This window comes from Salmonella sp. 32070601201500089SM (assembly GCF_017573605.1).
Classification (GTDB): Bacteria; Pseudomonadota; Gammaproteobacteria; order Enterobacterales; family Enterobacteriaceae; genus Salmonella; species Salmonella enterica.
Window position 1 is genome coordinate 229215 of record NZ_JAGETK010000005.1, and the last position, 57671, is coordinate 286885.

39 protein-coding genes (2 of these 39 cut by a window edge) are annotated in these 57671 nt (G+C 49.7%); 11 read left to right on the top strand and 28 right to left on the bottom strand.

Translation table 11 applies throughout. The features are described from left to right. Together nrfB and nrfA are read right to left on the bottom strand one after the other, a co-directional pair. Window positions 1-364, bottom strand: the 5' portion of a protein-coding gene (gene nrfB / locus J4728_RS10900) for a cytochrome c nitrite reductase pentaheme subunit (RefSeq protein WP_208211740.1). 203 nt of this gene lie to the left of the window's left edge; the window shows 364 of its 567 coding nt (coding positions 1-364); it begins with the start codon at window positions 362-364; its stop codon lies off the left edge, out of view. Between the two features lie 44 nt (window positions 365-408). Further along, the gene (nrfA, locus tag J4728_RS10905) at window positions 409-1845 is read right to left on the bottom strand and encodes an ammonia-forming nitrite reductase cytochrome c552 subunit (protein ID WP_000101772.1); all 1437 of its coding nucleotides are present in this window, start codon (window positions 1843-1845) and stop codon (window positions 409-411) included. A gap of 431 nt (window positions 1846-2276) precedes the next feature. On the opposite strand from nrfA, the gene acs reads away from it, so the two are divergent. The 3 genes from acs (at window position 2277) to actP (ending at window position 6432) form a co-directional block, all read left to right on the top strand. After that, the gene (gene acs, locus J4728_RS10910) at window positions 2277-4235 is read left to right on the top strand and encodes an acetate--CoA ligase (protein WP_208211742.1); all 1959 of its coding nucleotides are present in this window, start codon (window positions 2277-2279) and stop codon (window positions 4233-4235) included. Between the two features lie 236 nt (window positions 4236-4471). Next, a complete protein-coding gene (locus J4728_RS10915; protein WP_000999620.1) occupies window positions 4472-4786 on the top strand; it encodes a DUF485 domain-containing protein in 315 nt (104 codons plus the stop codon). Further along, window positions 4783-6432, top strand: a complete 1650-nt coding sequence (gene actP, locus J4728_RS10920; RefSeq protein WP_000832536.1) for a cation/acetate symporter ActP — start codon at window positions 4783-4785, stop codon at window positions 6430-6432. Before J4728_RS10915 ends, actP begins: the two co-directional genes overlap by 4 nt. Window positions 6433-6470: 38 nt before the next feature. Here the strand turns inward: actP and J4728_RS10925 are convergent, their stop codons facing one another. Beyond that, a complete protein-coding gene (locus J4728_RS10925; RefSeq protein WP_001067096.1) occupies window positions 6471-7160 on the bottom strand; it encodes an LrgB family protein in 690 nt (229 codons plus the stop codon). Beyond that, window positions 7153-7563, bottom strand: a complete 411-nt coding sequence (locus J4728_RS10930) for a CidA/LrgA family protein (protein ID WP_000257347.1) — start codon at window positions 7561-7563, stop codon at window positions 7153-7155. The genes J4728_RS10925 and J4728_RS10930 overlap by 8 nt, the downstream gene beginning before the upstream one ends. A gap of 103 nt (window positions 7564-7666) precedes the next feature. On the opposite strand from J4728_RS10930, the gene J4728_RS10935 reads away from it, so the two are divergent. After that, on the top strand, window positions 7667-8554 hold the full coding sequence (locus J4728_RS10935) for a LysR family transcriptional regulator (RefSeq protein ID WP_208211744.1): 888 nt from the start codon (window positions 7667-7669) through the stop codon (window positions 8552-8554). A 94-nt stretch (window positions 8555-8648) separates the two neighbouring features. Here the strand turns inward: J4728_RS10935 and J4728_RS10940 are convergent, their stop codons facing one another. The 4 genes from J4728_RS10940 to soxR form a co-directional block, all read right to left on the bottom strand. Then, window positions 8649-10295: a Na+/H+ antiporter gene (locus J4728_RS10940; protein ID WP_000402189.1), complete on the bottom strand. Its 1647-nt coding sequence runs from the start codon at window positions 10293-10295 to the stop codon at window positions 8649-8651. Window positions 10296-10444: 149 nt separating this feature from the next. Then, window positions 10445-11794, bottom strand: coding sequence for a guanine/hypoxanthine transporter GhxP (ghxP, locus tag J4728_RS10945; RefSeq protein ID WP_000106901.1), 1350 nt, complete (start codon window positions 11792-11794; stop codon window positions 10445-10447). 346 nt (window positions 11795-12140) lie between these two features. Then, the gene (locus J4728_RS10950; RefSeq protein ID WP_000958571.1) at window positions 12141-12809 is read right to left on the bottom strand and encodes a glutathione S-transferase family protein; all 669 of its coding nucleotides are present in this window, start codon (window positions 12807-12809) and stop codon (window positions 12141-12143) included. 292 nt (window positions 12810-13101) lie between these two features. Beyond that, on the bottom strand, window positions 13102-13560 hold the full coding sequence (gene soxR, locus J4728_RS10955; RefSeq protein ID WP_000412686.1) for a redox-sensitive transcriptional activator SoxR: 459 nt from the start codon (window positions 13558-13560) through the stop codon (window positions 13102-13104). A gap of 86 nt (window positions 13561-13646) precedes the next feature. Between soxR and soxS the strand changes: the two genes are divergently transcribed. Next, window positions 13647-13970 (top strand): superoxide response transcriptional regulator SoxS, encoded by a 324-nt coding sequence (gene soxS / locus J4728_RS10960; protein ID WP_000019483.1) that lies wholly within the window; start codon window positions 13647-13649, stop codon window positions 13968-13970. On the opposite strand, the gene J4728_RS10965 is transcribed toward soxS, so the two are convergent. Then, window positions 13958-15559 carry an EAL domain-containing protein gene (locus J4728_RS10965; RefSeq protein WP_208211746.1) on the bottom strand — a complete coding sequence of 534 codons (1602 nt, stop codon included), beginning with the start codon at window positions 15557-15559 and terminating at the stop codon, window positions 13958-13960. The genes soxS and J4728_RS10965 overlap by 13 nt on opposite strands. A gap of 561 nt (window positions 15560-16120) precedes the next feature. Between J4728_RS10965 and J4728_RS10970 the strand changes: the two genes are divergently transcribed. After that, complete coding sequence (locus J4728_RS10970; RefSeq protein WP_000719058.1) at window positions 16121-16402, top strand: YjcB family protein; 282 nt, start codon at window positions 16121-16123, stop codon at window positions 16400-16402. A 277-nt stretch (window positions 16403-16679) separates the two neighbouring features. On the opposite strand, the gene siiF is transcribed toward J4728_RS10970, so the two are convergent. From siiF to ssb1, 7 genes are all read right to left on the bottom strand, one after another. Then, window positions 16680-18746: an SPI-4 type I secretion system protein SiiF gene (gene siiF / locus J4728_RS10975; RefSeq protein WP_000358566.1), complete on the bottom strand. Its 2067-nt coding sequence runs from the start codon at window positions 18744-18746 to the stop codon at window positions 16680-16682. Window positions 18747-18785: 39 nt separating this feature from the next. Next, window positions 18786-35465: a non-fimbrial adhesin SiiE gene (gene siiE, locus J4728_RS10980; protein ID WP_208211748.1), complete on the bottom strand. Its 16680-nt coding sequence runs from the start codon at window positions 35463-35465 to the stop codon at window positions 18786-18788. Between the two features lie 16 nt (window positions 35466-35481). Further along, window positions 35482-36759, bottom strand: coding sequence for an SPI-4 type I secretion system protein SiiD (gene siiD, locus J4728_RS10985; RefSeq protein ID WP_001081935.1), 1278 nt, complete (start codon window positions 36757-36759; stop codon window positions 35482-35484). Continuing rightward, complete coding sequence (gene siiC, locus J4728_RS10990; protein ID WP_001670706.1) at window positions 36756-38075, bottom strand: SPI-4 type I secretion system protein SiiC; 1320 nt, start codon at window positions 38073-38075, stop codon at window positions 36756-36758. The genes siiD and siiC overlap by 4 nt, the downstream gene beginning before the upstream one ends. Next, window positions 38065-39453, bottom strand: a complete 1389-nt coding sequence (locus tag J4728_RS10995; RefSeq protein ID WP_208211750.1) for a MotA/TolQ/ExbB proton channel family protein — start codon at window positions 39451-39453, stop codon at window positions 38065-38067. The genes siiC and J4728_RS10995 overlap by 11 nt, the downstream gene beginning before the upstream one ends. Beyond that, complete coding sequence (gene siiA, locus J4728_RS11000) at window positions 39450-40082, bottom strand: SPI-4 type I secretion system auxiliary protein SiiA (RefSeq protein WP_000389232.1); 633 nt, start codon at window positions 40080-40082, stop codon at window positions 39450-39452. Before siiA ends, J4728_RS10995 begins: the two co-directional genes overlap by 4 nt. A gap of 1249 nt (window positions 40083-41331) precedes the next feature. Then, on the bottom strand, window positions 41332-41862 hold the full coding sequence (gene ssb1 / locus J4728_RS11005) for a single-stranded DNA-binding protein SSB1 (protein WP_000168322.1): 531 nt from the start codon (window positions 41860-41862) through the stop codon (window positions 41332-41334). Window positions 41863-42109: 247 nt separating this feature from the next. Between ssb1 and uvrA the strand changes: the two genes are divergently transcribed. From uvrA to J4728_RS11020, 3 genes are all read left to right on the top strand, one after another. Then, window positions 42110-44935: an excinuclease ABC subunit UvrA gene (gene uvrA, locus J4728_RS11010; protein WP_000357725.1), complete on the top strand. Its 2826-nt coding sequence runs from the start codon at window positions 42110-42112 to the stop codon at window positions 44933-44935. A gap of 131 nt (window positions 44936-45066) precedes the next feature. After that, window positions 45067-45522 carry a hypothetical protein gene (locus J4728_RS11015; RefSeq protein ID WP_077910710.1) on the top strand — a complete coding sequence of 152 codons (456 nt, stop codon included), beginning with the start codon at window positions 45067-45069 and terminating at the stop codon, window positions 45520-45522. After that, window positions 45509-45847, top strand: coding sequence for a hypothetical protein (locus J4728_RS11020; RefSeq protein WP_000146587.1), 339 nt, complete (start codon window positions 45509-45511; stop codon window positions 45845-45847). The genes J4728_RS11015 and J4728_RS11020 overlap by 14 nt, the downstream gene beginning before the upstream one ends. Here J4728_RS11020 and J4728_RS11025 read toward each other — a convergent pair whose 3' ends face one another. The 6 genes from J4728_RS11025 to dnaB form a co-directional block, all read right to left on the bottom strand. Then, complete coding sequence (locus tag J4728_RS11025) at window positions 45848-46204, bottom strand: MmcQ/YjbR family DNA-binding protein (protein ID WP_000155663.1); 357 nt, start codon at window positions 46202-46204, stop codon at window positions 45848-45850. It abuts the gene before it with no gap. Window positions 46205-46206: 2 nt separating this feature from the next. Further along, window positions 46207-46623: a secondary thiamine-phosphate synthase enzyme YjbQ gene (locus tag J4728_RS11030; protein ID WP_000270392.1), complete on the bottom strand. Its 417-nt coding sequence runs from the start codon at window positions 46621-46623 to the stop codon at window positions 46207-46209. Between the two features lie 128 nt (window positions 46624-46751). After that, complete coding sequence (aphA, locus tag J4728_RS11035) at window positions 46752-47465, bottom strand: acid phosphatase AphA (protein WP_000724431.1); 714 nt, start codon at window positions 47463-47465, stop codon at window positions 46752-46754. Between the two features lie 186 nt (window positions 47466-47651). After that, window positions 47652-48845, bottom strand: coding sequence for an aromatic amino acid transaminase (tyrB, locus tag J4728_RS11040; RefSeq protein WP_208211752.1), 1194 nt, complete (start codon window positions 48843-48845; stop codon window positions 47652-47654). 185 nt (window positions 48846-49030) lie between these two features. Continuing rightward, complete coding sequence (gene alr, locus J4728_RS11045; protein ID WP_001147297.1) at window positions 49031-50110, bottom strand: alanine racemase; 1080 nt, start codon at window positions 50108-50110, stop codon at window positions 49031-49033. A 31-nt stretch (window positions 50111-50141) separates the two neighbouring features. After that, complete coding sequence (dnaB, locus tag J4728_RS11050; RefSeq protein WP_000918353.1) at window positions 50142-51557, bottom strand: replicative DNA helicase; 1416 nt, start codon at window positions 51555-51557, stop codon at window positions 50142-50144. 64 nt (window positions 51558-51621) lie between these two features. On the opposite strand from dnaB, the gene J4728_RS11055 reads away from it, so the two are divergent. Then, complete coding sequence (locus tag J4728_RS11055) at window positions 51622-52605, top strand: quinone oxidoreductase (RefSeq protein WP_000235550.1); 984 nt, start codon at window positions 51622-51624, stop codon at window positions 52603-52605. Between the two features lie 174 nt (window positions 52606-52779). Here J4728_RS11055 and pspG read toward each other — a convergent pair whose 3' ends face one another. From pspG to J4728_RS11070, 3 genes are all read right to left on the bottom strand, one after another. Beyond that, entirely contained in the window at window positions 52780-53022 is a 243-nt protein-coding gene (pspG, locus tag J4728_RS11060) for an envelope stress response protein PspG (protein ID WP_000891414.1), read from the bottom strand. A 167-nt stretch (window positions 53023-53189) separates the two neighbouring features. Continuing rightward, complete coding sequence (dusA, locus tag J4728_RS11065) at window positions 53190-54188, bottom strand: tRNA dihydrouridine(20/20a) synthase DusA (protein ID WP_001182233.1); 999 nt, start codon at window positions 54186-54188, stop codon at window positions 53190-53192. 87 nt (window positions 54189-54275) lie between these two features. After that, window positions 54276-55586 carry a conjugal transfer protein TraF gene (locus J4728_RS11070; protein ID WP_001039335.1) on the bottom strand — a complete coding sequence of 437 codons (1311 nt, stop codon included), beginning with the start codon at window positions 55584-55586 and terminating at the stop codon, window positions 54276-54278. 246 nt (window positions 55587-55832) lie between these two features. Between J4728_RS11070 and zur the strand changes: the two genes are divergently transcribed. Then, on the top strand, window positions 55833-56348 hold the full coding sequence (zur, locus tag J4728_RS11075; RefSeq protein WP_000416271.1) for a zinc uptake transcriptional repressor Zur: 516 nt from the start codon (window positions 55833-55835) through the stop codon (window positions 56346-56348). A gap of 98 nt (window positions 56349-56446) precedes the next feature. On the opposite strand, the gene J4728_RS11080 is transcribed toward zur, so the two are convergent. The 3 genes in view from J4728_RS11080 to dinF are tightly spaced (at most 21 nt apart) and all read right to left on the bottom strand, a layout consistent with a single transcriptional unit that may run on beyond the window. Further along, a complete protein-coding gene (locus tag J4728_RS11080) occupies window positions 56447-56656 on the bottom strand; it encodes a CsbD family protein (protein ID WP_001030592.1) in 210 nt (69 codons plus the stop codon). Window positions 56657-56677: 21 nt separating this feature from the next. Continuing rightward, window positions 56678-56791, bottom strand: coding sequence for a hypothetical protein (locus J4728_RS11085; RefSeq protein ID WP_010989093.1), 114 nt, complete (start codon window positions 56789-56791; stop codon window positions 56678-56680). Then, window positions 56788-57671: the 3' portion of an MATE family efflux transporter DinF gene (gene dinF, locus J4728_RS11090; protein WP_001128116.1), read on the bottom strand. It continues 442 nt past the right edge of the window; only the last 884 of its 1326 coding nucleotides appear in the window; its start codon lies beyond the right edge, outside the window; its stop codon occupies window positions 56788-56790. Before dinF ends, J4728_RS11085 begins: the two co-directional genes overlap by 4 nt.

Here is a 57671-nt window from a genome sequence, read left to right on the forward strand (position 1 = left end):
GTTGTTCAGGCAAGTGGCAGGACATACAGACGCTGTTCTGCTGCTCTACCGTATACATCGGGTCGTTAAAACGCATCACATCTTTCACCCCTTCACGGTGGTGAAGCGACGGTTGACCGTGGCAGTTGGTACAGGTTATCGGCAATTTATTGTTCGGGTTGATAGCGCCCGTATGTTTACCGTGCATACCTTCGGTGTCCGGTTTGTGACAGTCCAGACAGGCAGCATCCGGATTACGCTGCTGGGTGACCGTCCAGCGTTGATCCGACTCCTGCGGCGTTGGCGTGGCAGTAATTCCACTCAGGCTCCAGAACAGGCCTGACGCCAGCACCCCAGCAGTTAATAACGAACGTAATACGCTCATATTCACTCCGTTGAGTTATCCACCCCTTACGGGGCGGAATGGGGTTATTGGCTTAACAGACCGTTTTTACGCGCCTGATCTTCCCACTGCGGTACGACCGTTTTCAGGAAGTCCTGCTTCTCCGCGTTGATTTGTTGCATATTCAAACCAATCGCTTTCTGCGCCTTCTCTTTCGTCGAAATATCCGGCAGCGAAATTTCATGGGTAATGCCTTTGGTCGCCAGCAGTCTCGCCAGTTTAGTACGAGCATCCGCGGCTTTATCCATCGCACTGCCTAACATCCGTAGACCTTCTTCCGGGGCATGCATATGAATACCGTGTGACGCAATCGCCAGATCCCAACGCCACTGCGCGTGACGAATATCGTTCAGAATCGGTTTCATTTCCGCGTCTGTCGCCCCCGCATCCCATGCGGCTTTCGCTTCGAAGTGCGCATGTACCAGCTGATCTTCAACCTTGATTTTCAGGTCATGAATCGCCTGTTTACGCTCGGCGACCACTTTTTGCAGGGACGCTTTGTCCTGGGTGTGGCAGTTGGCGCAGGTTTGCGCGAAATTGTCGAACGGGTTGCCGATTTTATGGTCGGTGTAGAGCTTGCCTTCGGCGTTCTGTACTTTCGGCATGTGACAGTCGATACAGGTCACGTTGTTCTTACCGTGAATGCCCGCGCTCCAGGTTTCATATTCCGGGTGCTGCGCTTTGAGCATCGGGGTTTTCGACAGAGAGTTAGTCCAGTCAGAGAAGGCGATAGTGTCGTAGTATTGCTCCATATTTTCGACCTTCATGCCCTCATCCCACGGGAACTTAACGGCTTTGTTTTTACCGTCAAAGTAGTACTCCACGTGGCACTGACCGCAGACCATCGATTGCTGATCAAATCGTCCCGCTTTATCAAACGGTTTGCCGATAGCCTCCATCGCCCGTTCGGCATAGGGGCGCGACAACGTTAACGCTGGCTTCCCCTGGGCGAAATCGTCCGACGCGGTGTTATGACAGTCGGCACAGCCCAAATCGTTGACAATTTCCGGGCCGCCGCGCGCCCATTTGCCATGGAAGTAGCCGTCTTCGCCTTCTTGTTGGATAAGGCGCGCGACATCGGGGCTTTTACAACTCCAGCAGGCCATCGGCAGCGGGCCGTCTTCCGCCGTTTTTGGCGCGCCGGTACGCAGTGTTTCGCGCACGTCAGTTACCGCATACGCGTGGCCGCGTGGTTTGTTGTAATCACGGGAGAAGGGATAGCCCGCCCACAGGATCACCAGACGAGGGTCTTCCGCCAGCGCATCTTCACGGGCAGACTGTTCTGACGTCGCTTTCCATGACTGATATTGGTCGGGGTGTTGAGGCGCGAACATTTCATTTTTCGCTTCAACAGTAACGGTTTTTGCGGATTCAGGCGTTTGCTCAGCGTAAACAGAGGTAATGAAGAAAAAAGGAAATATAAGGCTGAAGAAACGGCGTGCGCGTAGTGTTTTCCTTGCCATAGAGGTCTCATCCAGATTGCGCCATTATCTTTAATGGCGATTTTTTATCGTTTTCCATAACAGCAACCGCACAAATACTGTTATTACATTGATCTCCTCTATGTGTAACAAATAACCACACTTAAAATGTTGTCTTTAATCAATTGTAAGTGTATGTAAAATACCACTTTAGAGTTAGTAACCTGGACAAAACTCCCTCTCTTTTCTGATTTCCGGACACGGATCACTTTTTTAAAAAATTTCATATAACGTCATGTTATCCCGAAAATTTATCTAATTTTGCGGGACACAATCAAAAAATAGATTGCTGCTTATTTGCACAGTTCCCTTTTTGCGTGATCTGTCGCCCAAATACTAAACAAAACTTATTAAGACCCTACATTTAACGTTTATGCGACATATTATTAACATCCTACAAGGAGAACAACAGCATGAGCCAAACACATAAACACGCCATTCCCGCCAACATTGCGGATCGTTGCCTGATAAATCCAGAGCAGTATGAGACTAAATATAAACAGTCTATTAACGACCCCGATACGTTTTGGGGCGAACAGGGAAAAATTCTCGATTGGATCACGCCGTACCAAAAAGTGAAAAACACCTCCTTTGCGCCAGGCAATGTGTCGATTAAATGGTACGAGGACGGCACGCTGAATCTGGCGGCGAACTGTCTTGACCGCCATTTGCAGGAAAATGGCGATCGCACCGCCATTATCTGGGAAGGCGATGACGCGTCGCAGAGTAAACATATCTCTTATCGCGAACTGCATCGCGATGTCTGCCGTTTCGCGAATACGCTGCTGGATCTGGGCATTAAAAAAGGCGATGTGGTAGCGATTTATATGCCGATGGTGCCGGAAGCGGCGGTGGCAATGTTGGCCTGCGCCCGCATCGGTGCGGTGCATTCGGTGATCTTCGGGGGCTTCTCGCCGGAAGCCGTCGCCGGACGCATTATCGACTCCAGCTCGCGGCTGGTGATCACCGCTGACGAAGGTGTACGTGCCGGACGCAGTATCCCGCTGAAAAAGAATGTCGATGACGCGCTGAAAAACCCGAATGTCACTAGCGTTGAGCATGTGATCGTCCTGAAGCGCACCGGCAGCGACATTGACTGGCAAGAAGGCCGCGACCTGTGGTGGCGCGATTTGATTGAAAAAGCCAGCCCTGAGCACCAGCCTGAAGCGATGAATGCCGAAGATCCGCTGTTTATCCTTTATACCTCCGGCTCCACCGGCAAGCCGAAAGGCGTGCTGCACACCTCCGGCGGCTATCTGGTCTACGCCGCGACCACCTTTAAGTATGTCTTTGATTATCACCCTGGCGATATTTACTGGTGTACCGCCGATGTGGGTTGGGTGACGGGGCACAGCTATCTGTTGTATGGCCCGCTGGCCTGCGGCGCGACCACCTTAATGTTTGAAGGCGTGCCGAATTGGCCAACGCCCGCTCGCATGTGCCAGGTGGTCGACAAACACCAGGTCAACATTCTTTATACCGCCCCGACGGCTATCCGCGCGCTGATGGCGGAAGGCGATAAAGCCATTGAAGGCACCGACCGTTCTTCACTGCGCATTCTGGGTTCCGTCGGCGAGCCGATCAATCCCGAAGCGTGGGAATGGTACTGGAAGAAGATCGGCAAGGAAAAATGTCCGGTCGTCGACACCTGGTGGCAGACTGAAACAGGCGGTTTTATGATCACGCCGCTACCAGGCGCTATCGAACTGAAAGCCGGTTCCGCCACCCGTCCTTTCTTTGGCGTACAGCCTGCGCTGGTGGATAACGAAGGCCATCCGCAAGAAGGCGCGACGGAAGGCAATCTGGTCATCACCGATTCCTGGCCGGGCCAGGCGCGCACTCTGTTCGGCGATCATGAACGTTTTGAGCAGACCTATTTCTCTACCTTTAAGAATATGTATTTCAGCGGCGACGGCGCTCGTCGCGATGAAGACGGCTATTACTGGATCACCGGTCGCGTGGATGACGTGTTAAACGTCTCCGGCCACCGTCTGGGTACGGCGGAAATCGAATCGGCGCTGGTGGCGCATCCGAAGATCGCCGAAGCGGCGGTGGTGGGTATTCCACACGCTATCAAAGGCCAGGCGATTTACGCTTATGTGACGCTCAACCACGGCGAGGAGCCGTCGCCAGAACTGTACGCGGAGGTGCGCAACTGGGTACGTAAAGAGATTGGCCCACTGGCGACGCCGGACGTGCTGCACTGGACCGACTCACTGCCAAAAACCCGTTCCGGCAAAATTATGCGCCGCATTTTGCGCAAAATCGCGGCGGGCGATACCAGCAATCTGGGCGATACTTCGACTCTCGCCGATCCTGGCGTGGTGGAGAAACTGCTCGAAGAGAAGCAGGCCATCGCGATGCCGTCATAACCAAAACCGTGAAATGCCCGATGGCGCGCTGCTTATCGGGCCTACAAATCCTATCCCTACCCCTCCCCTGAGCGGGAGGGAAATATAAAAACCTCCCCCAAAGGATTTCGTGTTACAGGAAGGCGGCAAGCGAGCACATCCCCAGCAGCATAGTTCACTATGTGACTGGGGCGCGCGAGTGCGGCCAACGCGCCTGTAGCGCGAAAGACGCAGGGGGACCTCTGGAGAGCTCTGTGATGAATGACCAAATTTATCAGCGGATAGAAGACAGTGCGCGTTTCAGGGAATTAGTTGAAAAACGGCAACGGTTTGCCACGATTCTGTCGGTTATCATGCTGGCGGTTTATATCAGCTTTATTTTACTGATCGCCTTCGCGCCTGGCTGGCTGGGCACGCCTCTACATGCGGGAACCAGCGTCACCCGAGGAATTCCCATTGGCGTCGGGGTGATTGTGATTTCTTTTGTGTTGACCGGAATTTATATCTGGCGGGCGAACGGCGAATTCGATCGTCTTAATAACGCCGTACTGCATGAGGTGAAAGCATTATGAAGAGAGTTCTGACGGCGCTTGCCGCCGCACTCCCCTTCGCCGCTCATGCGGCGGATGCCATTAGCGGCGCGGTTGAACGCCAGCCCACCAACTGGCAGGCGATTATCATGTTTTTGATTTTCGTCGTGTTTACGCTCGGTATTACCTACTGGGCCTCTAAACGCGTACGTTCCCGTAGCGACTACTACACCGCAGGCGGCAATATCACCGGATTCCAGAACGGCCTGGCGATTGCCGGCGACTATATGTCCGCCGCGTCATTTCTCGGCATTTCCGCGCTGGTGTTTACCTCCGGTTATGACGGGCTGATCTATTCGCTGGGCTTTCTTGTCGGCTGGCCAATCATCCTGTTTTTGATTGCCGAGCGCCTGCGTAATCTGGGACGTTATACTTTTGCTGACGTTGCCTCTTATCGCCTGAAACAGGGGCCAATCCGTATTCTTTCGGCCTGTGGCTCCCTGGTAGTGGTGGCGCTTTATCTCATCGCCCAAATGGTCGGCGCCGGTAAACTGATTGAACTGCTGTTCGGCCTCAACTATCACATCGCCGTAGTGCTGGTCGGCGTGCTGATGATGATGTACGTGCTGTTCGGCGGGATGCTGGCGACAACGTGGGTGCAAATTATCAAAGCCGTCCTGTTGCTGTTTGGCGCCAGTTTTATGGCCTTTATGGTGATGAAACACGTCGGCTTTAGCTTCAATAATCTGTTTACCGAAGCCATGGCGGTACACCCGAAAGGCACAGCGATTATGAGCCCAGGAGGGTTGGTGCAAGATCCGATTTCGGCGCTGTCGTTGGGTCTGGGACTGATGTTCGGCACCGCCGGCTTGCCGCATATTCTGATGCGTTTCTTTACGGTCAGCGATGCCCGCGAAGCGCGCAAGAGCGTGTTCTATGCCACCGGTTTTATGGGCTATTTCTACATTCTGACCTTTATTATCGGCTTCGGCGCTATCATGCTGGTGGGGGCGAATCCCGCCTATAAAGATGCGGCGGGCGCGCTGATTGGCGGCAATAACATGGCGGCGGTGCATCTGGCCAACGCGGTAGGCGGCAACCTGTTCCTCGGCTTTATTTCGGCAGTGGCGTTTGCCACCATTCTGGCGGTGGTCGCCGGTCTGACGCTGGCGGGCGCATCGGCGGTGTCGCATGATTTGTACGCCAACGTGTTCCGCAAAGGCGCAACCGAACGTGAAGAGCTGAAGGTGTCGAAAATCACCGTCCTGGTGCTGGGCGTGATCGCCATTATCCTCGGCGTTCTGTTTGAAAATCAAAACATCGCCTTTATGGTGGGCCTGGCGTTTGCTATCGCCGCGAGCTGCAACTTCCCCATCATTCTGCTTTCCATGTACTGGTCAAAACTGACCACGCGCGGCGCTATGCTGGGCGGCTGGTTAGGTTTACTGACAGCGGTGGTGCTGATGATTCTTGGCCCTACTATTTGGGTGCAGATCCTCGGCCACGAAAAAGCGATCTTCCCGTATGAGTATCCGGCGCTGTTCTCTATCAGCGTGGCGTTCCTGGGGATCTGGTTCTTCTCGGCCACCGATAACTCGGCAGAAGGCAACCGTGAACGTGAGCAGTTCCGCGCTCAGTTTATCCGCTCCCAAACGGGATTCGGCGTACAACAAGGGCGTGCGCATTAATCTTACCGTTTCCTCCGGCCCTGTGGGTCGGAGGAAAATCAGAACATCACCCTCGCCACCAGCGGGGCAGCCAGTACCATCACCACGCCGGACAGCATCATTACCAGACTGGCGACGACGCCCTCCTGCTGACCAAGTTCATAGGAACGCGCCGTGCCCGCCCCATGTGACGCCGCGCCGAATCCTGCCCCTTTTGCCATGCCTTCCCGGATAGAGAGACGCAAAAATAGCGCGTCGCCGACCGCCATGCCAAACACGCCAGTGACGACCACGAACAGCGCCACCAGATCCGGCTGCCCGCCCAGGGGTTCTGCCGCCGCCAGCGCAAACGGCGTAGTCACGGAACGTACCGCCAGACTACGCTGAATCTCATCCGATAACGTGAACAGACGCGCCAGCCAAACGGAACTGGTGACTGCCACCACCGTCGCCGTCACTACGCCCGCGGTGAGCGACATCCAGTGACGTTTGATAATCGCGAGGTTATCGTACACCGGCACCGCAAAGGCAATGGTCGCCGGGCCGAGCAGCCACAATAGCCAGTGCGATTCACCAATGTAGTTTTGCCAGGAGATATGACCGAACACCAGCATTAACACCAGCAGTGCCGGCGTCAACACTAATGGCATCAACGGCAGTTTGCGAAAACGGCGATACAGACGCTTATTGGCGAAGTAAATCCCCAGTGTAATCACCAGACACAGTACGCTTAACTGAACGTTATTCACGGTTTAGCCTACTCATCTCATAGCGATACACTTTATCCACCACCCACGCCGTCGCGCCGAGTACCATTAAGGTACTGATCGCAATCACCGAGAAGATGCGCCAGCCGTCCACCAGTAATAGATGGGCATAGTTCACTACCGCCACGACGGCGGGAACAAAGAATAACAGCATCTCCGCCAGCAGCCAGCGTGCGCCTGCGCGTACCCAGCTAAGCGGAATAATCCGGCAAACGATCAGCGCCAACATAAGCACCATGCCGACCAGATTCGCGGGCAACGGCAGGTGCAGCCAGGAGACAAGATATTGGGAAAAAATGAATAAACCTGCATAGAGCAGTACCTGAACCGGTACCTGGAGTCGTTGCACAACGGCAGGCGTAACGCGGCTTATCGCCACAGCCATGAGGGAATGTCCTGAAAAATAATACGGAGCGCCAGTATAGAGAACCTCCGTCACGGGCAGAAATGAATTAAAATCATTGCAGGCATAGTCGGAAGGAATAATCATGGATATCAGAACGCTGCGTTATTTTGTCGAGGTGGTGCGCCAGCAAAGTTTCACCCGCGCAGCGGAGAAGTTATTTGTCACCCAGCCCACCATTAGCAAGATGCTGAAAAATCTTGAAGATGAGCTTAACTGTACGCTACTGATCCGCGACGGACGTAAGTTATTGCTGACCGATACCGGACGCGTGGTGTTTGAACGCGGTCTGGCGATCCTCGCTGAGTTTCGCCAGTTAGAGGCTGAGTTGAGCGATATTAACCATCTCAATAAGGGCGTGCTGCGGCTGGGTATTCCCCCGATGGTCGGCATGTTGATGGCCGGGCCAATCAGTTTGTTTCGACAACGCTACCCTGGCGTTGAACTCAAAATTTCGGAGTTTGGCGGCCTGACGGTACAGCAGGCGGTAATGAATGGCGAGCTGGATGTTGCGATGACCGCGCTCCCGGTGGAAGAAGCGAGCGGGCTGACGACGTTATCGCTGTTCAGCCATCCGCTGTGCGTGCTGGTTCCCCGTTCCGGTCAGTGGACAGCCGGCGACTCCATCGCGCCTGAAGCTCTGGCGGAGCATCCTCTTCTGATCTATAACGAAGACTTTGCCCTGAGCCGCCAGTTGATGACCTTATTTAGCCAGCATGACGTAAAACCACGGATTGCCGTGCGCAGCGGGCAATGGGATTTTCTCGCCGCCATGGTGCAAGCGGGCGTCGGCATCGCCATTTTGCCGGAGCCGATTTGTCAGCGTCTGGATAAGGCCACGCTGCGCTGGCTACCGCTGGAAAGCGATCTCCGCTGGCAGTTGGGCATGATTTGGCGAGAGGGCGTGTATCTGTCGCACAGCGCTCGGGCATGGTTAACCTGTTGCGAAGGGTTTTGGCTGAAACAACCGTAAGCCATGGGTTAAAACCCTTGCCGGATGGCGGCGCAAGCACCTTATCGGGCCTACTTGTAGGCCCGATAAGCATGGCGCCACCGGGCCACAAGGACTACTGATTTTCTATCAGTAGCGCTTCCATCAAATCCAGGTCGTGCAGCAGCTTTTGCAATGTTTCATTGCTGATTTCTCGCGTGGCGCGCAGATGATACAACTCGGCGCGCTCGGAACGCAGCGCCGCCAGACGGAAACGTCGCTCCAGGTTTTCTTCCTGTATGGAGCTTTCGACATCGTTTCGCCCATCGGCACGGCGACGCAAGTTACCAATGACACGCGAGCTTACTTCAGTAAGCAACTGATTATCGATGTTTTCTTCGGTATCCGCCGCCAGACGCTCTTCCATTTTCTGAATGGCAACAATCGCCACTTCCGCCGTCGCCGCGCGGGCGATACGCTCCTCTTTCAACTGTTGCGCATGATCGGCGACTTCCAGATGTTGCAACAGCAGCGGCAGCATGATCACGCCGACAAATAACGAGAACAGAATGACGCCAGCCGCCAGGAATACCAGTTCATAACGCGCCGGAAATCCGCTGCCATCCGGCAAAAGTAACGGTATAGAGAGCACACCAGCCAGGGTGATCGCCCCACGAACGCCAGCGAAGGAAGCAATCAGAATTTCACGCGACGTCCAGCTGGCGAACTCCATCGGTTTCTTCTTCAAAAAGCGCAGGCTGAACTTTTTCATGGTCCACAGCCAGCCGAAGCGAACCAGCATCAATGCCGCATAAATCAGCACGATATCGGTAAAGAGCATCCAGGTTTCGACATTCGGGTCAGCTTCCGCCGCCGCCAGCGAAGATTCCAGAATACCCGGCAATTGCAGTCCCAACAGCAGAAAGACCATACCGTTAAAGACAAATTCCAGCATCGCCCAGGTACTGTTCGCGCGCAAACGCATTGCCAGCGGCGCGCGGCGCATTACGCCAGAACGGGTGATGGTCATCCCGGCGGCAACCGCGGCCAGGATGCCTGAGACGCCAATATGTTCGGCAATCAGGTAAGACGCGAAGGGCAGCAGAAACAGCAGGACGATTTGCGTCGCGGGTTCATCGCCGCCCCAGCGGCTCAAAAAACGCAGCGAGCGGCCATACAGCCAACTGACCACAAAACCCGCCAGAATACCGCCGATAGCGACCTTAAAAAACTCCAGCGTCGCGCCGCCGACGGTAAAGACCATCGTCCCCATCGCCACCGCAACGGCGAATTTCAGCGATACCAGACCGGAGGCGTCGTTCATTAACGCCTCTCCCTGCAGAATGCCCATGATTTTTTTCGGGATACGCCCCTCGCCCACAATTCCGGAGAGCGCTACCGCATCGGTCGGCGACAGCACGGCGGCCAGCGCAAAGGCGGGGATCAGCGGAATGCCGGGCACCAGCCAATAAATCAGGAAGCCGATTCCCACAACCGTTACCAGGACCAGCGCCAGCGCCAGCCCGAAAATTTCTCGTCCATGCTCAAGAAATTCACGGGTCGGCGTTTTCCAGCCATCCGCAAACAGCAGCGGCGGAATAAACAGCACCAGGAAGAGTTCCGGGTCGAATTCCACATGCAAACCAAACGTCGGCCACGCCAATAGCGCGCCAATGGCGATCTGCATAAGGGGTAAAGGAAGCTGGAAGGGTAATACACGCGTAAATACCCCCGACAGCGAGACCACAAGGGTCATGATGAGTATTGTGAAGAAAATTTCCATGCGTTCCCTGTTTGCGATGTTTTTTATGATGGAGAAAGGCATCATGCCTCGGTTTCACCTTCTTCAGATTAACGCAAAAGGTAACGTGATGTGTCCTGAAAATGAAAACGGGCGACCAACGCCGCCCGTTTTTCAGAATGAAGGCAGAGCTAGATAGCCCAGCCGCCGGCATAAAAAGCGACCAGCGCGACCGCAATGACGACAGTTCCGATATTCAGCTTACGCCATTCACCGGAAACCAGACGCCCGACGACCAGCGTGGCAAAGCCGATCATAATCCCGGTAACGATGTTACAGGTCAGTACAATAAATACGGCCGTTACCAGCCCCGCCATCGCATCGACGAAATCAGCAAAATCGATTTTCGCCACGTTACTCAGCATCAGCAGACCGACATACATGAGCGCCGGGGCGGTTGCGTAGACGGGAACGAGATAAGAGAGCGGCGAAAGAAACAGGATCAGCAAAAACAGCACGCCCACGGTAATCGCCGTCAGGCCCGTTTTACCGCCCGCCGCCGTACCGGCCGCAGACTCGATATACACCGCGGCTGGCGCCGCCCCGACCAGGCCGGAGAAAACGCTACTCAGGGAGTCGGTGGTTAGCGCTTTGCCGCCATCGATAATTTGTCCGTCTTTGTCCAGCAGATTAGCCTGCCCTGCGACCGCACGGATCGTGCCGGTCGCATCAAACACCGCCGTCATCACCAGCGCCAGTACGCTTGGCAGAACGACAGGGTTTAACGCGCCCATAATATCCAGGCTGCCGATCAGCGAGTTGCCGTTTTCATCGCTCAACGAAGGCATGGCGAAAATGCCGGAAAAATGGACGTTAGGATCGAAGAGCAAACCCACAATAGAAATGCCAATAATGGTCAACAGAATGCCGCCGGGGACTTTCAGCTTTTCCAGGCCGAGAATAACAGCCAGACCCACAAGCGACATAATAACCGGGAAGGTGTCGAAGTCGCCCAGCGCGACCGGCAGGCCATCCAGCGGGTTTTTAATGACCAGGCCGACGCCGTTGGCGGCAATCAGCAACAAAAACAGGCCAATACCGATACCGGTTCCGTGGGCCACGCCCTGTGGCAAGTTACGCAAAATCCAGCTACGAATGCCGGTGGCGGAGATAATGGTAAACAGTACGCCCATCAGGAATACGGCGCCAAGCGCGACCGGGACGCTAATATGCTGCCCCAGGACCAGGCTAAACGCGGTAAACGCCGTCAACGAGATAGCACAACCGATAGCCAGCGGCAGATTCGCCCATAGCCCCATAACAATAGAGCCGACGCCTGCGACCAGGCAGGTCGCTACAAAGACGGCGGCAGGCGGGAACCCGGCTTTACCCAGCATCCCTGGCACCACGATGACGGAGTAAACCATCGCGAGAAACGTGGTTAAGCCAGCAACGACTTCCTGGCGAACGGTGCTCCCGCGTTGTGAAATTTTAAACCAGGCGTCGAGTGAACCGCCGGTACGCGCTGAAGGCGTAGACATAGAAAACATCCCCTGAGAATTTATTATTCGTCGGTATACGTGGGAGGTAATCCACTAACAGCGCAACGTTATCTCCTTGTGCTACATTTACGACAACCGGGGCGCCGCAAAAAAGCAAACGTTTAGCTCCACGTATACAAAACGGGTGGCAAAAAAAAGCAAACGATTATCCAGCGATCATCAACGCTTTTTCAACTGAACTTTGCCGCTTTTTATGCTTTTCTGCTTAGTATGCTCAATAAATCGCCAGACGATGCGCAAACGTTATCGTCCCTGCGCAATCCAGCAACAATTTTTCGCATCGCTGTTAGCAAATACGTTGCGCAATCTGCTCACAAAAACGCCATTATCCGCCGGGAATGGTAAACGGACCGCCCTGCTGAATCGCTCGCTGCCAGGCTGGACGCATTTCTACCCGCGCTTTCCATGCGTTGATATGGTCGAGATGAGCGATTCCGCCTCGGGCAAGCAGCGCAAATAGCGGGAAGCTCATCTGGATATCCGCCATACTTAACTGCTCTCCGGCAAACCAGGGGTGATTTGCCAGATGCCCGTCAATAAAGCGCGCATGGGTTTCCAGTTGCGGATTGAGGTACGCTTTTTGCGCGCCCTTACCGATAACGCCGCCCAACGTTCGCAGGCCCAATGGTACCGGCGGTTTACCCAGAGAGGTAAAGAGCAGTCTCATCAATAGCAAGGGCATGAGCGAACCTTCAGCGTAATGTAGCCAGAATCGATAGTGTTGTTTTCCCTGCGCATCCGCAGGCTTAAAGCGTCCGATATTGTCGTAAGTGTCCTGCAAATATTCCAGGATGGCGCCCGATTCCGCAATAACCATACCGTGATCTTCGATAACCGGAGACTTGCCCAGCGGATGCACTTTTTTCAATGCCGGCGGCGCCAGCATGGTCTTTTCACGCTGGTAACGCACAATCTGGTAAGGCAACGCCAGCTCTTCCAGCGCCCACAGGATGCGCTGCGAACGAGACTGATTTAAATGGTGCACCGTCAGCATGGCTGTCTCCTGTAAGGTATGCCAACTAACTATAGAAAATTATGGCAGTTGCCGTAAAAATTTCGGCTAAAAAATCAGCATTTCGCTGGCGAACAGGGCGTCGTCGCTTACACTTACAGTATCAACACAAACCGGAACCTCCACCACGTGCTCGATATGAGGGGTGTTGACGTCGGGGGAAACCCTCCTGTAATCAGCGGGATAGAGCGAAAGACAAAGACCGGAAACAAACTAAAGCGCCCTTAGCGGCGCTTTAGTTTTAGGTGAACTCAGCCCGATGGCCGAGTGCATGTTAATCATCTTCAAGCAGCCGGGCGCCCGTCCCGTGTTCGCCAAGCCTGTCGCCTGGATTTCGCAGCGGACAGTCGCTACGCGATAAACAGCCGCAGCCGATACAACCGTCCAGCTCATCGCGCAACGCCACCAGCGTATGAATACGTCGGTCTAACTCTTCGCGCCACTGCGATGAGAGCTGCTTCCACTCTTTCGCGCTTAACGTATGCCCTTCCGGCAAGATACCAAACGCGTCGCCGATAGTTGCCAGCGGGATGCCGATACGCTGGGCGATCTTGATAATCGCGACATAACGCAACACGTCACGCTTATATCGCCGTTGGTTACCGCTATTACGGATACTGGTAATTAGCCCTTTGCTTTCATAGAAGTGCAGGGCGGACACAGCAACACCGCTACGTTTCGCAACTTCCCCCGGCGTCAGTAAGGCTTTTAAACGGGGAGATTTTTTTTCCATAAATCGCTTTACCTCAAGTTAACTTGAGGAATTATACTCGCCCGCAGACAAAACGACGAATCGAATACTGTTTAAGAGGCAACAATATGTCGCATCAGCAGATAATTCAGACCCTTATCGAATGGATTGATGAACATATCGACCAACCGCTAAACATTGATGTGGTGGCAAAAAAATCGGGCTACTCCAAGTGGTATTTGCAGCGGATGTTTCGTACGGTAACGCATCAAACATTAGGCGAGTATATTCGCCAGCGCCGTCTCCTGTTGGCGGCCGTTGAGCTACGAACGACCGAGCGCCCGATTTTTGATATCGCGATGGACCTGGGCTATGTATCGCAGCAAACCTTCTCGCGTGTATTCCGCCGCGAGTTCGATCGCACTCCCAGCGATTACCGTCACCGCCTGTAGGGCGTCTGCCCGCGTATCGTCAGAGGCGCGGGCGTTTGTTGTAGCCAGGCGATGAATTCCTGCGGTGGTAACGCCTTCGCAAAGTGCCATCCCTGACAATACTGAACGCCGCGTTTTAGCAACCAGCTAACCTGTTCAGCCGTTTCAACCCCCTCAGCAATGATTTTTAGCCGCAAACTTTGCGCCATTTCAATAATATGTTCCACAATCAAATGGCTGGCGCTATTAGTGGTTAGCGTGTCGACAAAAGATTTATCAATTTTTAAAAGGTCGACATTTAATGAGTACAGGTTATGCAAGTTCGAATAGCCGGTACCAAAGTCATCAATTGCCACCTCGTATCCCGCCTGGCGAAACGCCTGAATAATCGGCGTCATTTTAGGCACATCAATAAATCCGCGCTCGGTCACTTCAACTTTTATCTGTTGCGCAAGCACTGAATGCTGACGCGTTTTTTCATGAATCATCACAATTGGCCGGGAAGAGAGAAAATCGGCGGCAGAGAGATTGATAGAGACATAAAGATGCGGGTGCGCGGCCAGAAAACCACCTAAATCATTAAATACCTCTTCGACGACATAATCGGTGATCTGCTCAATCATCCCCTCTTTTTCCGCCAGCGGAATAAATTCGCACGGGCTCATCACCGGACCGTGATAGCCCGGCCAACGCAATAGCGCTTCGGCACCTACACATGTCCCGTTTCGGATATCAATGATCGGCTGATAATGAAGGCAAAGCTGGTGCCTGGTAATGGCCCGTTGCAGCAATCGACGCGGTGAGTAATATGCCTGCCGGGATCGTGACCACATAAATAAGATGATAATGCTACAGATGATCCCTAACGGTAGCGTTAACGTAAGCTGATGAAAGAGGTTCTGGTAAAAGCGTTGCTTTGAGGTTGAAACAATCGCGGCAACCGGTCGTTTTGCTGATTTAACCAGAGTATAAAAACGCTCACCTTGTTGGAACACAGGTTCACTCCGTCGTACCAAAGGTAATAGCTGATCAGCCTGCGCCTGTTCACTCAGGGAGAAAAAGGTGTTGGTCACCGTATCATACATTCCCCAGGCCAACGCCGGATCGTCTGACATCACCTCGCTATAAGATAAGGGATTGATAACCGCGACATAGTTTCCCTGCTGCATATATGTCATTTTATAACCGTTGAAAAAAGGCGTATCACGATAGTAATAAATAGCGATGTCAGGCTTTCGTTTATAGTCAGCGCGGGGAATAAAATAAGGACTTGTTGGCGTCATAACCGTAGAGCATAGAAAACGCTGGCCCTTAGCATAAATCAACTCATTAATGTACAAACGACCGCGGATAATATTCAGCATTCGCTGTTGATGGGCTGGCGTACAGGCTTGCCCCTGATATTGTTCAGCGGCATCGCGGGCTAAATCCGCTTGCAGGATAACCCGCTCCGTTTTATCTAATACCAACTGCGCAAATGAATGTAACTGATTTCTGGTTTCAGAGACTGCCCGGATATGAGCAAACCAGATCGCCAGCAATACAGGAAGTAACACCACAATGATCGTTCCGAGAAATCTCAACACCTTGCGTCGTGTGCTTTGACTCATTTTCAGCCTATTTCCCTGCATTATTTGTGACTATTGTTGGCAAAATAAGACGTGAACCAAACGGAGGTTTACGGTGCATGAATTTATCAATATTAGCAACAGACTTTTACCGATCAACATTTACCATTAATAACTACGCGCAATCTCTCTCGCATACCTGGCAGGACGCTAAATATTTTTGACAATATCAGATTTATACTCAAGTAAACGATGGGGTATACATCTTTACTCCTTTCTTTTGATAAATAACTTGATATTTTTATCAGGTCTGAATTTCACGAAAAAAATAAAAGAGTAGTAATAATACATCTTTGCTTTCCGGCAGTTTCTCTACGGACGCGTAGAAGTCACACAAAAAATACGGTTATAAAACGCACAAAAAATACATTGCCGATCTGGCGAACAAGCTTGTTTTTGTGATATAGTTCACAAAAACAATGAAATAGAAACAATGTTTCATTCGATGTTGATGTGACGTCCGTTGATAGCCAGAATGTCCCACGTTTCCCGGGAACAATGCCGTGCTGTCCTGGACAAAGGTCTATTCAGAGGAAATGTTTCATGGCTGCCATAACCACTGGTGTCGTTCTTCTCCGTTGGCAACTGCTGAGCGCCGTGCTCATGTTTTTAGCCAGCACGCTCAATATCCGTTTCCGTAAATCAGATTATATTGGTCTGGCGGTGATCAGTAGCGGTCTGGGCGTGGTATCCGCCTGCTGGTTTGCCACCGGTTTACTCGGTATTACCATGATGGATCTCGCTGCAATCTGGCATAACATTGAAGCCGTAATGGTCGAAACGATGAGTCAGACCCCGCCAGAATGGCCGATGGTGCTGACCTGATAGGCTATCGCTGCCGCTGAAGTCGCCCACCGGTTATCTCAACGCGGAATCGCGCGCCAGGGGTAGCCTTGCGCACCATCACGTCCCTCGCATTGCCGTTGATGAGGGCCGCCAGGTGTGGTTATCCAAAAATGGCAAGTGGAATAGCCCTAACAGAATCGAGCTAAACTTATTGAAGACGTTGCCGACTCGTTAAATGACAAAAAAGACCCGTTTGTGCAACGGGTCTTTTTTATTAAGCAGTACCACCTGATAACAGCGACAAGCGCTGCTTATTTTACATTAATAATTTATCCGGAGAACAATCACGGATTATTTTTCCACCTTTCATTACCAGGACCCGGTCAAAATACTTTATCAGATATCGACGATGCGTCACCATGATCAACGTTTTCCCATGAATAAACTCATCTAAGTTATCAAAAATTTGCTTCTCGGTATTCTCATCCAGATTTGATGTTGGTTCATCCCATAAAAAGACGCTGGCGTCACTACTCAGACTACGTGCTAATAATAACTGCTGCTGCTGTCCGGATGACAGGTTTTTAGCCATAAAATTCACCGGAAACTTCAGCCCCATAGGATGTTGCAAGATAAAACCACAGTTCGCCAGCTGAAGCGCCTTGAGTACCCGGCCCCTGTCGTTTTGCGGTTTTAACGCGAAATTACTTTCAATGGTTCCGGTGAATAAAACATCATGTGTCGTCACCACGCTTAAATGCTGAGAAAAAAAGTTCTGCGATAAATGTCCTAAGTTATATCCATCATATAAAATGGCACCGTCTGTTGGCGAAAGGTAGCCAGATAGCATTCCCAGTAATGAGCTTTTTCCTGCTCCGCATTCGCCTACCACCGCGACACGTTGCCCCGCAGGTATGTCTATAGACAGTCGGTTAATAATCATCGGAGATTGAGCATCATACTGATAACTCACACCCCGAATAGAAATATCGCCATTGCACTTTGATATTGACTGTAATGCCGGTGTTTTTTCTGCCTGATCTTCATCAAAAAAAGAAAGCAGATCCTTACCGGTTTTTTCTGCTGATAAAATAGAGATTAATGTAGAAGAAAAATTCGAAATGATCCCGGAAATACGACCAGAGACAATGACAGATGAAACAATTGCGCCAGTAGTAACATCACCCTTGATTACCATAAAAAAGGCTATTACCATAATAGTTATTTGGGTAATAGATGACATACTCCCCAATATAGATTGATAGATAAGATTTAATTTCCTTATCTTCAGGTTAAGATACGACTGTTCATTTGATGTATTAACCCAATCAAAAAGTAAACCTTGATTATTTAAGGTATGGATCATTTTAATAGATAAGAAAACTTCTGAGATAAAAATATTCCTGTTCTTCTGTCCTTCTTTTTGTTTGTTCATTAACTCATTAGTATAATGGTGGTTAACGAGGGAAATAATAATAGAGACGATAAACATGGTAATAGGTACAATAACGACCAGACCTAAATTTACATATATAACAATGAGAAATATAATAAATATTGGAATATCGGCTATACGTTGAAAGATCGAGTTTAATAAAACGGGTTTAATTTTCTGAAACTCATTCCATAGCACAAATGCTGATGACATGGATCTGCCATTTTTCTTTTTACTATAAAGTACCGCTTCAAGAAATGCGATATCAATATCGACGTCATCCTGCCTTGCTGTGATAGACTGATAAATATCTTTCGAAGTACGAAGGATAAACTCAAAAACAATAAATACAGCAACAATTATAGCCACGCCAAATAAAGATGAAACCGAAGCACTTGGAACAAGCTTATCATAGAACAGATTACTAAATACTGGGATAGTTAACGCAAAAATTGCCATAAAAAGAGATGAAAAGAAGTATTTAGTATAAAAAATCTTGTTCATCGATAAAGAGTTTTTTATGATATTTTTTACTCTTATACTATCAACAACTTTATTTAAAGGTAGTATACTAAATGCAGATAACTCTTTTAAATATTCATCTTCAATTTCAACATAACAGAGTTCACCGCGCGCGTTTACCAACTTTATTTTTTGCCCGCCGCTCACACACACCATCCACTTCATTTCTGGCGTTAATAGTAAAATCGGCATAGGCTCATTTAGTAAATCTTCACCATTATTAAATAATATATCCTGTAGAGAAAGCCCTAACGACAAAAAGAAATTCTTCATTTGTATAGAGTCGTCAGTGTTATTTCTGTCGTACTTTTTAAATCTTAAATTTATATCATCCTCTTTGATGTCAATTTTTATGTTGAATTTTTTAGACACTATAGATAATGCCGTTTCCGCACTTAAATAATAAGGTTCTAGTTTTTTATCCATAAGTAAACCCCCTCACCCAAAGGTGAGGGGCCTCCGTTATTATGCGTGTTCTTCTTGATTATCTACAGGTAGCGTAACTTCATTAACGGCGAAAACATCAATAGCGCCGTTATTGTTGTGCCCTACAGAACTCGTGGAAGGGGAATCATTAATATCATCCTCGGTCTTTCCTCTTGCATTCATTGCGTTCACAATATCCGCCGAGGAGTGATCGACTGAGAATGTTTTTTCCTTAATCAGGAAATCATCGTCCTTATCAATGAATTTCACGTCCATAGTATATTCACCATCTTCCAAAGATAGCGGAACTTCGAATATTGCTTTCTGGTTAGTTATCGGCAGAGTAAACTCTTCTCCTTCAAACATAACACTGACATTAACAATATTCTCAGGTACTGATATTTCAAAAGAAGGTGTCTGACTAATTGAACGATCTATTTCATCCCCAGAGTCAGAGTTTAACAATGTAATACTATAGGCTGTCTCCTTCACCACGCTTTCTTCCGCCGCAGACGGCACAGTTCGAAGATGCGTAGCGCTTTCGGCATTCACTGTTTCAGACTCCGGTGGAGTAACCGCTGTTGCCGTGGCGTCATCGCTCGCATCGTTATGCTGGCTATCCGCTGTTACCGTCACCGTTGAGTCAACCGTCACCGCTAGCGAAGCAGATTGCTGTGAGTTCCCCGCGCGATCCACCACCGTCACGCTCAGCGTGTAGGTACCGTCATTCCAGGCGGCTGGCGGCGTGAAGGTCCAGCCATCCGCGCCTTGCGTCGCCTGGTAAGTGTCTGTCACGCCGTTATGCGTCACGTTTACGGTCACCCCGGTCACGTCAGCATCAATATGCTGCAGCGTGAACTTAGGCTGGGTGTGATTCGTCACGTTATCGCTGTCTGAAGCGCCATTGTCTTCACCTGCTGCCAGCGCAATCTCCGGCACGGTCAGCGTACTGTCGATCGTAACGGTAATGGGTAACGAGTTTTTCTGATTACCCGCGGCATCGCTTGCGATTACCGATATCGTATAGGAACCATCAGCTAACGGTGTACCTGGCGTAAAGAACCAAACGCCATCGGCATTTTTTTCAGCATTATATACGGTCCCATTGATATCGACCTGAACGACCACAACATCGCTTTCCAGATTCCCGATAATAAAGGTAGGTTGCTTATCTCGCGTAATATTATCGCCCACCGTACCACTGTCTGAGTCTGGAGATAATGAAATAACGGGAACCTCTTTCATGATATCGAGAGGGACATCATCACTCCGGTTACCAATCGCATCCACACTCGTAATGGTAAACTTCCCTTCCGATGGATACGGGATCGCCATACTCCATTTACCATTATCAGGAACGGTTAACGTATAAGTATTCCCATTACTATCGGTTATTATTAGCTGAGATTTGGCTTCCGCCGTTCCCTGCATAATAATTAGATCGTTGACAATATCTGAATACGTTACGACCGGAGCGTTTGGCGGCGTTCGATCAATAAATATTTCATGTACCTCTTCCTTACGGTTGCCTGCGTTATCCTCAATACTCAACGTGATATCGTATTTACCTTCCGGAAGCTGATCGGTCGATAATTCCCACTGCCCATTAGCCGCAACGACAGCGGTTGCCAACGTGACCCCTGCCACGATTAATGATACCGTAGCGCCAATTTCCCCCATACCTCTCATGGTAATAGTGGAGCTATTACTCCACCAGTCCGTTTTCGATGATGATTTATTGTCATCAAGCTCGCTGGTAAATACCTGGATATGCGTATCGACCCAAATGGAATACTTTTCCTGATTGACGTTACCAGCACGGTCCGTAGATTTAACAGTGATATCAAGTTGGCCTTCTGTGAAATAAAGCGGGTTCACCGGCATCTGCCAGTGGCCTTTGTCATTAACCCAAACTTCCCCCACATTTAAGCCATTAATGATGATTTCTATTTTGCTATTGGGCTCGGCACTGCCACTAAACAATAAGTTACGCGTCGTGTCCGTTATATATATTTTGCCATCACTACCGGTCATCTCTGCTAACGTTTGTCCACCGATAGAATCAATGGCGACAGGCGTCGTATTTAAGGTATCGATAGTAAAGTTTAGCGTTTTCGAGGTAGCCGTGTTGCCTGCTTTATCGGTGATAACATAATAAATGCTATGGGAACCATCGCCCAACGGTAACTCAGGTCGATAAACTTGATTTCTGTCCGTCACCGTGATCGTATCGACTAACACCCCATCAATGAAAATCTGAACACTCTGGTTCATTTCTCCAAAAATACTAAACGTAGGCCGGGTCTGACTCGTTATACTATCATTACTGAAAATACCGTTATCAGAACCTGCCACCATAGCAGGATTATCGATAAACGTACTGGTATCTATCGTGACGAGTAAGCGAGGCGATTCTGCCGTATTACCTGCCGGGTCTTCGGCAACCACACGGATAGAATATTCACCATCTTTTAACGCATTATCAAACTGGTAGGACCAGGTTCCATCTTCAAGCACAAGCACATTTGCCACGATCTTTTCATCCACATAAATATGGATTGTGGCTCCCGCTTCTGCGGTGCCAACTAACACAGGCTTGTTGTGATTAGTAATCAGATCGTCAAGTGAACCAGAGTTGCTTGCATCTTCAAGGTTGAGCGTTGGGAAGTCGGTTGATGAATCGACATCCACACTGTAATTCTTGCTCACTTCAGTGTTGCCAGCAACGTCAGTAATGCTGAAATGAATATTAAACGTACCATCATCTTGCAGCAGTATCGGCGCGCGCCATGTGCCATCAGCCTCAACCATAACAACGTTGACTAATTTACCATCGACAAAGATGCTGACCTGAGAACCTGCCTCCCCGACACCTGAGACTGACAACGCCCGGTTATTAGAGAGGGCCGGTAATGAATCTTCATCAATGTCAAAGACAGCAATTTGAGAATCGATTGTCACGGTTGTAATCGCAGACTCAACCCGGTTACCAGCAGTATCCGTAGCAACAAATTGCACCTGATACTCGCCGTCGGCGCTATTTGCCGGCATGGTATAGCTAATATTACCTGACGAACTCGCCTCTACTGTGCCTTGTAACACACCATTAATATAAACCTGTACCGTCGCGCCGGGATCGGTCATGGCAACCAGTACCGGAGACTTATTATTGGTAATCAGATCATATTTATCACCGCTATTAGTATCCCGACTTAATGAAATATCGCTGATTTCAATCTGCGTATCATGTTCTATCAGAATCTCTTTTTGTTGGCTGTTGCCCGCTTTATCTTCCGATACCACGACAAAGGCATTACTACCTTCACGCAGATCTAATTCTGCGCTCCATCGACCATCATTGCCTACCACCAGGGTAGCAATAACCACCCCCTGCGGATTCCTGATGGTTAAAGTACTTCCGGCTTCGGCAGTACCATCGATGGTGACATGAGATTTATTGGTGATCCAGTCGCCAACTTTGCCACTGTCATCAGCTTCGCGTAATACCACGGTTAACGGCGAAATTACTGTATCCAGTATTACATTCTGCGGACCAAACTCTCTGATATTGCCGGCAACGTCTTCAACTTTAAACGTTAATTCATAATTACCGTCATTACCCAAAGCGGGTAATACTACGCCCCAGTGTCCTGCGCCTGTCGTATAAGCAATCGCTTTTTCAACGCCATTCACAAAGATAGTGATTTTGCTGTTTGGCTCACTGGTGCCGCCAATCTCCGGCGTCACCGTATTGATATATCCGCCCTCATGCATTCCAGATATATTCCATACCAGTTCAGCAACCTCGGTATCGATAGTGACATCAACGGCGGTAGAACGCAGTTCGCTATTATCGCGAGGGTTGACGATACCCACCTGGACGACATAATGGCCATCTTTCATTTCCGATAACTGGAAAGTATATCGACCCGCTGTATCCGCTGTCGCCTCGCCGACCTTCACGCCATCCACATAAATACTCACAATCGTATTAGGTAACGTGCTCCCAATCAGGGTCGGCGTTTTATTATTCGTCGTAAAGTCTCCTAAGGCACCACTATCGCTCTCCTCGCTAAGCTTTATGGTTGGAGGCGTGACATCAATAACAGGTATTACGACAGGAAAGTCGACCTGCGACGATTCATTACCCGCTTTATCTTTGGCAACAATGCTCACAACATAGGAGCCTGGCGCTAATACTGATGGCGGCGTCCAACTCCATTCGCCATTCGCATTGGCGTTTGCCGAGCCGACCACTTTCCCATCCCACTGAATCATAATCGTCGAGAACGCTTCGGCAAACCCTTTGAACTCAGGACGCAGGCTGGTTGCTTCATGCTGATCATCAATAGATGGATCCGAAAGGCGAATGGTGGGATCGATCGTAACCGTATCGATAGTGAATCTTTCCTGCGTTTGCGCAGTATTTCCCGCGACATCTGTTGCGACGACGTTGATGGTATACATGCCATCCGGCAGTATATTCGGCGTCACACTCCAGTTGCCATCAGCGCCAACCGTAATCGTTTGTTTTAAAACCTCCCGACCTGACTTATCGTCAACAATGGTAATCACCAGTTTCGCATTGGGCTCTGCAGTACCTTCGAATTTGGGATTTTGCTTATTCGTAAGGTTATCGCTATTGGAATTTCCGGTATCAGACGCTGGCTCCATTCTGACACTGACGCTTGTCGTGGTATCAATGGTAAAGGGCAGCGTAGTTTCAGAAGTATTTCCGGCAATATCTCTGAAGACAACAACGGCTTCATATACGCCATCGTTTAACGCAACGGGAACCTGAAATTCCCAGAGGTTATTGCCATTTGCCGTAACCGGATAAGAAACGCCGTTAATTCTGATTACAACAGTATCAATATCGGCGGGTACATTGCCAATAACGAAACGTGGTGTAGTGACACTCGTAATATTATCAACAGCGCTTTCGCCAGTATCATCCGCATCCAGCAAATCAATACTGGGATCAGAAACAATAGTGTCTATTGTGAATGATACCTCTTTGCTAATTTTATTACCTGCGATATCTTCAGCCACTATTTCTATTTTGTAAGTTCCATCCACTAACGGTGTATCAGGGGTAAACAGCCATTTATTACCTGCCCCCTGAGTCAGTGTGCTGGATTTCCCGTTTAAAATTACCGTCACGCTCTGCAGCGGTTCTCTGGCTGAAATTTCAAAACGTGGAGAGGTAATATTCGTAATACCATCCGTAGAATCCTTTCCGGCGTCGTCCAGCATCACGACGCTCAGGCCGTCAATCTGCGTATCCACGGTGAAGCCCAGCGTGGAATTTGCCGTATTCCCTGCCCGATCCGTCGCCTGGACATGGAGAGTATAATGACCATCAGGCAATGCGCTACCTGCAGTAAATTCCCACTGCCCGGCCGCATTTTTACTGATGGGCGTCCAGTTTACGCCATCGAAAGAAACCAGCACCGATGTCACATCATCAGGCGTTGCAATTTCAAAAGAGGGACGGGTAGCATTGGTGACATTATCGTGATCGTTGACGCCGCTATCTGTTGTTAACGTAACACTGTCAATCTGAACCTGCGTGTCGATTTCAATCCGCAGTTCGGCCGATGTTTTGGTATTACCAGCAATATCCGTTACGGTAACAGAGATCGTATGCTGACCGTCAGACAGCGGTTGATCCGGCGTAAAGGTTAAATTCCCCCCTGTGTTTTCAATGGTGTAATCCCGACCATCAATATGAACCACAATGTGTGATACATCATTATCGACATTACCGATAATAAACACCGGTTTGTTAATCCTGGTAAGATTATCATTAGTATCATCACCAGTATCATGGGTGGGATCGAGTACAATTGTCGGCTCTCGCAGAGTCGTATCAATCGTAAACTGCAGCGTTTCTTGCGCAACGTTGCCGGCGATATCAGTCACATCAACCAAGAGAGTGTGTTGCCCATCAGGTAATGCCGAACCGACATTAAATATCCAGCGGCCATCCCCTCCTTTTGTGAGTTCAATCCAATTAGCGGCGTTATCGATTTTAACGCGCACATGGGTAATATCATCAGCGGTAACAATACTAAACTGCGGCTTGTCGACTTTGGTAATGTTATCTACATCGCTATCACCGCTATCTGTAACCAACGTGACGCTTTCAATTTCAGCCGTCGTATCTATCACAACAGGTAATGGTTTCGATGTCGCGGTATTTCCGGCCTTATCTTCAACCGTAACGGTAATATTATAAGAACCATCCGGAATGGCATTGCCTGGTGTAAATTGCCAACCAGCCCCAACCTTAGTCGCGTTATAATCATGACCATCAATCGTCACCACGACTTTGATAACATCGGGGTCAACATTACCAATCGTAAAGGTGGGTCGTGAAATATTAGTAATATTATCGGCGGTATTCGCTCCGGTATCTTGTCCTGCGTCTAAAGCAATAGTAGGAACCTGTATATTAGTATCGATATTAAATACTAAATCTTTATTCGCAATATTACCTGCCTCATCCGTGGCCTCTACGCGAAGGGTATATGTGCCGTCAACCAGAGTATTCGGGCTGTCAAAAATCCACTGTCCGTCGGCATTTTTGCGTATCACATTCCAGTTAGCGCCACCATCCAGGGTTACGCGTACCTGGACGACATCACCGGGAACGTCAATTCTGAATGACGGTTTGGCAACATTCGTTAATTGATCATTCTGCACGCCGGTATCATTAAGCAATACGATATTGTTAATGGTTGTCGTGGTATCAATACGCACCTCAAACGGCGCAGACTCTTTTACATTCCCCGCCAGATCTTCCACCACAACGGCTAACTGATATGAGCCATCAGCCCAGCTCGCAGAAGGCGTAAAGCGCCATTGACCATTGGTGAATACCGCCGCTTCCTCGTGCGTTTTACCGTTGTAAGTTACTTTGACCATCACGCGCGTAACGTCAGAATCAACCTGATGTATGTCGAACACAGGCCGATCGTGATTGGTGAGGCGATCGCCAACAGTACCGCTATCTTCGCCAGCTGCCAGTTCAATCACCGGCGTAGTCAACGTACCGTCTATCGTCACCTTTAAAGGCGCGGATGTTTGCTGGTTGCCTGCCACATCTGTTACCGTCACGGTGAATGTGTAGCTACCGTCCGCCAAAGCAGAATCCGGTCGATAGCGCCAGCCGTCGGCTGATTCGGTGAGTACCACCGTTTTAAACGTGCCGTTATGCTCAATACTCAATTCCACGTGTCGAACATCTTTATCGATACTCCCCAACACAAATACCGGCTGAGTGACGCTGGTCAGATTATCGTTCTTATTCTGTCCGGTATCCTGATCGGGCGCTAGCTCAATGGTTGGCGTTAACAACGTGATATCGATAGTGAAATTGAGCGTCTCCGTCATCTTATTACCCGCACCGTCAGTCACTTCCACGGTCAGGGTATGCTGTCCCTCTGGCATATCCGTCGGCCAGGTGTAATCCCAAATGCCAGCCGTCGAACTCTTGATTGCAGTAACCCAGGTCGTGCCGCCGTCAATACTCAGAAGAACCTTTTCCACATCATCCGGTACCGAGATCTGGAACTGCGGACGCACATGTTTTGTCACATTATCGCCAGGGACGCCGCTATCGTTGACTAATTCAATACGATCAATGGCTATTTGCGTATCCACTGTCACCGTCAGCGGCGTAGACGGACGCGTATTTCCCGCCCGATCCTCCACTGTCACCGTCAGCGTATAATCACCGTCGCCCCACGGCGCTGGCGGTGTAAAGCTCCATCCTCCAGCCCCCTGTGTCGCAGTAAACGAGGTTGTCGTTCCATTATGCGTGACGCTGACTGTAACGTTGATAACATCCGAATCGATATTCTGCAGAATAAAGGTCGGTCGGGTGCGATTGGTCATATCATCGCCAGGCGTACCGGTATCATCCGTGCTATCCAGCGCAATGGTCGGCGTCGACAACCGGGTGTCGATGAAAAATTCAAGCGTTTGCGTCGCCGTATTGCCCGCTCTGTCGGTGACCATGACGGTTAGGGTGTGTTTTCCATCGCCCATATCCGTTGGCCAGGTATAGCCCCAGACGCCTTCGATACCCTGCGTCGCGCTCACCCAGTTTGCGCCCCCATCAATGCTCAGTTGCACAGAATTCACATCCGCCGGCACCGTGATCTCAAACTGCGGACGGGTGCTATTAGTTAGATTGTCATCAGGCACGCCATGATCATTGACCAATGTAATATCAGTAATGCTGGTTTGCGTGTCCACCGTCACCACCAGCGGCGTGGACTGACGAACGTTTCCTGCGTTATCCGTTACCTCTACCGTCAGCGTATAGCTACCGTCCGCCCAGTCAGCATCTGGCGTAAAGCGCCACTGTCCTCCAACCTGGGTTAGTGTCACTTCCTGGCTATTGCCGCCCTGTGTGATCCGCAAAATGACCGAGTGCGCATCGGCGTCAATATTGCCAATAGTAAAGCCCGGTCTTTTGACGCTCGTAATATGATCGCCAATGGCACCTGTATCGTCCCTGCTATCCATAGCGATGGTAGGCGTTGACAGCCGGGTATCAATGGTAAAATCGAGCGTCTGCGTCGTCTTATTTCCCGCCTTATCGGTCGCTTCTACCGTCAGGGTATGTAGCCCGTCGGTCACATCTTTCGGCCAGGTGTAATCCCAGATCCCTGCCGTGCCCTGTGTTGCACGAACCCACGTATTACCGCCGTCGATACTCAGACGTACCTCGTTGACATCCCCTGGCACCGTGACGCGGAAGTGTGGACGAACGTCATTGGTCAGGTTGTCGCCGGGAATACCGTTATCATTAACCAGTTCAATAACATCAATGGTGATTTGGGTATCGACCGTGACCGTCAGCGGCGCTGAGTATTTTACGTTCCCCGCATCATCCTCCACCCTCACCGTCAGCGTATAGTCGCCATCTGCCCATGTGCCGGTCGGTGTCACGCTCCAGATGCCGGTCGCGCCTTTGGTGGCCGTCAGCACTTCTTTCGTGCTGCCATGCTGCACCTCAACCGTGACATACCGCGCGTCTGCGTCAATATTGCCCAGTATAAACGTCGGCTTATTCGCGTTGGTCAGGTTATCGCCTTTTGTTCCGCTGTCGTCCGTGCTGTCCAGCACGATAGTCGGTTCTGACAGTAGGGTATCGATGATGAAGTCCAGTTTCTGCGTCGTCTGGTTTCCCGCCTTGTCGGTCGCCTCCACTGTCAGGGTATGCTTCCCCTCTCCCACATCAGCCAGCCAGGTATAATCCCAGACGCCCGGCGTCGCGCTCTGGGTCGCGTTGAACCACGTCTTGCCGCCGTCAATGCTCAGGCGTACCTCGTTAACATCCGTCGGTACCTTCACCTGGAAGTGCGGACGCACGTTATTAGTCAGATTATCGTCGGGAATACCGCTGTCATTGACCAGTTCAATGTTATTAATGGCGATTTGCGTGTCCACCGTCACCGTCAGCGATGCAGAATGGCTGGTGTTCCCCGCTTTATCTTCGACTGACACACTCAGGGTATAATCGCCCGCTCCCCATGATGTCGGCGGCGTAAAGGTCCATCCGCCTACGCCTTTCGTGGCGTCAAATGTGGTGGTGACGCCGCCATGCTCTACGCTGACCGTAACGCGAACGGCATCATCATCAATATGTTGCAGGTTAAATGTCGGCTGGGTGCGATTGGTCATGTTATCGCCCTGGATGCCGGTGTCGTCCGCGCTATCCAGTACGATGACCGGCGTCGACAGCGTGGTATCAATAGTGAAGTGGAGTGTCTCCGTCACCGTATTACCCGCATTGTCAGTCGCTTTCACATTCAGCGTATAGTCGCCATCCGGCACGGTGCCCGGCCAGGTATAATTCCAGACGCCCGGCGTCGCGCTCTGTGTCGCCTTAACCCAGGTCACGCCACCGTCAATGCTCAGACTGACTTCGTTAACGTCCCCCGGTACCGTCACGCGGAACTGCGGATGGGCGTCGTTAGTCATATTGTCGCCGGGAATACCGTTATCATTAACCAGTTCAATAACATCAATGGTGATTTGGGTATCAACAGTGACCGTCAGCGACGCTGAGTGTTTTTCGTTCCCCGCCTCATCTTCCACCCTCACTGTCAGCGTATAGTCGCCATCTGCCCATGTGCCGGTCGGTGTCACGCTCCAGTTGCCGGTCGCGTCTTTGGTGGCCGTCAGCACCTCTTTCGTGCCGCCATGCTGTACCTCAACCGTGACATACCGCGCGTCTGCGTCAATATTGCCCAGTAAAAACGTCGGCTTATTTACGTTGGTCAGGTGATCGCCTTTTGTTCCGCTGTCGTCCGTGCTGTCCAGCACGATAGTCGGTTCTGACAGTAGGGTATCGATGATGAAGTCCAGTTGCTGCGTCGTTTTGTTTCCCGCCTTGTCGGTCGCCTCCACTGTCAGGGTATGCTTACCCTCTCCCACATCAGCCAGCCAGGTATAATCCCAGACGCCCGGCGTCGCGCTCTGGGTAGCGTTGAACCACGTCTTACCGCCGTCAATGCTCAGGCGCACCACGTTGACATCCGTCGGTACCGTCACCTGGAAGTGCGGACGCACATTATTAGTCAGATTATCGTCGGGAATACCGCTGTCATTGACCAGTTCAATATGGTCAATGGTGATTTGCGTATCGATGGTGACCGTCAACGGCGCTGAGTGGCGAATATTACCCGCCTCATCTTTCACCGTTACCGTCAGCGTATAGTCGCCATCAGTCCACGCGCTGCCGGGTACAAAACGCCACTGCCCGTTAGTCTGCGTCAGCTCCACCTCCTCGCTGTGACCATCGCGCATCACCTGCACGACGACCTGAGTCACGTCAGAATCAATACCGCCGATAATAAAACCCGGCGTTTTAACGTTAGTCTTATTATCGTTGGCGGTGCCGCTATCATCTGCGCTATCCAGCGTGATGGTCGGTGTCGACAATGTGGTATCAATGATAAAATTGAGCGTTTCCGTCGCCGTGTTGCCTGCAACATCGGTTGCTTTCACTGTCAGGGTATACGTATTTTCGACCAGATCTGTCGGCCATATATACTCCCAAACGCCGTCAGACGTCAGCGTTGCGTTAACCCAGTTGATGCCGCCATCAAGACTCAGTTGCACAGAGTTCACGTCCGTCGGTACCGTAATATGAAACTGTGGACGTGCTTCATTGGTCAGGTTATCCCCGACAATACCCGTGTCATTAAGAAGTTCAATGCGATCAATAGACGTTTGCGTATCGATAGTCACCGTCAGCGGCGCAGAATAATTTGTATTACCCGCCTTATCTTCTACCTTTACCGTCAGCGTATAGTCGCCATCGGTCCAGGCTGCGCCCGGCGTAAAGCGCCACACACCGCCGTTCTTAATCAACTCTATCTGTTGGTTCTTACCATCATGCGCCACCGTCACCACCACTTTGGTCACGTCGGCGTCGATATTACCGAGGGTAAAGCCTGGCATCTTAACGTTGGTGATGTTATCGCCAGCGGCGCTATCATCCGCGCTGTCCAGGGTAATCGTCGGTTCTGACAGAATGGTATCGATGGTGAAGTCCAGTTTCTGCGTCGTTTTGTTTCCCGCCTTGTCGGACGCTTCCACCATCAGGGTGTGAGGGCCGTTAGCCACATTCGTCAGCCAGGTGTAATCCCAGACGCCCGACGTCGCGCTCTGCGTGGCGTCAAACCACGTTTTGCCGCCATCAATACTCAGTCTTACACCGTTAACATCCGCCGGTACTGTCACCTGAAAGTGCGGGCGCGCTTCATTGGTCAGATTATCGCCGGGGATACCGCTGTCGTTAACCAGTTCAATACGGTCAATGGCGATATGCGTGTCTACTGTCACCGTCAACGGCGCGGACTGCTTCACATTTCCGGCCCTATCTTCTACCTTCACCGTCAGGATATAGTCGCCGTCCGCCCAGTCGCTGGTCGGCGCAAAGCGCCACTGTCCGCCGGTCTGAACCAGTGGCACCTCCTGTTTAATGCCATTGTGCATTACCTCCACTATCACCCGGCTGACATCGGTATCAATATTGTTGAGGGTAAAGCCCGGCGTTTTAACATTGGTGATATTATCGCCCGCGATGCCGCTGTCATCTGCGCTGTCCAGCGAGAGGGTCGGCACAGACAGAGTGGTATCGATGGTGAAATCAAGTTCCTGCGTCGTCTTGTTTCCCGCCTTGTCGGTCGCCTCTACCGTCAGGGTATAGCCTCCGTCGGCCACATCATCCGGCCAGATATAATCCCAGGCGCCCGGCGTCGCGCTCTGGGTAGCGTTGAACCACGTCTTGCCGCCGTCAATGCTCAGGCGCACCACGTTGACATCCGTCGGTACCGTCACCTGGAAGTGCGGACGCACGTTATTAGTCAGATTATCGTTGGGAATACCGCTGTCATTGACCAGTTCAATGTTATTAATGGCGATTTGCGTGTCCACCGTCACCGTCAACGATGCAGAATGGCTGGTGTTCCCCGCTTTATCTTCGACTGACACACTCAGGGTATAATCACCATCCGCCCACGCCCCTGTCGGCGTAAAGCTCCATCCGCCTGTGCCTTTCGTGGCGTCAAATGTGGTGGTGACGCCGCCATGCTCCACGCTGACCGTAACGCGAACGGCATCATCATCAATATGCTGCAGGGCAAATGTCGGCTGGGTGCTATTCGTCATGTTATCGCCCTGGATGCCGGTGTCGTCCGCGCTATCCAGTACGATGACCGGCACTGACAGCGTGGTATCCACCGCGAAATCGATGGTCTTCGTCACTGTATTGCCTGCTTTATCAGTCGCTTCCACCGTTAGCGTGTATTGACCATCTGCCAGGTCTGTCGGCCAGATATACTCCCAGCTTCCTGCCACGCCCGGAGTTGCCTGAACCCACGAATTACCACCGTCAATGCTCAGACGGACTTCATTGACATCCGTAGGTACCGTCACACGAAAGTGGGGACGGTCGTCGTTGGTCATATTATCGCCTTTCACGCCGCTATCGTTGACCAGTTCCACCCCATCAATGGCGATTTGGGTATCGATAACGACCGTCAGCGGCGCTGAGTAGTTGGTATTTCCTGCCTTATCTTCTACTTTCACCGTTAACGTGTAGCTGCCATCCGCCCACGTATTCCCTGGTATAAATAACCAACTACCATTGAGGTGGGAAAGTTCGATCTCTTCGCTCACGCCATTGTGCATCACCTGTACGACGACCCGATGCGCATCAGCATCAACACCGGAAATAGCAAAACCTGGCTTATTGATATTGGTCAGGTTATCGCCTGTAACCCCCGTATCATCCTTAGAAAGCAGGGAAATCACCGGCGTTGATACTGTGGTATCGATAGTAAAATCGAATACCGCGCTGTTCGCTTTATTACCCGCAATGTCCTCAACCTTGACATAAACCTGATGCAAGCCTTCCGTTAAATCTGAAGTAAAGGTATAGGCCCATGAACCATCAGGTTGTTGCGTGGCAACACCGATCTGCGTATCAGACGCGGCATCCCATACCTGAACACTGATAATGTCCGGATCAATATCTTTTAGGTGCAAGGTAGGTTTAACGATATTCGTTAAATTATCATCTGCAATTCCCGAATCTGAATCCGGGCTCAATGAAACTATCGGTATTGAAATAGCAGTATCGACGCTAATTAAGAAAGGATCCGAATGAGCAATGTTGCCAGCGATATCTTCAACTGAAGCGGTTATTCTATGATCGCCATCAACCAAACCTTGATCGGCTTTCAGGGTATACTCCCATCTGCCATCTTTATTTGTTCTGACCTCAGCGATCAGTGCACCATCAATATAGAGTTTAACCGTTGAATAGGGTGCAGCGGTTCCTGTCAGTGCAGGATTCTTTTCATTAATAATATGGTCTGTATTATCAACCCCCGTATCGTTGACCAACTCTATTGTTGGTTTTTGCGTTTGCGTTACGATTTGGAAATTATACGCTGATGAGGAGGCAGTATTACCGGCAATATCTTCTACTTTTACCGTTACGTCATGCGAGCCATCGGATAACGCTGTGGTAAATTGAAAATTCCATACACCATCATCGCCAGCAATAGCCTCACCACTTAACACACCGTCAACATAGATGGAAACCTTAGCATTAGCTTCAGCCATCCCGGTAAACAACGGCGTATTAATTTTAGTAATCATATCGCCTTTAACGCCAGAGTCAGCGCTATCATGCAACATAACAGTAGGGATCGGCGTAAAGCTATCAATGGTAAGCTGATAATCTACAGATGACGTTCTTCCTAAAGGATCGATGGATTCAACCGTAATCTTATAAACATTGTCAGACAGATTTCGGGAAATATCAAAATTCCAGTTACCGTCTGCATCCGCAGTCGTCACGCCTATCGTTTTACCATCAATAAGGATATTTACGGTAGCAAACCTATCCGCTGTTCCCAGTAATGTCAGAGCATTATGTTTATTGGTAATCCAGTCGCCTTTTGCACCGGAATCATCACTGGCATCGAGTTCCGCTTTTGGAGGTACAACTTCAGTTTGAATAGTAAAAGAATATTTAACAGTAGAGGATTTATTGCCGGCGGCATCCTGAGAAATGATTTCAATATCATAGGCGCCCTGAAGAAATTTATTACTAAACTGATAATTCCAGGTCCCGTTTGAATCAACCTCAATGCTGTCATATAATTTACCATCTCGCATCAATAAGATGGTAGACTTTGGCTCTGCCGTACCGACTAAAGCCGGTAAATCATTCCCTGATAAAATTATACCATTCGGCAAAACAACATAATCCTCCAAAGAAACCGTCGGAGGTACAGGGGCAATAGTATCAATAACGTAACTAAAGGAAAAATCCTTTTTGTTGCCAGCGACATCTTCAACAGTGAACGTAAGATTGTTAATCCCTTCCACTGAGTCGGAAGTGAAATTGAACGTCCATTCGCCCTTGTCATTCGCTTTAAAAATAACCTCTTCGCCAGTCTCACTATTTATGACACTGATAATAGCATTTGGCTCAGTTTTACCTGTAAAGGTTGGGCGAGTATTGTTAGTAACGTTATCTCCGACAATACCGCTATCATTCGTCGTTTCAATCTCAGCGCTGAAATAGCTGATACGTGTATCAATAGTAAAAGGCAGATTTGCCGTCGCTGAGGTATGCCCGGCAATATCAGTAGCTGTTGCTGTTATATTGTATTCGCCATCCTTGAGCGGCGTAGTAAGCGTATAGCTCCATGTCCCATCTTTAGCAACAATGACCTCACCAAGATGCTTAAGTCCAAGATAAATAGAGACTGTAGAACCGGGTTCCGCCACACCAATAAATGTTGGCAGGGTGCTATTTGTAATGTTGTCATTTTTAATGCCGGAATCACTACTATCATCCAGCTCAATCGTCGGCTTTTCCGGAGGAATGGTGTCGGTTATGATACTATCCGTCGTTTCGTTTTTATTACCTGCTTTATCTACAGCAACGACTTTTATACTATTTTCGCCCTCAGATAATTCATTATCCTTAAATTCATAACTCCAGTTTCCATCTTTATCGACATCAACGCTGGCAACCAGTTTATTATCTACATAAATGTCAACCTTAGCATTCTCTTCCGCCGTACCAACAATTGAAGGCGTCAAGGTCGGCGTTAAGCCCTTATGACCGGACACACTACTTTCAGGCGAAAGTTCAAATGTTGGTTTATCGGTAACGGAATCGATAGTAATGACAAGTTTGGCGCTACCGCTCCCATCAGCAGTCTTGGCCTCTGCCTCCAGATTATATGTTCCATCAGTCAATGTTTCAGGCGCAGTGAAGGTGAAGTTACCCAAACTATCCGCTACAGCCTGACCGACAGCAATACCATTAATTTTAATAATGACCGTGGCATTGGGAGCAGTGCTACCTACAAACTGAGGTTTGGTAAAATTAGTTATACTATCATCTTTGCTACCGCTGTTACTCTCGGCCGCAAGCGCTAATGTGACTTTAAGCGGCTCTTTAACAGACTCGGCATCGAGCTTATTTTCCTCATTTTTACTGCTATTACTTTTGCCAGTACTGGTATTTTTATTAATAGGTTGAGGAAGAACTTTTTCAGCATCGTTCTGTTTAGAAGCCTGCGTTGCTTTAGCCTGTGTATTTTGCTGGGAAGCATCGCTTTGCTGAGCCAAATTGTCTTTTGCTACATTGTCAGCCAAAAAGTTCTGCAGCATTTCTTCAATTTGCTTTGACGAGTTCTGTACTTCAAACGCTTCATTGAGCGCTTTTTCTGCTGCCTCCTTAGCTTTCTCTGCTTCTTCCTTCGCCTTATCAGCTTCTTTCTTTGCGTTTTCAGCATCGTCAAGCTGCTTTTTTAATTCCTCTTCTTCCTTCTTATTTCGTCGTTTGCCATTACCTTTCTTTTCTACCTGAGCAGAATCAACCAATGAGCTGTCAATTCTCTCCAGTTGAATATCTTTTAAATCTACGCTGCCCAGAATTTTAGCGCCGGTAATAGTCTTATCTTTAAATTTAACAGCGAGGTTATTGCCTTTGATACTTGAATAAAGGGCGCCATTGACAATGATCACTGAACCACGCGGCGTGGTAATGTTCATGTCTGGCCCGGAAAGAGAAACTTTTGCGCCTTTGGCATTACCCAAAGAAGATAAATCAATTACAGAATTTTGATCGGCAAAAAACTTTTGTATGCTTTTATTTCCCATAATATTATATTCACTCTCAAGGTGTATCTAATCGTTTAGTATTAACTGGTTCTGAAAAGGCTTTGTCCACGCCTTTCATCAAGGGAGATAACAGGTATTCCATAATGCTGTGTTTTCCGGTAATTACACTGGCGTCAACAGTCATACCTGGTTTTAACCACCGTAAATCATCTTCATTAACATCGAATGCAATAATTACTTTATAATAACGCTGAATTGTTCCTCCGGTATTTTCCTCATAGGAATCAGGGCTAATATTATCGATAGTCGCATTATACGATTTTATCTTTGGTTGGATAATTGACTGCACATCCAGTTTAACGGCTTCATCTACATATATTTGGTCACGGTATTTGGGTAATATTTTCACATCGGCCAGCATAGTCCTTACTTTTGGTTTTATTTCAAAAAGTAAGTCCGCCGCCTGAATCACACCACCATGAGTAGTGGCACTTTTATTGATTTTATAAATTACACCGTCAACCGGTGAATAGATATCCTCCTCATTTATCTGCTTCTCTATTACTTTTAATGTAGAGTTAACAACCTCAAGTTCCTGAAGATTTTTAGATATTATTTTAGATAAAGATAGTCGCAATTCATTATTAAGCGCCTCAATATCATTAACAACCAACTCAATATCATCTTTTTTTAAAGTGATGCTACTTTCAATATCATTAATTTCAGACTTAACTTTTATATACGCCTGTTTCTTGTTAAGAAAATTGGTATATGGGCTAATTCCTTTTTTTACCAGTGGGGAAAGAATATTTATTTCTTCGGCAAGCAATGCGAGTTCTTTTTCTTTCGAACTCAGCTTCTCTTGTAATCCGCTAATCTCAGAATCAAGAGAGGTTTTTTTTAACTCTTTAGCTCTTATCTGACTATGCACTAATTCAATATTCGCTTTTACCTCTTTATTGCTTAAAGAACGGGTGCCATCCAGGGTAATCAACCCACTCTCATTTTCTTTATCAAGAATGAAAGATATTTCGTTAACATCTTTATCCAGATACCCTTTTTGAGTTCTATACCTTTGATATTCTTTTTGCAGATCAAGGTTAACGACCTTTGCAAGGAGTTCTCCTTTTTTTACAGTATCACCCTCGGCTACATAAATATCTTGTATCGTCCCTCCTTTAGAAAGAGATATTAACTGAGCATTATCTTTAGTAGTGATAACGCCCTGACCATGAACCACTGAATTAATTTCTATAAAGTAGGTAAGGATAATAATTAAGATCGTCAAAGAAATAATTATCATCATGAGATGATCGCTTTGTCTTCTATTCATTTCATTACATTTAACTCACTTTCAGTATTTCCTTTTAAATAATCCATTAAATGAAAAATCAATGAGAGTTGCTGTAGCTTTAAAATATACAGGCTATATTTGCTGTCGATCATGCTTACATATGCCTGAAATGCTTCATTACGGCTTGAAATTAAATCAAGCAAACTTTTTTGCCCTAACTGAAACTCCTGCTCATATAATTCAGTAAGCTGTAACGCGTTTGTATGTGAACGTTCCGCCACTGAGTAAGTCTCTTTTGCAGCGGCGTATCTTGAAAGTTGTGAATCAATGTTATAACGCGTTTTAATCAAAAAATCGTCAATTTGCAGCTTAGCCTGCGAGTAACTTGCCACCATTTTTCTTTCCTGGGCTGAATTTCTGAACCCATTAAAAATGTTGAAACTGACATTGATACCCGTTTTAAATTCATCTTCATAATCACTTTTTTTGGCACTACCGCTCGGGTTATTCTGTACATAGCTGGAAACAAGATCTACAGTCGGAAAATAGGATGATTTTGCGGCATTAATATCTTCGGTCGCGGCTTTTCGGGTATTGACAAGCATCTTATAGTCATCGTTGTATTTCATCACCATGTCCATAAGTTTTTCAGGGCTTTCGACAAAGATATATTTTTTGAAGAGGTTGAATTTTTCATCGCTTTGAATCTGATCTGGTGATAAATTCAGACCAGTCATATTCTGCATTTTATACATTTCATCATCCAACATCGACTGATACATAATGCTTCTGGTATTTAATGCATCGATAGATACTTGTACTTTACGCATATCAGATTGCATCGCTACACCGGAAGATACCAGCAACGAAAAAGTTTCCAGCATCTTTTTATAAAACTCTTTCTCCAGATTTACGCCATCAATCATTTCACGATATTTACTGATGTTGTAATAGGTTGTCACAACCTCCTGAGACACTATATTCTTTGTTTTTTCATAGTCAGTTTTACTATTATCTCTTTCATATTCAGATTTCCTGATATTAGCCCCCCTCACTCCAAAATCCGTTATTCGGTATGATAAAGACACCTTATTTTCAACGTTCCTCTCGGTACCTGATGACTCTTTCCTGTTATTATTAAGGCCAGATGTTAGATCCAGGGTAGGATAAAGTGCTGCCCGTGAAAGATCTAAGTCACTGTTTTTCTTTTCAGTCTCATAATATGAAACAGCAACAGAGGGCTGATGCGTTAATGCGGCATTAACTAAATCTCTTAGAGGAATGACCGGAAGCTCGCTGGCGTATGTGCTTTGTGTAATAAAAGCAGTCGTCAGAAAAAACATCTTAATCTTCATTTTTTTCCTCCTTGTTTAACAAAAGTTGCTTTACTATTTCCTGATGCATAGTTGTTATTTTTTCCATTAATGGCATATAGGTATCACGGTAGCTAACCATTTCAGCACTAATCTCTTTAGTATTGGCAATAATCTTTTTATCAGTAGCCGATAGATCGGATAGCGCTAAATGAACATTATTCATATCCTCATCCATTTCTTTTCTCAGCCCATCGAGAGTATGAGTAATATCGGCACTGCCAGCGGCAATATCGTTTATGGTCTTACCATGTGAAAGAGATTCCTGATAGCATTTATCAACTGATGCCATTATTGAATCATTCTTTTTATCTATAATATTTTGTATTGTACTCATTGCCTCCAGTCGTGCATTATTATCAGCAAGCAGGATATTACCTTCAGATAAACGCGAGGTAATTGTTATTACACCGTCAGATAATTTTTTGAGATTTTCGTTACTGCTTACCAGATAACCATCAATCAGCGTAGAAAGTTGCTCTAGTTTTGCTGAGTTATCCAATAGTCGGTTTTGCAAAGTGACAAAGCTATCTGATAGCATCTCTCGTTTCTTTTCTTCATCCTGCGTCCGTAAATTTTCAACTGACAGATAGTTATCAAAAAACGCTTTAAACAACTCTTTAAATTCTACAAGCGTCTCTGATTCAACCCGCAGGCTTCGTTGTTTATTATTGGATCTGTTGCTTATGATTTTTAATTTTTTGATTTCCGTAGAAACAAGGGAATAGGAGCTGCGAACAAAAACACTTTGTGAGGTCAGGAGTATGGCGCAAACAACACCATAGATAGAAGATACAAATGCGGTATTCATCCCTTTCAATGGTTCAGAAAGCGACGCTACCATTGTCACGATCATATTGAGTGTATTACTTGCATTATCACCGCCAACATCTGATGGCGAGCTCAATAAGTTCCCGATTGAACCAATCGTAATAGACAGACCCGCAAACGTCCCCAACAGGCCAACAAGCGTCGACACATTGCTACAGCTCATAATAAATGACAATCGTTGATTACGGGCGGTAGACACATTGTCATCTAATTCCATCAGCAAATTGAAATCACACTGTTTGGGTTCCCCGGCAAACAAAACCTGATTGAGGTTAGAAAGAATGCTATTTTTTCTACTGGCGTCCTGAGCTATTAATATGTCTTTTGCTGAAATATTTTTAAGAATAGTGAATAATGCACACAAAGAACCTGTAATATAAATGGCAATAATGACTCCATTGTAAATTGCAGAAACCATGAAGTTATCAAAAACATACTCTCTTATACCGGGAAAAGATAAAGCGAAAAAAGGGAGTATGGCAAGGAAAAAACAGATAAACAAATAGCGGTAATGATTTATATATTTCACTCTGACACCTTTTTATTAATAGTCGTGATAATAGCTTTACTCGTTGTACTTGATGCTGCGGAGTTAACACTCATGTCAATAACTACATCAGGATATATTTTCTTAATCTCTTTCATTAAAATAATTCCCCGTTCATATCCCAGTCGTAAAGAGTCAGAGAAAGAGATGTCTGCCTGAGGAATAACCATTTCTATCAATAAATTACTATTAGTTTTGTCTTCTAACCAAGCCTTTATTTTATGAGTATCCTCTTCTGAAAAGCTTCTCAGCCTGCCATGATACGTAATAACAAGCTCATTTTTTGTAGACGTTATATCAGTTTTCTGACCATCGGCGATATCGTATACTCCAACCTCCTTACCTGACATTGTAGTCATTCCGTCCGACACATCTTGAGTATTCACTTCCTTATTAACTATTTCATTAGGATTTGAATCGTCATTGGCTCCGCTATTTTGAGCAGTAGATTTAGTCTTATTCTCTATATTTGCTTTATAAACTTTAATTGAGTTGTCATACATAATAATCATATTATTAAGTGCAAACACCAACATCAGAAATATAAAAATACACAATACCGTAGAGAATGTATCAACAAAACTAGGCCACGGATTACTTTCGTCTTCCATGTTGTCTCCTGATATTACATTGTGAATAAAATGTTTTTGTGGATTAGAAAGGATAAAGGATGCTCAACTTATTCAGAAAGTGAACGCTACCGCCCTTGGCTTACTGCTACCAATACGCTTTATAGATTTCAGTTTTCTTACATCTCGTAATCAGAAAAATAAAAACAACGACGCCATTTTTATGCGCCCACAACAAAGATGAGTGCTTTAATTAAAAACACTCTTCATTTTTTTAATTAGGTAGACATCAATTATTGCACTAACTATATCTTCCCCAATAATAGGTATCGCATAAGCTCTCAACTCATAAATAAAAAATAGTCATCAGCAAATTAAAACCACCCGCCGATAAATAGATTTGTTAGCTAATCATTGAAACTCTAAATCATTTTAAGGACATATTTCTTTTTAATACGCGTTATAACCATACGTATTTAATAAATTTGCCTCCAGAGGATAAAATTAATTTTCACAATTAAAACATAGGGTCATAGGGACTTCAATATAACTTAAATCATTAACAATATAATAAGTGGGGAGTAAAAAATCAGAATTGCGTAAAAACACACACAAATAAAACCATTTTTTATATAAAGCCAGCTATAAGTAACAACTTTATCTTCAGCAATTAAAAATAAAGCAAGATGCACATATCATATTTGAGCTCATCACAAGCTAAAGCAAACATTTAATTAACCATTGATAATACCGACCATTCTCTAACGTTATTTTATAATATCTTTTTGTTGTCAAAAAATGGCTATAAATTATATATTTTGCAGATGAGTTTTCTCTTTCATATTTAAGACAATCCGGGTTATTGCAGTACATTTATGAACTTCGGCTGGATAATGATGTGCCGAGGCGAGTCGGCCAGAGGCGATAAGCGACATTTTTCCGTGAGATATGCGCTTCTCTTTTTTGAAAGGGATACTAAGAGCCTATCCCATTAGGGCTATTTTACTTGCCATTTTGGTCCTGGGCAGTGCTCGCCAAAACGCGTTAGCGTTTTGAACGCCGCTTGCGGCGGCCCGAAGGGCGAGCGTAGCGAGTCAAACCTCACGTACTACGTGTACGCTCCGGTTTTTGCACGCTGTCCGTGTCCAAACTGGCTGCGCCAATAACGCCTGGTGGGATAGGCCCTAAGACAATAATACCAGGTAAGAAAATGCCTGGTTTACACCAGGCATTTCAGCAGACGAGAGCTATAGCGAAAATGCAAATAACGCTTTGAGTTTTTTACCAAAAATCAGAACGGAATGTCGTCGTCAAAATCCATTGGCGGTTCGTTAGACGGCGCTGGCGCGGATTGCTGTGGACGCGACTGCGCGCCGCCGCTGAACTGGTTGCCGCCCTGCGGCTGCTGAGGTTGTTGCGGCTGACCCCAACCACCCTGCTGCTGACCGCCTGCCGGTGCGCCGCCGCCCTGGCGACCACCCAGCATCTGCATCACGCCGCCGATCTGCGGAACGTTAATTTCAGTCGTATAGCGTTCCTGGCCACTCTGATCGGTCCACTTGCGGGTACGCAATTGACCTTCGATATACACCTGAGAACCTTTACGCAGATATTCGCCGGCCACTTCCGCCAGTTTGCCGAACATCACCACCCGGTGCCATTCAGTCTGCTCTTTCATTTCGCCGGTCTGCTTATCGCGCCAGGATTCAGAAGTAGCCAGCGTTAAGTTGGCGACAGCGCCGCCACTCGGCATATAGCGTACTTCCGGGTCCTGGCCCAGATTACCAACGAGAATCACCTTGTTTACGCCTCTGCTGGCCATAATTGAGTCTCCTGAATACGTTTCATAAATAGTGTAAACGCGTGAGTGTACCATTTCCACGTAGCATTTTAATAGCTGCGATGCAGGTTCCAGGTCACTCGCGCGAACCTCATATTGTTGCATACTTTAGCTGAAGATGCATTCCAATACTGTATATTCAAACAGGTTAAATTGTGTCATAATTAGCCGTTTCTGCCGTTTGTCCTTCAAACAAACCAGGCATCCGAGTCTCTACCGGGAAAGGTGAATGGATAAGATCGAAGTTCGGGGCGCCCGCACCCATAATCTCAAAAATATTAACCTCGTCATCCCCCGCGACAAACTGATTGTCGTGACCGGGCTTTCGGGTTCAGGCAAATCCTCACTGGCTTTCGACACTCTGTATGCCGAAGGGCAGCGTCGTTACGTTGAATCGCTCTCCGCTTACGCGCGGCAGTTTTTGTCGCTCATGGAAAAACCGGATGTCGACCATATTGAAGGGCTATCGCCCGCGATCTCAATTGAACAGAAATCGACATCGCACAACCCGCGCTCTACGGTGGGTACTATTACCGAGATCCACGACTACCTGCGCCTGCTGTTTGCCCGCGTGGGCGAGCCGCGTTGTCCGGATCATGACGTGCCGCTGGCGGCGCAAACCGTTAGCCAGATGGTCGATAACGTGCTGTCACAGCCGGAAGGCAAACGTCTGATGCTGCTCGCGCCGATTATTAAAGAGCGTAAAGGCGAACACACCAAAACGCTGGAAAATCTGGCAAGCCAGGGTTACATTCGCGCCCGTATTGACGGCGAAGTCTGCGATCTCTCCGATCCGCCGAAGCTGGAGCTACAAAAGAAACATACCATTGAGGTGGTGATCGATCGCTTCAAAGTTCGCAACGATCTTTCCCAACGCCTGGCGGAGTCGTTCGAAACGGCGCTGGAATTATCCGGCGGCACGGCGGTTGTTGCCGATATGGACGATGAGAAAGCGGAGGAGCTTCTGTTCTCCGCCAATTTTGCCTGCCCGATTTGCGGCTACAGTATGCGCGAGCTGGAACCGCGTTTGTTCTCGTTCAACAACCCGGCAGGCGCCTGCCCGACCTGTGACGGGCTCGGCGTTCAGCAATATTTCGATCCGGACCGCGTGATCCAGAATCCCGACCTGTCGCTGGCAGGCGGCGCGATTCGTGGTTGGGATCGTCGCAATTTTTACTACTTTCAAATGCTCAAGTCGCTGGCGGAACACTATAAGTTCGACGTAGATGCGCCGTGGGCAAGCCTCAGCGCCAACGTACATAAAGTCGTGCTGTACGGTTCCGGCAAAGAGAACATTGAATTTAAATATATGAACGATCGCGGCGATACCTCCGTGCGCCGCCATCCGTTCGAAGGCGTGCTGCATAATATGGAGCGCCGTTATAAAGAGACGGAATCCAGCGCGGTGCGCGAAGAGCTGGCGAAGTTCATCAGTAATCGCCCCTGCGCCAGCTGTGAAGGCACGCGACTGAATCGCGAAGCGCGCCATGTATTTGTGGAAAATACGCCGCTGCCTGCTATTTCCGATATGAGCATTGGCCATGCGATGGATTTTTTCACTAATCTCAAGCTTTCCGGGCAACGAGCGAAAATCGCCGAAAAAGTGCTAAAAGAGATCGGCGATCGCCTCAAGTTTCTGGTGAACGTCGGCCTGAACTATCTCACGCTCTCCCGCTCGGCAGAGACGCTTTCCGGCGGCGAAGCCCAGCGTATTCGTCTGGCGAGCCAGATAGGCGCCGGGTTAGTCGGCGTGATGTATGTGCTGGATGAGCCGTCCATCGGTCTGCACCAGCGCGATAACGAACGGCTGCTGGGTACGCTGATTCATCTGCGCAATCTTGGCAATACCGTGATTGTGGTGGAACACGATGAAGACGCCATCCGCGCCGCCGACCATGTGATCGATATTGGCCCCGGCGCGGGCGTTCACGGCGGCGAGGTGGTGGCGGAAGGCCCGCTGGAAGCCATTATGGCGGTACCGGAATCGCTGACCGGCCAGTACATGAGCGGTAAACGCAAAATTGAAGTGCCGAAACAACGCGTGCCGGCAAATCCAGAAAAAGTGCTCAAACTCACCGGCGCGCGCGGCAACAACCTGAAAGATGTGACCCTTACGCTACCGGTAGGGCTGTTTACCTGTATCACCGGCGTCTCGGGTTCCGGTAAATCGACGCTGATTAACGACACGCTGTTCCCCATCGCCCAGCGTCAGTTAAACGGGGCGACTATCGCCGAACCGGCGCCGTATCGGGATATTCAGGGGCTGGAACATTTCGATAAAGTGATCGATATCGACCAGAGCCCAATCGGGCGCACCCCGCGTTCCAACCCGGCGACCTATACGGGCGTCTTTACCCCGGTTCGCGAGCTTTTTGCTGGCGTGCCGGAGTCTCGCTCGCGCGGCTACACGCCAGGGCGATTCAGCTTCAACGTGCGCGGCGGTCGCTGCGAAGCGTGCCAGGGCGATGGCGTCATTAAAGTCGAAATGCACTTTCTGCCGGATATTTACGTGCCGTGCGACCAGTGCAAAGGCAAGCGCTATAACCGGGAAACGCTGGAGATTAAGTACAAAGGCAAGACCATCCACGAAGTACTGGATATGACCATTGAAGAAGCGCGTGAGTTCTTTGATGCGGTTCCGGCGCTGGCGCGTAAGCTGCAGACGCTGATGGACGTGGGGCTGACCTATATCCGTCTTGGTCAGTCGGCGACAACGCTTTCCGGCGGCGAGGCCCAGCGCGTGAAGCTGGCGCGCGAACTGTCGAAGCGCGGCACCGGGCAGACGCTGTATATTCTCGACGAGCCGACCACCGGCCTGCACTTTGCCGATATTCAGCAGTTGCTTGACGTTCTGCATCAGTTGCGCGATCAGGGCAACACCATCGTGGTGATCGAACACAACCTGGACGTCATTAAAACGGCGGACTGGATTGTCGACCTCGGCCCGGAAGGCGGCAGCGGCGGCGGCGAAATTCTCGTCTCCGGTACGCCGGAAACCGTGGCGGAGTGCGAGGCGTCGCATACCGCCCGCTTCCTTAAACCTATGCTCAAATAACCTTCACGCCGCTTTCCGATTCGCCGGGAAGCGGCATCATTTTTCCTCATCCCACCTCATTGTATCCGTGTTGAGCATTTGTGATTTGCGTGCCGCCTCGCTCTGACATGTGATAGCGCAAACGGTCTGTTATGGAAAACACCATGAAGTTGCCCTACGCAATCACACTACTGCTGTGCCTGTTTTTAGCCGCCTGTACGCTGCCTGACCGCTTTAGCGCCGTGGCTTTTCAACAACTAACGCTATTACAAACGCGCTCAACCCGCTTCCTGCAGGACGCGGCGCGAATACCGTGGCAAAAAGAGACACTGCTCAAGGATGACCGCGATATCCGCCAGACATTTTTTCAGGCTGAGCGGGTCGCCCGTCAAGGTGGGGATAAACACCGACTCGATAATCTGGCGCTGCTGAAAAATCACTATTTGCGTCTTTATGCGCGGGTTATGCAACGTAAGCAACCACTTACTCACATCCAGGCAGAGAGATACCAACAGCAAAATAATCAGGTCTGGAAATTAGCTATACAGGGTGAGTGTCTGCATTGGGGCGCTCGCTGCACTCAGGGAGATGAAAATGGCGTCTATTAACGAAATACATAACCTGATGACCACCGCCCGGGCCGAACACCCTGTAGCGTCCTCGGCGATTGCCGAGTTTATCCAGACGTATAAGCAGGCAAGAGAAGACAGCGACGACGCTATCCGCGAGTCCGCCGCGTTTATCGCCCGCGCGCTTCAGGAACATGCTCGCGGCTGGCTGGACGACGACGATATGATTATTCTGCTGGAAGGACAGCGGGACCTCGCCAGGCTACGCGCCAATAATGCGCAAATCGCCCTCGGCAGCCGTATCCGGTCTACGGTCATCCGCCTCATTGATATCGCCCTGGCGTTGTTGGTCGGCGCGCTATAATCAGGACTGCGGCAACTGCTTGCGTTTATCTTCCGGCAGCGCATTTACCGCCTGTTGATAAGAGGCATCGACCAGATAATAGAGTTGTGAATCCGGCAGCGATCCGTCCAGATAGACCGTGCTCCAGTGCGCTTTATTAAGGTGCCGACTCGGTCGTACATCGCTGTGCTGCTGGCGTAACAACTCTGCCAGTTCCGGGCTGGTTTTGAGAGAGGCTGCCGGGCGCCCATCAACTTCTTTTACCATCGCGAAAAGTACATCTTCCACTTTAATTTGCGTCGCTTTCCAGTCGCTGTGAACGCTCTGCTCTGCGCCAGGTTTTGCCATGCAGTATTGCAGTAATTCCGAAATGGTCATTATCATTCCCCTTGTAGTGTCGCGATGATTTTACGTGGACCGCCGTGAATACGGTGCTCTCCCAACCAGATACCTTGCCATGTTCCTAACTGTAAACGCCCCTGGCGTACAGGCAGCAGCAACGAGACGCCCAATACTGACGACTTAATATGCGAAGGCATGTCATCCGCGCCTTCGTAATCATGTTCATACGCCGCATTATCGGGAACGGTTTTCAGGAAATGGCGCTCCATATCAGCGCGCACGGTGGGATCGCAGTTTTCGTTTAGCGTCAGCGAGGCCGAGGTATGTAGCAACAACAGATGCAGCAAACCCGTTTCGACAGGCGGTAAGCCAGACAATTTATCGATAATTTCATCTGTTATCAGATGAAACCCGCGCGGCTTCTCGCTCAGTGTAATGGTGCGCTGATACCACATAGGCTGCTCCTTCCTAAAAACAAACGTCTCCTGAATAGTGTGCAGCAAGTCTGGAAAAGGTAAAAGCCAGCGGGGCAAGTTTGTGCAAAAATCATGCAAAAAAGGAGAGCCTGACGCTCTCCTGATTTTTAGTACTCCGAGTTGACAATGACTTCCTCGCCAAACGCTCCTGCCTGCGGCAGCGGTTTGTAGGTGGAGTTAGCCGCGCGCAGGATGCGAATACCGCGGATACCACAATCACGAGCTGCGGTAATATCGTTATCCGAATCGCCGTAGAAGATACGCATGTTCTTCTCCTGCAGCCACTGTACTTTCGTATTTTGTTCCGGTTTATCGCCGGCGAAAATCACCGGATTCATATTCGCCGCCGGAATATGGAAGTTATCCGCCAGCGTTTTCGACACGGTTTCCGTTTTCGTCTGACTACGACCAGTGACAAAGTAAATACTGTCGCCACGACGAACATGCATATCAATGAGCTGTCGGGCCACTTCTTTTGGAATACTGAACTCATCCCAGCCGTTGTTCATTTTTTCCCAAAAGGCCGGATTTTTCAGATAATCGTCGCTGTCCGGGGAGTAGGTTTTCTTTCCGCGCCAGAATCCGGGGCTGGAAAATAACACGGTGTCGTCAATATCAAAGCCGACCGCCATCGGCGGGCGTCCGGTGAGGCTGTTTTCAATCTGGGCGACAGAGACCCAATGGACAGGCGCTTGTTCCGCGAGTTTTGCAACATTAGTGCCCGGATTGAGCGTCGAAGGGGAAGATACTAAAGCATTCGCGGAATGGTTTAGCGTAAACAATAAACAGATGGCACTTAGCGCCAGGGTTATTTTTTTCATGCTTTTCCCTTAAAATTCAAAATATTATAATTATTAAGATGAGTCTTTGCTCAAAAAACTATCTGACCATAACGCCAGTAACGGTCAAAAGGAAGGATTATCTGCGGTTTTGTTACGAAAAAAGAGGATGATCACAACAGCTATTGTCAGGCCGGAGAGCATTGTTATCGCCGTCCGGCCTGAGTATTACATGACAGCGGCAAATGCCTTCGCCACGTGGTGTACATTTGAAGCATTAAGCCCGGCGACACACATGCGGCCACTGGCAATCAGGTAAACGCCAAACTCATCGCGCAACCGATCGACCTGCTCCGCGCTTAACCCGGTATAGCTGAACATACCGCGCTGCTGTAACAAGTAATCAAAGTTGCGGTCAGGCATCTCCGCCTTCAGCTCCTTCACCAGCGTCTGGCGCATCGATATAATGCGGTTACGCATCGCGTCGACTTCCGCCAGCCAGCCCGCTTTTAACGCCTCATCGCCCAGGACCGTAGCGACCACCTGAGCGCCGAAACACGGCGGACTGGAGTAAATTCGGCGCACCGTCGCTTTTAGCTGTCCCAGAACCCGCGCGGCAATTTCAGCATCTTCACACACCACCGACAGGCCGCCGACGCGCTCGCCGTACAGCGAGAAAATCTTCGAAAAAGAATTACTGACTAACGCAGGTAACCCAGCGCTGGCAATGGCGCGAATAGCGTAAGCATCCTCGTCCATGCCTGCGCCAAACCCCTGATAGGCAATATCAAGGAACGGAATCAGATCGCGCGCTTTCACTATTTCAATCACCGCATCCCATTGCGAAGGCGTTAAATCCGCCCCGGTCGGGTTGTGACAACAGGGGTGCAGCAACACGATACTGCGCGCAGGTAACGTATTCAGCGTGGCCAGCAGATCGTTAAAACGGATGCCGTTAGTCGCGTCGTCATACCAGGGGTAAGTACTCACTTCGAATCCTGCCCCGGCAAATATCGCAATATGGTTTTCCCAGGTGGGGTCGCTCACCCATACGCCTGCGTCGCGGAAATAACGCTTAAGGAAATCCGCGCCCACTTTCAGCGCGCCGGAACCGCCTAATGTCTGGATAGTAGCCACGCGCTGTTGCTGAAGAACCGGGTGATCGGCGCCAAAGAGCAAAGGCGCGATAGTATGGCGATAAGTATTGAGTCCTTCCATCGGCAGGTACAGCGAAGCGCCATGCGGCTGCGCGTTAAGCCGGGCTTCGGCTTCGGCCACCGTTTTAAGCTGTGGGATAATCCCGTCTTCGTTGTAATACAGGCCAATGCTCAGATTTACTTTGTCGTGACGGGAGTCGTCTTTAAAACGCTCCATCAGTGAAAGAATCGGATCGCCGGCATAGGCGTCAACTTTTTGAAACACGCGATGGTTCTCCAGGTTTACAGAGGGCAGGAAATAACACAATAAACCGGAAGGACGAGAAGATCGAGAGGATGTTGTGGTGGATGCGCATATTACCGGATGACGGCGTGAACGTCTTATCCGGCCTGCAGCCCATGCGCGATACAAGCCGGATAAGCGCAAGCGCCACCCGGCCCGCCGCGCATTTAATCAATATACTTCATTGCCACCCTTGAGGTCAGGCGCGTGATAAGTTCGTAAGCACTTACTTTTGTCATTTCAGCGATACGTTCAACCGGCAGACCTTCACCCCATAAGACCACCGGATCGCCCGCGTTATCCTGCGCGTTTGGCCCCAAATCTACGCAAATCATATCCATCGCCACCCGCCCGACAATCGGAACTTCACGACCATTGACCAGTACTGGCGTACCGGAAGGCGCCGCTCGTGGGTAGCCATCGCCATAACCCATCGCCACCACGCCCAGGCGCGTGTCGCGCTCACTCACCCATGTCCCGCCGTAGCCCACCGGTTCGCCCGCTTTGTGGTCACGCACCGCGATCAAACTGGAGGTTAAGGACATCACCGGCTGAAAACCAAAATCCGGCCCCCAGGGTTTGTGCTCCAGCGGCGATACGCCATACAAAATGATGCCCGGACGCGCCCAGTCAAAGTGAGACTGCGGCCACAGCAGAATACCGCCAGACGCGGCAATAGAGCGCTGACCGGGTTTACCCTGACAGAAGGCATTAAAAATGTCGAGCTGATGTTCGGTAGCGCCGCATTCCGGCTCATCCGCACGGGCAAAATGGCTGACGATATTCACCGGCTGGCGTACATTTTTACAGTGCGTCAGACGCTGGTAGAACGCCTCCGCCTCTTCGGGGCGCACGCCGAGACGATGCATACCGGTATCCAGCTTCATCCAGACCGTTACCGGCTCCGCCAGCTCCACCGCCTCCAGGGCGGCAAGCTGCTCCTGATTATGTACGGCGGTATGCAGACATTGCGCGGAAATGGTCGGCAGATCGGCGGCGTCGAAAAAACCCTCCAGCAGCAGGATAGGCTGCGTGATCCCGCCCGCTCGCAGACGTAGAGCCTCTTCAAGACGCGCCACGCCAAAAGCGTCAGCATCAGGGAGCGTTCGCGCGGTCTCCAGAAGACCGTGTCCATAAGCGTTCGCTTTCACCACCGCAACCAGCTTACTGGCAGGCGCCAGTTCACGCAGACGTTGCAGGTTGTGTCGCAGAGCGCGGCGGTTAATGACGACTGTTGCCGCTTGCATTTGAATTCCTTGTTAAAAGAATGACGGAGAGTTACTCATCATCGTATTGCGGTCCCGCATAGTTATCGAAGCGCGACCACTGACCATTGAACGTCAGACGAACCGTACCGATAGGACCGTTACGTTGCTTACCAATAATAATTTCAGCAATGCCTTTTAAGTCGCTGTTCTCGTGATAAACCTCATCACGGTAGATAAACATAATTAAGTCGGCATCCTGTTCAATAGAGCCGGATTCACGCAGGTCGGAGTTCACCGGACGTTTATCCGCGCGTTGTTCCAGGGAGCGGTTAAGCTGCGATAGCGCCACGACCGGCACCTGGAGTTCCTTCGCCAGCGCTTTCAACGAGCGAGAAATTTCGGCGATTTCCAGAGTACGGTTATCAGAAAGCGACGGCACACGCATCAATTGCAGGTAGTCGATCATAATCAGACTTAACCCGCCATGTTCGCGGAAAATACGCCGCGCGCGCGAACGGACTTCTGTCGGCGTAAGACCTGAGGAGTCGTCAATATACATATTGCGTTTCTCCAGCAGAATGCCCATCGTGCCGGAGATTCGCGCCCAGTCTTCATCATCGAGTTGACCGGTACGAATACGTGTCTGATCGACGCGGGACAGCGAGGCCAGCATACGCATCATGATCTGTTCGCCGGGCATCTCCAGACTAAAGATCAGTACCGGTTTATCCTGCAACATCGCCGCGTTTTCGCAGAGGTTCATCGCAAAAGTGGTTTTACCCATGGAGGGGCGCGCCGCGACGATAATCAAATCCGAACGCTGTAACCCTGCCGTCTTTTTATTGAGATCCTGATAGCCGGTATCCACGCCTGTAACGCCATCGTGCGGTTGCTGGAACAACTGCTCAATACGCGCCACGGTAGCGTCGAGAATCTGGTCGATGCTTTTCGGACCTTCGTCTTTGTTGGCCCGGTTTTCCGCGATCTGGAAGACGCGCGACTCCGCCAGATCCAGCAGTTCGTCGCTATTGCGCCCCTGTGGATCGTAACCGGCGTCCGCAATTTCATGCGCCACCGCGATCATATCGCGGACCACGGCGCGTTCGCGCACAATGTCCGCATAAGCACTGATATTCGCCGCGCTTGGCGTGTTTTTAGACAGCTCCGCCAGATAGGCGAAACCGCCGACGCTGTCCAGTTGGCCCTGCCGCTCCAGCGATTCCGCGAGCGTAATCAGGTCGATAGGACTGCCGCTTTCCTGCAAGCGCCCCATCTCCGTAAAGATATGGCGATGCGGGCGGGTATAGAAATCTTCCGCCACCACGCGCTCGGCCACATCGTCCCAGCGCTCGTTATCCAGCATTAAACCGCCCAACACCGACTGTTCCGCTTCAATCGAGTGCGGCGGCACTTTTATCCCGGCAACCTGCGGATCGCGGTCGCGGGCATCAGTCTGTGGTTTGTTGAAGGGTTTATTTCCTGCCATAGTGAATGGAGTTACCGAGATAGTGATTGGGTCGAAAGATTACCACATTTCTTTTGGAGGAAGCATGGCAACGCGTATTGAATTTCACAAGCATGGTGGTCCGGAAGTGCTTCAGACCGTGGAGTTTACGCCAGCGGAACCGGCGGAACACGAAATCCAGGTTGAGAACAAAGCCATTGGTATCAACTTCATCGACACCTATATCCGTAGCGGACTCTATCCGCCCCCGTCGTTGCCTGCGGGCCTGGGAACCGAAGCTGCGGGTGTGGTCAGTAAAGTCGGCAACGGCGTGGAGCACATTCGCGTGGGCGATCGCGTCGTCTACGCGCAGTCAACGCTCGGCGCTTACAGTTCCGTCCATAACGTCCCCGCAGATAAAGCCGCGATTTTACCTGACGCCATTTCCTTCGAACAGGCGGCAGCCTCTTTTCTCAAGGGGTTGACCGTTTTTTACCTGTTGCGCAAAACCTATGAAGTGAAACCCGACGAACCCTTCCTGTTTCATGCCGCTGCGGGCGGCGTCGGTCTGATCGCCTGCCAATGGGCGAAAGCGCTGGGCGCGAAGCTTATCGGTACCGTCGGTAGCGCGCAAAAAGCGCAGCGGGCGCTGGACGCCGGTGCCTGGCAGGTAATTAATTACCGTGAGGAGAGCATTGTCGAACGGGTAAAAGAGATCACCGGCGGCAAAAAAGTCCGCGTGGTCTATGACTCCGTGGGGAAAGATACCTGGGAAGCCTCACTGGACTGCCTGCAACGACGGGGACTGATGGTCAGTTTCGGCAATGCGTCCGGCCCCGTCACTGGCGTGAATTTAGGTATTCTGAATCAGAAAGGTTCCCTGTATGCCACGCGACCTTCACTACAGGGGTATATTACGACACGTGAAGAACTGACCGAAGCCAGCAATGAATTGTTCTCATTGATCGCCAGCGGCGTGATTAAAGTTGATGTGGCTGAAAATCAACGCTATGCGTTAAAAGATGCCCGTCGCGCGCATGAGGTACTGGAAAGCCGGGCCACACAGGGCTCAAGCCTGCTGATTCCGTAATAGCTCTGCAAAGAAATTGGGCTTCCACCCGGGAAGCCCTTTCTTTTTTTGTTCGGCTGTATGTAGGGTACAGCGCGATGAATTCGTTACCTGCGCAATCATGACAGATTTAATAATCGATTCCTATTTGCTTGTGAGGGCAAAGTTCCAGGTTGTGACGAACCGCTCAATACCTTAGTAAAACCGACGGTTATTGCGCTGATACTGTGGGATTTTTGGCGTTTTTACTGCTTTGATCACCCACACCACAGCCACCGCCAGCAGTAGCCACGGTAACAGCTTGATCATCAGGGCGAACATTCCGCCCAGGAACATGACGGCAGTCGCTACAACCAGCGCGGCCAGAATGCCCAGCAAGGAGACGCCCGTCACCATTAACATCAGAAAAAAGCCAAGCACAAAAAGTAGTTCCAGCATAGTCGCTCCCCATAAAAATGGCATTGCCCGGCGGCACGGCGCTTACCGGGTCTGGTCAGGTAAGCTCTTACAAAAATCATGCCAATATTTATATTATTGATATATAAGAAAAACGCCCTGCAAGACTGCACAGGGCGTGGTGAGATTGACTAATTTTTGGCGAACTTTTAACGCTTGTCTGCCACCAGTTTTAGCGCCTGCTCCAGTACAGCAACATCCGCGCCAGCTTTATGGGCGTTTTCGCTCAGATAGCGACGCCACTGTCGCGCGCCGGGGATGCCCTGGAACAACCCCAGCATATGGCGAGTGATATGCCCCAGATACGCTCCCTGGCTCAATTCACGCTCAATATAGGGATACATCGCGCGAACCACCGCAACCGGGTCGGCATCGGTGGTATCGGCGCCAAAGATCTCCCGATCCACCGCGGCCAGTATACCCGGATTCTGATAAGCTTCGCGGCCAACCATGACGCCATCCATATGGCGCAGGTGTTCCTTCGCCTCTTCCAGCGATTTGATGCCGCCGTTAATGGACATGGTCAGGTGCGGAAAATCCCGCTTTAGCTGGTATACGCGCGGGTAATCCAGCGGCGGGATCTCACGATTTTCTTTCGGGCTTAAGCCAGAAAGCCAGGCTTTGCGCGCATGGATAATAAACATCTCGCATTCTCCCTGACCGGAAACCGTATTAATGAAATCACACAGGAACGCATAACTGTCCTGATCGTCAATACCAATGCGGGTTTTTACCGTTACCGGAATCGAGACGACATCACGCATGGCTTTAACACAATCGGCGACCAGTTGCGCATTGCCCATCAAACAGGCGCCAAACATACCGTTTTGCACGCGATCGGAGGGGCACCCCACGTTGAGGTTAATTTCATCGTAGCCACGCGCTTCCGCCAGCTTTGCACAATGCGCAAGCTGAGCCGGATCGCTTCCACCAAGCTGTAGAGCGACCGGATGCTCTTCTTCGCTATAAGCCAGATAGTCACCCTTACCGTGAATAATCGCGCCCGTGGTCACCATTTCGGTGTAGAGCAGCGTCTGGCGAGACAGCAAACGCAGGAAATAGCGGCAATGTCTGTCCGTCCAGTCGAGCATAGGCGCGATGGAGAAGCGATAAGCAGGTAAAGCGGAGGACTGGGTTTCAGGCTGCATGGCGAATAAATAAGCATCCGGTTAAAAAAGGGGCGTTACTATAGCATAACGCTAAACCGGAGGCGTAGCGCCTCCGGTGAAAGCACCTCAGAATGTCATTGTAAGCTGCGCGCCTGCCCCCCAGGTTTCATCTTCGCCGTACAGTCCCATTAAATCGAGATGCACACGGTTAAAGGGCGCAAAGCCAAGACCGCCGGTAACCACATTGCTATCGTTATTTTTCACATCCGCACGATACCCTGCGCGCACCGCCAGCCATGATAACGGTCGAACTTCAGCGCCGACGCCAACGTACTGTGAATTGTCTTCGCTCTTAAAGCCTTTCGTTTCCGTCAGATCGCCATCGGCGCTTACGGTCAGCAAATCGTTATGCCATGCGATGCCCGCGGTAACCAGGGGGCGGATTTGGTATGTATCTTTGTAGTTGGTGGTTTCTCCCGTCATACCATTAGTGATGTAAATATCTTTCGTATCGATATCGCGAGATACCAGATTTTGCCCGCTCAGCCCCAGCGTCCAGTTTTCACCGATATCGGCAGCAAGCCCCGCATCAATGTTAAAACCCGTATCGTCATTGCGATAGCGGCTGCTATTCCAGTCGCTACTGTCGTAGTTATAAATTGAGGTGGTGTAGTTATAGAGCCAGGTTTTTTGCAGTTTTGGCGTAACGCCAATGGAAACAGGCACCTCGCCCACCACAAACTGCTTCGCCAGTGCAATACCGTAGTCAGACACAATCGCTACCCGCCCCGACGCGGTAGAGTTTAAATGCTTTGTAATTTCGTCAGACCCCAGCAAAGCAGCGCGTCCTGCTTCACGAAGCGCGACACGTTCATCATGCTGGATATCGCGCAGATACTGAATATCGTTCTGATCAATGGACGAACTCACGCGCCCATGCGCATAACCTTTGGCGATAAACGCCACGGAAAGCGTTTGCCCTGGAATACTTACCGCCAACCCGGCGCCGGCATTGGCGCGGGCGGTTTTTCCGTTGAGATATTCCAGCTCATCGGCCAGGTCGCGCGCGGCGCCCTGAAATTGATTCAGCACGCCTCGCGGATTGAGCAGAATTTGCCCCAGCGTAAGGTTATCGACGACCTCATCGTAGTAATCCACTTTATCGCTGATATCGTCAATTTCATCCTGGAGATTGTCTTTATCCGTAATCTGGACGCCGACCGCAGGAAGGACAACAGTGATATTGTCTTCCGGTTTGGCTTTTGCCAGTAACGCCGGATTTAATAGTACTCCGCTGCCATAATTCGCGGACGCAACGCCCGTCCCGCCCATTGCGTCATTACGCGCTTCCGTCCAGGTATTGGCGGCGCTCGCCTGCTTTGCCATAAAAAGCGAGACCGCGATAGCAATCAGTGAAAGTTTGACGTTTTTGTTCACAGTTAGCCCATCTTATTATCAGGTGAAGTAATCCCTCCGCCACGCTTTACCGGACAGAGGCGAACTATTGCTGTGAAATAGTGATGTTAAATCCTGTTGTTATAATATCGACCCTCATTATGTATAGATGAGAATACTGGCGCGGAAAAGCTTAGCAGGCGATATATTGTCGCGGGGTAATTTCAGAGTTTTAAGCAGCTCGTGGTAAAGTAACGGATTAGACTTTCATGCCATTCGAGGTGCTACATGGAAAAGACCACAACGCAAGAGTTACTGGCGCAAGCTGAAAAACTCTGCGCGCAGCGCAACGTGCGCCTGACGCCTCAGCGCCTCGAAGTGCTGCGCCTGATGAGTCTGCAACAGGGTGCCATCAGCGCATACGATTTGCTCGATTTGCTGCGCGAAACGGAACCACAGGCCAAACCGCCCACCATTTACCGCGCGCTGGATTTTTTGCTCGAACAGGGTTTTGTCCATAAAGTGGAATCCACCAATAGTTATGTGGTTTGCCACCTGTTCGACCAGCCGACGCACAGCTCGGCCATGTTTATCTGCGATCGTTGTGGCGTGGTGAAGGAAGAGTGTGCCGAGGGCGTGGAAGACATCATGCATACGCTGGCGGCTAAAATGGGATTTGCGCTACGACATAACGTTATTGAGGCGCACGGTCTGTGCCCTGCGTGCGTAGAAGTGGAAGCGTGTCGCCATCCGGGCGACTGTGGTCACGATCACTCGGTGCTGGTGAAGAAAAAACCGCGTTAGCCTGAACGGAAAACGGGCGGCAGTAGAGAGGGGCACGCCCGCATTCATAAGCAAACAGTGGGAAGCACATCCATATACTCCTGGTAGGGGAAAACATATTACCAGCGATAGTTGTTACGGGTTTCCCAGTCAACAACCTCTTTTTCCGCCTGATCTTTCTGGTAACCGTAACGCTCCTGGATTTTACCTACCAGTTGGTCGCGTTTACCTTCGATAACGGTCATATCGTCATCGGTCAGTTTGCCCCATTGTTCTTTCATTTTACCTTTAAACTGTTTCCAGTTACCGCCGGCTTCGTCTTTATTCATCATCTTGTCCTCATCATTCGGTTAGGAATAGCAGGTGTTATTCGCCCAAATGCTCTGCAATTTCTGCTGGACGTGATAATAATTGTAGGCAGGAATTCGGCCTTCGGTTTTATATTCAGAATTTTTAACCGTCACGATCTGGCAAACCATGTACCCTCGCGCCAGTGACGACGCCAGATAAGGCTCAACGACAGACCGCGAAGCGCCAGGAACACGGTTAATGCCAGCCATAAACCATGATTTCCTAATACCGGCAGGGCGAAGAGCGTCAGCGCAAATCCTCCCGCGGCGACTGCCATGCTATTGCGCATTTCGGCAGCGCGCGTCGCGCCAATAAACATACCGTCGAGCAGATAGCACCATACGCCCACCAGCGGTAATACCACCTGCCAGATAAGATACCGATCCGCCAGTAGCTGTATTTGCGGCAATGAGGTCAGTAACGCGACAATATGTTCGCCTGCCAGGGCATAGACTGTGGAAAACAACAAGGCCACAATTCCTGACTGACGACACGCCGCTCGCCAGACGTCCAGTAGCTTGCTACCGTCACGCGCGCCGTAAGCCTGACCGGAGTGCGCCTCCACCGCATAAGCAAAACCGTCCAGCGCATAGGCCGTAAAGGTGAGTAAGGTCATCAGGACTGCATTTACCGCGATAATATCGCTGCCCAGCCGCGCGCCTGACACCGTGATTGCGCCAAAACAAAGCTGAAGGAGCAATGAGCGCAGCATGATATCGCGATTGAGCGCCAAAAGGCGGCGCACGTTGCCGCGCCAGGCCTGTTTTAGCATATCCAGCGACACACCGCGGAGATGGAGAACTTTACGTACCATCATGAGGCCGATCAGTAACGTGACATATTCTGCGATGACCGTCGCCAGGGCAGCACCCTGCACGTTCATATGAAGCCCCATCACCAGCCACAGGTCGAGCGCGATATTGAGGATATTGCCCACGACCAACAAGATAACCGGCGCCCGCGCATACTGAACGCCTAACAGCCAACCGAGCA

Coding starts and splice junctions, on each gene's coding strand:
- J4728_RS10950 (WP_000958571.1), bottom strand. CDS start 12,809: ATGCTGACGGTGCACCATTTAAATCAGTCTCGTTCGCAGCGCATCCTG.
- J4728_RS11015 (WP_077910710.1), top strand. CDS start 45,067: ATGGAAAACACCATGAAGTTGCCCTACGCAATCACACTACTGCTGTGC.
- J4728_RS10930 (WP_000257347.1), bottom strand. CDS start 7,563: ATGGCTGTGGCGATAAGCCGCGTTACGCCTGCCGTTGTGCAACGACTC.
- dusA (WP_001182233.1), bottom strand. CDS start 54,188: ATGCAGCCTGAAACCCAGTCCTCCGCTTTACCTGCTTATCGCTTCTCC.
- acs (WP_208211742.1), top strand. CDS start 2,277: ATGAGCCAAACACATAAACACGCCATTCCCGCCAACATTGCGGATCGT.
- J4728_RS11025 (WP_000155663.1), bottom strand. CDS start 46,204: ATGACCATTTCGGAATTACTGCAATACTGCATGGCAAAACCTGGCGCA.
- J4728_RS11030 (WP_000270392.1), bottom strand. CDS start 46,623: ATGTGGTATCAGCGCACCATTACACTGAGCGAGAAGCCGCGCGGGTTT.
- soxR (WP_000412686.1), bottom strand. CDS start 13,560: ATGGAAAAAAAATCTCCCCGTTTAAAAGCCTTACTGACGCCGGGGGAA.
- pspG (WP_000891414.1), bottom strand. CDS start 53,022: ATGCTGGAACTACTTTTTGTGCTTGGCTTTTTTCTGATGTTAATGGTG.
- actP (WP_000832536.1), top strand. CDS start 4,783: ATGAAGAGAGTTCTGACGGCGCTTGCCGCCGCACTCCCCTTCGCCGCT.
- J4728_RS10935 (WP_208211744.1), top strand. CDS start 7,667: ATGGATATCAGAACGCTGCGTTATTTTGTCGAGGTGGTGCGCCAGCAA.
- J4728_RS11080 (WP_001030592.1), bottom strand. CDS start 56,656: ATGAATAAAGACGAAGCCGGCGGTAACTGGAAACAGTTTAAAGGTAAA.
- siiA (WP_000389232.1), bottom strand. CDS start 40,082: ATGGAAGACGAAAGTAATCCGTGGCCTAGTTTTGTTGATACATTCTCT.
- J4728_RS11055 (WP_000235550.1), top strand. CDS start 51,622: ATGGCAACGCGTATTGAATTTCACAAGCATGGTGGTCCGGAAGTGCTT.
- soxS (WP_000019483.1), top strand. CDS start 13,647: ATGTCGCATCAGCAGATAATTCAGACCCTTATCGAATGGATTGATGAA.
- J4728_RS10970 (WP_000719058.1), top strand. CDS start 16,121: ATGGCTGCCATAACCACTGGTGTCGTTCTTCTCCGTTGGCAACTGCTG.
- ssb1 (WP_000168322.1), bottom strand. CDS start 41,862: ATGGCCAGCAGAGGCGTAAACAAGGTGATTCTCGTTGGTAATCTGGGC.
- J4728_RS10915 (WP_000999620.1), top strand. CDS start 4,472: ATGAATGACCAAATTTATCAGCGGATAGAAGACAGTGCGCGTTTCAGG.
- J4728_RS11020 (WP_000146587.1), top strand. CDS start 45,509: ATGGCGTCTATTAACGAAATACATAACCTGATGACCACCGCCCGGGCC.
- J4728_RS10965 (WP_208211746.1), bottom strand. CDS start 15,559: ATGAGTCAAAGCACACGACGCAAGGTGTTGAGATTTCTCGGAACGATC.
- dnaB (WP_000918353.1), bottom strand. CDS start 51,557: ATGGCAGGAAATAAACCCTTCAACAAACCACAGACTGATGCCCGCGAC.
- siiF (WP_000358566.1), bottom strand. CDS start 18,746: ATGGATAAAAAACTAGAACCTTATTATTTAAGTGCGGAAACGGCATTA.
- alr (WP_001147297.1), bottom strand. CDS start 50,110: ATGCAAGCGGCAACAGTCGTCATTAACCGCCGCGCTCTGCGACACAAC.
- zur (WP_000416271.1), top strand. CDS start 55,833: ATGGAAAAGACCACAACGCAAGAGTTACTGGCGCAAGCTGAAAAACTC.
- J4728_RS10940 (WP_000402189.1), bottom strand. CDS start 10,295: ATGGAAATTTTCTTCACAATACTCATCATGACCCTTGTGGTCTCGCTG.
- aphA (WP_000724431.1), bottom strand. CDS start 47,465: ATGAAAAAAATAACCCTGGCGCTAAGTGCCATCTGTTTATTGTTTACG.
- siiD (WP_001081935.1), bottom strand. CDS start 36,759: ATGAATAGAAGACAAAGCGATCATCTCATGATGATAATTATTTCTTTG.
- uvrA (WP_000357725.1), top strand. CDS start 42,110: ATGGATAAGATCGAAGTTCGGGGCGCCCGCACCCATAATCTCAAAAAT.
- ghxP (WP_000106901.1), bottom strand. CDS start 11,794: ATGTCTACGCCTTCAGCGCGTACCGGCGGTTCACTCGACGCCTGGTTT.
- siiE (WP_208211748.1), bottom strand. CDS start 35,465: ATGGGAAATAAAAGCATACAAAAGTTTTTTGCCGATCAAAATTCTGTA.
- siiC (WP_001670706.1), bottom strand. CDS start 38,075: ATGAAGATTAAGATGTTTTTTCTGACGACTGCTTTTATTACACAAAGC.
- nrfA (WP_000101772.1), bottom strand. CDS start 1,845: ATGGCAAGGAAAACACTACGCGCACGCCGTTTCTTCAGCCTTATATTT.